The following is a 57,671-nucleotide window of genomic DNA, read 5'->3' as shown; positions in this document are numbered from 1 at the left end:
CTTGCCGGATTTGTGCAATGCACAATAGTCATGACGTGATTCAAGTTATGCATTCTTCGCATACCTGATAGTGGCCCCAGCGCGTTGTTCCGCGGTACGCCGGCGACGAGCATCGCTTGCGCTCCGTCGGCGTTCCGGCGGTTAGGGGTACCGCCATGACCGTCCGACACTTCGCCATCGCTGCACTGGTCGCGCTCGCTGCACCAGTCGCCATCGCACAAAGCGCGTCCGACGCGCCGCCGCCGAGCCAGGCGGCGCCGGCGTCGACGCACGACGACGACAAGGGCCCGGTGGATCGCCTGCGCGACGACGGCGTGTCGCTGCGCTTCGTCTGGGCCAACGACTGGGCAGCGAGCGTGCGCGGCGGCGAACGGCTCGGCGCGACGAACGGCGGTGGCGCCGTGGGCGGCGCCGATCTCGACATGGGCAAGCTCGCCGGCATCGAAGGCGGCAAGGTGCGAATCACCTTCGCCCGCTATTACGGGCATAGCGTCGCGGCGAACGATATCGGCGTGATTCAGAAGATTCAGGGCTACTGGTATCCGAAGCGCCAATGGGAACTGGCCCAGTTGAGCTGGGAACAGCAGTTCAAGGACAGCCACATCAATGTGCTGGCGGGCCGAATCAACGCGACATGGCAGTTCGCGCGTTCTACCTACGGCTGCCGCTTTGTCAGCGCGCCCGACTGCCCGTATCAGCTCACGAATACCACCGGCGGATTCACCGGGTTTCCTTACGTGAACTGGGGCGCACGCGTGACCTACCAGCCCGATGCGCGTTACGTTTCCATCGGCGCGTTCGAGATCAACCCGGAACGGCGGAACAACAACGGGCTGGATTGGAGCACCCATGACGCCACGGGCGTGCTCGTTCCCGTGGAAGTGGGTTACGGCACGAGCTTCGCCGACGATCCTTACCCGAAGCACCTGAAGATCGGTGGCTGGTACAACTCGGCGCCATTCACCGACCCGGAACTCAATACGCGCGGCCTGCATCGCGGTCTCGTCGGTGGCACCGCGCGCAGCTACGACGGCGGCCGCTACGGTCTCTACGTACTGGCGGACAAAGTGGTATGGAAGCCGGACCCGACGCGAAATACGCGCAACCTCGCGCTGTTTGGTTCGGTCACCGGCCCGCTCGACAATGCGGAAAACTACACGCTGCAGTCCACCGTGGGCATGCTCTGGACAGGACTGTCCAGAGCCCGCCCCACCGACTCGCTGGGCTTCCAGGCCACGCTGTTCCGGTTCAGCCGCAAGGCCGTGGGCTTCGAGGACGATCTCATCCACAAGAACAGCGGTACGAGTGATCACTTCGCCCGCAACGAATGGATGACCGAGCTCAACTACAGCTACAAGCTGTTCCCAGTTATGAGTCTCGTCCCCAACATTCAGTACATCGTGCATCCGGACATCCTGGGAAACACGGTGGGAGTGAGGCGCGTGCCCGCCAATGCGCTCGTGATCGGATTGCGCGTCATGGTGAACATGGGCGGCCCGGGCAGCCCGTGAGGCGCCGATGGGCCGGATCGGCACATAATCGGGGCATCCTGGCCGATCGACGCATGACCCTTCCATGGATCTGAAACACCTGCAGAGTTTCATCCGCATCGTCGAGTTCGGCAGTCTCACGCGGGCCGCCGCCACGCTCGACGTTTCGCAATCGCTGCTGAGCCGCCAGGTGCGCCAACTGGAAATGGAACTGGGCACGCACCTGCTCGAGCGGAACGGGCGTGGTGTCGTTGCCACCGAGGCGGGTCGCGAACTGGTCGAGCACGGGCGCGGCATCTTGCGCCAGGTGGAAGTGGCGCGCATGCAGCTCGGCCAGGCACGAGGCGTCGTTGCGGGAAAACTTGCGATCGGGCTGCCGCCGAGCGTGGGCGGCCTGCTTACGGTCGAACTGGTCACGCGTTTCCGCGAACGCTACCCGGCCGCGCAGATCAGCGTGGTGGAGGCCTTGAGCGCCAGCCTGCTCGAATGGTTGCAACTCGGCCGTCTGGACTGCGCGTTGCTGTACAACCCGGCGGTGAACGCCAACATGCGTTTCCGCCACGTGCATTCCGAACAGCTTTACCTTATCGGCAGCGTGAAGGACAGCAGCGCGCTTCCGGAAAGTGTGCCTCTGGCCACGCTCGGGCAATACCCCCTGATCATTCCATCGCCGTTGCATTCGGTGCGGCAGCTCATCGAAGCCGATGCCGCCCGCTATGGGGTGTCGCTGGATATCCGCCTGGAGATCGATTCCGTGCGTTCGCTGCTGGACCTCGTGGAACGCGGTGTCGGCTACGGCGTGCTCTCGCGCAATGCGGTACATGCTCGCCGCGGCCCGCACCAGTTGCGTGCGGTACCGATCGTCATGCCCAACATCGTGACCCGTCTGGTGGTCGCGACGCCGACGCAGCGGCCGATGAGCGCCATCACCGAACGAGCCCTTGCGCTCGTGGACGAACTGATCGGCGAGGGCAAGCTCGATCCTGCGAGCTGAGGGTTCGCTTGCCGTGGGGGTGTCCCCTGTGTCGTGCTGCGTTGCGACATGTGCAACTCCCACCCCGAGCCATGACTTTGCTGCATATCAGATAAGCGTGGCAGCGCGTTGTACGTCTCGCGTCCCAGGACGACCATCCTTGCATCGTTCCTTCGGCCCGATGTCATGGCGTACGAAATTCCCTGTCTGTACATGCGAGGCGGCACTTCGAAAGGGCCATTCTTCCTGGCCCGCGACCTGCCCGCCGATACGGCGCTGCGTGACGCCGTGATCCTCTCCGCGATGGGTTCGCCCGATGTGCGGCAGATCGACGGGCTCGGGGGCGCCAGGCCACTCACCAGCAAGGTAGGCATCCTTTCGATTCCATCCGACGGCGTGGCCGACCTCGACTTTCTCTTCGGCCAGGTGGGCATTGCCGACGCACTGGTGGATACCACCCCCAACTGCGGCAACATGCTCGCCGCCGCCTTGCCCGCCGCCATCGAAGCCGGACTCATCCGCGGGGATCAGGGCAGCACCACACGGCGCGTCCGCACGGTGAATACGGGCGTCGTGGCCGAGATCACCATCCAGACACCCGGCGGCCGACCCGTGTACGACGGCGAGGCGCGCATCGACGGCGTGCCGCGTCCGGCCGCGCCCGTGGCCTGCGGTTTCCTCGACACGGAAGGCTCGCTCGCCGGCAGTCTGCTGCCCACCGGCAACGTGCGCGACACGATCGACGGTGTGGAGATGACACTCATCGACAACGGCATGCCGGTCATGGTGATTGCCGCCGCGTCGCTCGGTCTTCGCGGGGACGAAACACCCGAGGAACTGGACGCGAACACGTCGCTGAAGGCGCGCATCGAGGCGCTGCGCCTGAAGGCGGCACCGCTCATGAACCTCGGCGACGTCAGCCGGAAGCCGGTGCCCAAGATCACCCTGGTGTCGGCGCCCCGCGCCGGCGGTGCCATCGCCACGCGCACCTTCATTCCGCACGACGTGCACACCTCCATCGGCGTGCTAGGCGCGGTCACGGTCGCGACAGCCGCCGTGCTTCCCGGCTCCGTGGCGTACGACGTCGCGAACCCTGGCCAGGGCGACCTGCGCACCCTGTCGATCGAACATCCCTCGGGAGAGTTCAGTGTCGAACTGGGGATGGACGGCACGCGCGTGATGCGCGCAGCCCTCCTGCGCACGGCGCGACTGCTGATGCGCGGCACCGTTCCCGTCTCCCCCTCGATCTGGCGCGGCCCCGCGGCCTGATCTCATCCCCCTGGAGCCAACCATGTCCGAACTGAAGACCGCGCTCGTCGTCAGCGCCCATTCCGCCGATTTCGTCTGGCGCGCCGGCGGCGCCATCGCCTTGCACGCCGCGCAGGGCTGGCGCGTGCACATCGTGTGCCTGTCGTTCGGCGAGCGCGGCGAGTCCGCGAAACTGTGGCGCCAGCCCGGCATGACCATCGAAAAGGTGAAGGCCGACCGGCGGGCGGAGGCGCAGGAAGCCGCGGATATCCTCGGCGCCACTGTGGAATTCCTCGATATCGGCGACTACCCGATGCGCGCCGACCTGGACGTGGTGTTCCACCTCGCCGAGGTCTACCGCAAACTGCGCCCGTCGTTCGTGCTCAGCCATTCGCTGAAAGACCCATACAACTTCGACCATCCCCTCGCAACGCATGTCGCCCAGGAGGCTCGCGTCGTTGCGCAGGCGCACGGCCATGAGCCGCTGGTACCGGTAATCGGCGCGCCGCCGGTGTTCCTGTTCGAGCCGCACCAGCCGGAGCAGTGCGAATGGAAGCCGGAACTGTTCCTCGACATCTCGCCGGTGTGGGAAAAGAAGCGCGCCGCATTCGAGACCATGCGGGCGCAGGAACACCTCTGGGAGTACTACACGCGGGTAGGCCTGCAGCGCGGCGCGCAGGCCACGCGTAATTCGGACTTCAAGATTACCTACGCGGAAGCGTTCCAGCGCGTGTTCCCGCACGTGACGCAGGGGACGCTCGCATGATCGGGGTCGTCGTTCGCAACCGGCCCACGCTCGGGGCGGAGCAGGCGGGTATCCTCGCCGCGCTCGGGGTCGCCACCGTGCACGAGGCACAGGGACGCACGGGCCTCTTCCTGCCGGGTATCGCGCCGATCCAGCAGGATCGCGCGATCGCGGGCGCGGCGGTCACCGTGCTGGCGCAGCCGGGCGACAACTGGATGCTGCACGTTGCCGTGGAGCAGTGCCGCCCGGGCGACGTGCTGGTGGTGGCCTGCACCACGGAGAACAAGGACGGCATGTTCGGCGATCTTCTCGCCACCTCCTTGATGGCACGCGGCGTGGCCGGCCTGGTGATCGACGCCGGCGTGCGCGACAGCGCGGAACTCCGCCGGATGGGCTTTCCCGTCTGGGCCCGAGCCGTGCATGCGCGCGGCACCGTGAAGGCCACGTTGGGCTCGGTCAACGTGCCGGTGGTGATCGGCGGCCAGTGGGTGAAAGCCGGCGACGCCATCGTGGCCGACGACGACGGTGTGGTGGTGGTGCCCCACGCCACCGTGGACGACGCCATTGCTGCCGCCCAGATGCGCATGCTCAACGAAGAAGGAAAGCGCAGGCGCCTTGCGGCAGGCGAGTTGGGCCTCGACATCTATGAGATGCGTCCGAAGCTCGCCGCCGCCGGTCTGCGCTACCTCGACGAACTTCCCAACGAGTGATCCGATGAAGTCCTGCCTTCCCCCCGATCCCCATCCCACCAGGCCGCAGCACGCGCTCCCGCCGCTGGCCTGCGACGCGCATTGCCATGTGTTCGGCCCGGCGGACCGCTTCCCCTACGCCGCTGACCGCAGCTACACCCCACCGGACGCGCCTTACGAACATCTTGCCGCGCTGCACGACTTCCTGGGCATCGACCGTGGCGTGATCGTGCAGGCGAGTTGCCACGGTACCGACAACACGGCCATGCTCGACGCGATCGCGCGGGGCGGCGGCCGCTACCGCGGCGTGGCTATTGTGGACGACGGCATCGACGACAAGGGCCTGGAGACGCTGGACCGTGGCGGCGTGCGCGGTGTGCGCTTCAACTTCGTGCAACACCTGGGCGGCCGCCCGGACATGGATGTGTTCTGGCGCGTGCTCGACAAGGTGGCCGACATGGGTTGGCACGTGGTGCTGCACCTCGACGCCAACGACATCGTGGAACTGAACGACGACGTGCTCGCAAGGATTCGCGTTCCCTTCGTCATCGACCATATGGGACGTGTGCAGGCCGCCAAGGGCCTGGAACAGGAACCCTTTCGCCTCCTGCTGGCACTCATGCGGGACAATCCGCTGGCCTGGGTCAAGGTATGCGGCGCGGAGCGCGTCTCTGTCGGCAAGAGACCGTTCGACGATGCCATTCCGTTCGCCGCCGCGCTCATCCAGGCCGCGCCCGATCGCGTGCTGTGGGGTACGGATTTCCCGCATCCGAACATCTCGAAGGACATGCCGAACGACGGCGGACTCGTCGACCTGATGTTCCGCTTCTGCCCGGACGAAACCTTGCGCAAGCGCCTGCTCGTCGACAATCCGGCGCGCCTGTACGACTTCGCCTGAATCACCCACGAGAATCCCATGTCCGATATCGCCGCCACCGTTCCCTCGTCGCAGAAGCCACGCAAGCCGTTCTACCGGCAGCTTTATGTGCAGGTGCTGGTGGCGGTGGTGATCGGCGTGATACTCGGTTACCTGTCGCCCCGGTACGCAGTGGCGATGAAGCCGCTGGGCGACGGTTTCATCGCACTCATCAAAATGGTGATCGGGCCGATCATCTTCTGCACGGTAGTGACGGGCATCGCCGGCATGCGCGACATGCGCAAGGTGGGCCGCGTAGGCGGCAAGGCGCTGCTGTACTTCGAGATGATCTCCACCCTTGCCTTGTTCTTCGGTCTGCTGGCCGGACATGTGTTCCATCCCGGCAGCGGATTCGACGTGGACCCGGGAACCCTGAAGGCCGGCGAGGTGGGCAACCTCGTCGCCCAGGGCCACAACATCGAATCGATCGGTTTCCTGCTCTCGATCATACCGTCGACGTTCGTGAGCGCCTTCGCAAAGGGAGACGTGCTTTCGATCCTGCTTATCTCCGTGCTCTTCGGCTGCGCGCTTGCTTCCGTGGGCGACCGTGGCAAGCCGGTATATGACGTGATAGAAGCAGGCGCGCAGGTGTTCTTCAAGATCGTGCACTACATCACGGCGGTGTCGTCCATCGGCGCGTTCGGGGCCATGGCCTTCACCATCGGCAAATACGGCGTGGTGTCGCTCGTGCCGCTGATGGAGCTGATCGGCAGCTTCTACCTGGTCTGCGTGATCTTCGTCGTCGTGGTGCTCGGCGTGGTGGCACGCATCGCGGGTTTCAGCATCCTGCGCTTCTGCGCGTACATCAAGGACGAGCTGCTGATCGTGCTCGGCACCAGCTCGTCGGAAGTGGTACTGGCGCCGCTGATGCGGAAGATGGAAGCCCTGGGTTGCCCGAAAGAGACGGTGGGCCTCGTGGTGCCGACAGGCTATTCGTTCAATCTGGACGGCACGAACATCTACCTCACGATGGCGATACTGTTCATCGCCCAGGCGCTGAACATCCCGCTCACGCTGGGGCAGCAGATCACGGTGGCGATCGTGGGCATGTTGACATCGAAAGGCGCAAGCGGCGTCGCGGGGGCGGCACTGGTCATGTTGGCTTCCACCCTGAGCGTGGTGCCCGTCGTTCCGGTGGCGGGCATGGTGCTGATCCTGGGCGTCCACCGTTTCCTCGGCACGGGCCTCGCGATGACGAATCTTGTGGGCAATGGCGTGGCGGCGATCGTTATTTCGGCATGGGAGCACGAACTCGACCGCCCCAAGATGGCGGCGGTATTGAAAGCTGCCTAGGGCGCAGGACGCCTGCCGTCCCGTTCAAGCGGCCAGCGAAACGCCCGCTTCCAGTGCGTCGAAGTACTCGCGCGTAAGCCGCAGTTGCGTGGCGGCGTCCTCGGCCTTGTTCACCACGTGCCGGAACGCCGCGTTCTCGGGCCGGTCCTTTGCGTACCACCCGAGGTGCTTGCGCGCGATGCGCACGCCCATCGTCTCGCCGTAGAAGGCGTAGAGGTGTTCGAGGTGGCCGGTGAGGATGTCGCCCACTTCGGCGGGCGTGGGTTCCGGGAGGAAACCGCCGGTTTCCAGGTGATGGGCGATCTCGCGGAATATCCACGGGCGGCCCTGGGCGCCGCGGCCGATCATGACGGCGTCGGCACCCGTGATGCGCAGCACTTCGCGTGCCTTTGCCGGGTCGGCGATGTCGCCGTTGGCGAGCACGGGAATGGAGACGCTGGCCTTCACCGCCGCGATGGTCGCGTATTCGGCTTCCCCCTCGTACTTGTCGGCGCGCGTGCGCCCGTGCACCGACAGGGCGGCGATACCCGCGTCCTCGGCGATGCGCGCGATGCTCAGTGCGTTGCGATGCTCGCGATCCCAGCCTGTGCGGATCTTCAGCGTGACGGGCACGTCCACCGCTTTCACCACCGCGTGGAGAATGCGCGCCACCAGGGGTTCGTCCTGGAGCAGGGCGGAGCCGGACCACACGTTGCACACCTTCTTGGCGGGGCAACCCATGTTGATGTCGACGATCTGCGCGCCGTTGTCGGCGTTGTATCGCGCAGCCTCGGCGAGCATGCCCGGATCGTAGCCCGCGATCTGCACGCTCACCGGTTCGGGCTCGCCGTCGTGGTCCATGCGCCGCAGCGACTTGCGCGTGTTCCACAGCCGCGGATCGGCCGTGGTCATCTCGGACACTGCAAGCCCGGCCCCCATGCGCTTGCACAGGAGACGGAACGGCTTGTCGGTGACGCCGGCCATGGGCGCGAGCACCACGGCAGGGGAGATGGTGTAAGGACCGATTTTCATGGTGTCCGGATTGGAATTCGGCCCGTTATCCGCGGCCGACGAGGGTCCTACAAAGGTACCGTCTCTGGCCGCCGGTTACCATGCCTTTCAACGTAACGACTTGATCGAACTGGATAATGGGATGCGTTGTGATGCCGCGTGCGTTCCCGTGCAGGAAGCGCAGGCTCCGATTCGACGTCTCCAGATTCGACAGACTTGTCGTGGCAAAGCGCTTTGCGTCGCAGCGTCGACGCACGGGCGGTGCGGTGGCGTGGTGGGAGAGCCGCAGGCGTCAATGTAGCTACCTGCGCGAGCGATGCTTGAGATGTCACACGGTGTCTCGACAAGAGACCGTCCGGCGTCATGAAAGGCCTGGCCGAGGTTCGCGAGGTGTGGTGAGGCGATGCTGTCCCGCTCGCAGCGGCTGCCGTCTTCGGCCGTGTCGGCTCTCCCGACACGCCACCTCATGTATCGGGAGAGTCTTCGGTGTCCACCCTCGAGGCGAGTTCCGCACAAGAGAGCGGCCGAAGGCCATATAGGTACACGGGCCGCGCAAGCGGCCCCTCCTTTCCGAACGCGGAGGACCTGTCTGAGCAGCGAGGGTGGACACCGAAGGCTCTGGCCTCACAGCCCCGAGCCAACGGCGGCGCCAGCCACTAAGCACATGCATTCGCCTCGGCGAATGAACCTTCTGGCAGCGTCCCCAGCAATTCGGCGAAGAAGCTAGAAAACGACCTGCGCGCGCATGGACAGGGTGTTCCCGGCATCCGGCCCCTGGAAGCTACCCACCTTGTTGTCGGTGTTCCAGTGCACGTAGTTGAGCATCAGGCGTGACCAGTCGTTGAGATACCAGTTGAGGCCCAGCGTGTAGCTCTTGCCCTTGCCGCCGCGGGGCGCGTCGGCATAGTCGTAGTGGTCGACGCGGCCGGCCAGCTCGAACGCGCCCCAGCCACCGGAGGTGACCGGGTCGTTCACCTTCACGGCCTTCCAACTGCCCGAGCGTTGCGAGAAGCCCGGTGCTTCGCCCGTGATCATCCAGCCCGCCGCGAACGACGAGCCGTGACGGCTCACCGAATCGGCCGTGCTGGAGTCGATGGTGCGCTTGCCGTACTCGTTCACCATCCAGAAATTCCGGTACACGCCGCCGAGCTCGAAACCCTTGCCGCGGTCCTGCGTCGGGTTGGCGATCGAGCTGGCGGAGACCGCGAGGTTGTCGTTGTAGTCGGCGGCGATGGACGGCGTGTTGTTGATGCTGGTGACGCCATCGCTGATCTTCTCGTAGTAGTACCAGCCACCTAAGTGGAGGAAGCCATCGGCGCCCTTGATGGGGTTCCAGTGCGCGCGCGTAAGGTACGTGGTGCTGTCGGTGCTCGAGCCCGATGTGGAGCTGTTCGGCGAGTTGCCGTTGATGGACAGGCTGACATGCCAGCCGTTGCCCCACATGCGCATCTGGCCGCCCATGCCGAAGTAGCTGACCACCGGCTGGCCCACGGCCGTCGCGGCGTTGCGCAGCATGAAGGGTACGCGTGCGGATTCCGACGAGCCTTCGGTCCCCAGATCTTTCAGGAAGTTGCCGAGGTAGAACTTGGTGCGGTTGCCGAATACCTGCGTGGTGTAGGTGAGGTAGGTCTGGCGCAGCGCCACTTCGTTGTCCGCGAAGTCGGCCTCCACGTGGTAGCCGAGCGCACCGATGGTGCCTTCGCCCCCCAGGCGCGCGCTGGTGATCTGCGAACCGGTGATGTTGCGCGCTTCGTAGCTCGAGCCCGAGGTGCGGCTCACGTCGAACAGCAGGCGGCCGTCGGGTTTGAAGGTGAAGAAACCATCGTCGCTGCGGAACGTGGGGCCGGCTTCGCCGCCGCGGCCCCAGCGAGCGCCGGAACCGCCGCCGGCGGTCTTGCCACCGGTGCCGCGGGCCATGGCGACGGCCATCTCGCTTTCGCGCGTATCCGCGATGGCGTTGCTGACCTGGGCATCGCGGCGGACGTCTTCATCGGTGGCCGAGGCGGTGTTCGATGGCGCGCTGGCCGCTTGCGTGGACGCGATCGCGGCGGGCGCGGCGTGGCCTTCCACCGCGGAGAGTCGCTGCTTAAGCTCCTTGATCTCGGCGGCCTGCGCCTTGATCAGCTTGAGCAGTTCGGCGTTGGTGACTTCCTGCGCGGCGAGGGCCGGCATGGCCGTACCGGCGAACAGCACGGCGGCCAGCGCCGGGTAAAGGCGGGACTTGATGGTCATGGTGGTATCCCCGCTCAGTTGTCGTCGTCGTTGCCGGCATCGTCGGATGACGCGGCTGGCGTGGTCGGCATGGCCGGCGTGGCGGCGGGGTTGGCGAACGGGCTGGCATCCGCGGTGCTGAAGAAACCCTGGCGGCGTGCCCAGGCGGCGAACAGGCGTGGCCATGCCGATGGCGCGCTGCCCGGATCGCCCAGGCCCCAGCCATGGCCGCCCTTGTCGAACACGTGCAGTTCACTGTCCACGTTGTTCTTGCGCAGCGCATCGAACATCACGAGGCTGTTGCCGATGTTCGCGATGGGGTCATCCGCTGCCTGGGCGAGGAAGGTGGGCGGCGTGTCGTGCGTCACGTGCAGTTCGACCGAATAGGCCTGCACGGCATCGCTTTGCGTCGACAGCTCGCGGAACGAGCGCGTGGTGTCGTAGGGCTTCTGCAGCGAGACGACGGGATAGATGAGGCCCGCGAAATCCGGGCGGGCCGAGAGCTTGTCGCTGGCATCCACCGCCGGGTACAACGCGTCGGCGAAGCGCGTCTCTGCGATACCGGCGAGGTTGCCGCCCGCGGAGAAGCCCAGTACGCCCACGCGCTTCGGGTCGATGCCCAGCTCCGGCGCATGCGCGCGGACGAGGCGGATGGCGCGCTGCGCATCCTGGAACGGCGCGACGGCCGGCCAGCGGTCGGCTGGCAGGCGGTAGTACAGCACCACGGGCGTCACGCCCAGCGCGGCGAGCCAGCGGGCCGTCGGAATCACTTCGTGGCCAATGCCGATGCGGAAGTAGCCGCCGCCACCGAGAAGCACCACGGCGGCACCGTTCGGGTTGGCGGGCCTGTACACCTCGATGCGCGGCTTGCTCACGTTGGAGACCGCCCCCACGCCCGTGCCGGTCTGGCCGATGCGTTCGGGGCCGCTCGGGCCGCCACCGCCGGGCGGCGTGTCCGGCCATAGATCGTACGAGACCGGCTTGCCGGACTGCGGCGCGGGTTGCGCCTGCAAGGCACCGGTGCTGGCAAGGGCGACGGCGGCTGCAAGCAGCGCGGCGCGAAGGAGGTTCATGGCTGTTTCCCCTGGGTGGCGACAATCGACGGCGTGCCGCTCTCTCCGGCACGGTTGGCAAGGGCATCGCTGAGCGCGGCGCGGTCCAGTGCGCCCTCCCAGCGGGCGACCACGATGGTGGCCACGGCATTGCCCACGAAATTAGTAAGCGAGCGGCACTCACTCATGAAACGGTCGACGCCGAGGATCAGCGCCATGCCCGCGACCGGCAGCGAAGGCACGACCGACAGGGTGGCGGCGAGCGTGACGAAGCCCGCGCCGGTGACGCCGGCCGCGCCCTTCGAACTCACCATGGCCACGAGCAGCAAGGCCACCTGTTCGCCCAGCGTCAGCGGCGTGTTGGTGGCCTGCGCGATGAACAGCGCGGCCAGCGTCATGTAGATGTTGGTGCCGTCGAGATTGAACGAGTAGCCGGTGGGCACGACGAGGCCGACGACGGACTTGTCGCAGCCCGCGCGCTCCATCTTTTCCATCAGGGAGGGCAGGGCGGCTTCCGACGACGACGTGCCGAGCACGAGCAGCAGCTCGTCCTTCAGGTAGCGCAGCAGATGGAAGATCGAGAAGCCCGTGAGGCGCGCCACACTGCCTAAGATGACGAGCACGAACAGCAGCGCGGTGACGTAGAACGTCGCGACCAGGTACATCAGGTTCGACAGCGATCCGATCCCGTAGCGGCCAATGGTGAAGGCGATGGCGCCGAACGCCCCGATGGGCGCGGCCTTCATCAACAGGTGCACCAGCTTGAACACGGGCGCTGTCAGTGCTTCGAAGAAGGCCACCACCGGCTTCGCGCGCTCGCCGGCCAGCGTCAACGAGATGCCGAACAGCACCGCGAACAGCAGCACCTGCAGGATGTTGCCCGAGGTGAAGGCGCCCACCACCGTGTCGGGGATGATGTCGAGGAGGAAGTGCGTGAGCGTCATGTCGTGCGCCTTGGAGGCGTACGCGGCGATCTCCCCGGTGGAGAGCGACGCCGGATCGATGTCGAGGCCGGCCCCCGGCTGCACCACGTTCGCCACGACCATGCCGACGACGAGAGCCAGCGTGGAGAACACGAGGAAGTACACCATCGCCTTCAGCACCACGCGACCCACGGCGTTGAGGTGTGGCATGCCGGCGATACCGGTGACCACGGTGAGGAAGATCACCGGGGCGATCACCATTTTCACCAGCTTGATGAACGCGTCGCCCAGCGGCTTGAGCTGCTCGGCGAAGGCGGGCGCGAAGTGGCCGAGCAGCGCGCCGCAGGCGATCGCCACCAGCACCTGCGCATAGGTCTGGCGGTAGAAGGGGACCGGGGCGGTGGGGGTGGTGTCCTGCACGTGCATTGCGGGCGTCGGCTGGCGGTAGGGGTATGCTTTGTAGCCCGCACCGGCCGCAAACCCCATAGCACATTCCGGCTAGGTGCCCGCCGGCCATGCGACGATATCTCCTCACACCATGGCCCGACCTCGCTCATTCCGCGCCCTTTGGTTCCTCGTGCTCCTGCTGCTGGTGGCGGGCAGCGCAGCGCTGGGCGGGTGGTATGCGTGGCGGCGGGCGCTGGGAGCCATCGGCGAACAGGCCGGCGATCGCCTGCACCTGCATGCCCTGGCCGTGCAGCGCCTTATCGACCGTTATCGCGTGTTGCCCCGCGTGCTGGCGCTCGATCCGGAGCTCAAGGCGGCCCTCGAAGGATCGCCGGGAGCGGTCGATGCCGCCGCCCTCAATGCCAAGCTCGACCGCGCCAACGATGCCGTGCGCGCCTCGACGCTGACGCTGCTCGACCGCCACGGCCGCGCCCTGGCCGCCAACAACTGGAACACCCCGGAGAGCAACGTCGGGCTCGACTACGCGTTCCGTCCGTATTTTCGGGACGCCATGCGCGATGGCCACGCCATGTTCTACGCGCTGGGCGTCTCCACCAATGTGCCGGGCTACTTCATCGCCCAGGCCGTGGACGACGACGCGGGCCATCACATCGGCGTGGTGGTGCTCAAGATCTCGCTCGATGCCTTGCAGCAAGACTGGGCGCGGGGCGGCGATGTGGTGTTCCTCTCCGATGCGCACAACGTCGTCTTCCTCGCGAACCGCCCGGAGTGGGTGTACCGCGTGCTCTACCCCCTGTCGCCCGCCGATGCCGCCTCCATCGCGAGCACGCGCCAGTACGGAACGCGGCCGCTGCAGCCCATGGACTGGAACGTGCTGGGATCACCGGTCGGCGGGACCTTGTGGGTGCGCATGATCTCGCCCGGGCTCAACCACGACACCATGTGGCGCTCGCTGGCCATGCCGAAGCAGGCGTGGACGTTGCACCTGCTCGCAGATACCCGCCCCGCCGCCGCCGCGGCGCGCAACGCCGTGTTCGCCGTGCTGGCGGCGTGGCTGCCCTTGGTGCTTCTTGGCATGTTCCTGCAGCAGCGGGTGCGCATGGCCCGCCTGCGTCAGCGCAGCCGCGAAGAGCTGGAACGGATGGTGGCGCACCATGCATCGGCGCTGCGCTCCGCCCAGGACAGCATCGTGGCCGCCGCCAATGAGGCCGCCCAGGGCGGCCACGGCAGCCTTGAGCATCTCCCGCAGGGCGTGAGTGTCGTCGATGCCGAGCTGCGCCTTGTGGCGTGGAACTCGCGCTACCAGAAGATATTCGGCTTTCCGGACGAGTATATGCAGGTGGGACGTCCCATCGAGGACATGTTCCGCTTCAACGCCCGCCGCGGTCTCTTGGGGCCGGGCGATACCGACGAGGCGATCGAACGCCGCCTGCAATACCTCCGCGCCGGCAGCCCGCACATGTACGAGCGCGAGCGCCCCGACGGCACCACGCTGGAGATCCGCGGCAACCCCCTGCCGGATGGCGGCTTCGTCACCAGCTATGCCGACATCACCGCATACAAGGCCGCCGCACGCGAGCTGCGCAGCCTGGCGTCGTCGCTGGAACGCCGCGTGGAAGAGCGCACCCGCGACCTGATCGAAGCCAAGGCCGAGGCCGACAAGGCCAACCGTTCGAAGACGCGCTTCGTCGCCGCGGCGGTGCACGACCTGCTGCAGCCGCTGAACGCCGCACGCATGTTCATCGGCAGCCTCGCTTCGCGTCGGCTGGATGCCGAAGGTCGCGAGCTCGTCGAACGCGTGCGCAGCGCGCTGGATACGCAGGACGAGCTGCTGGCCAGCCTGCTCGACATCTCGCGGTTGGAAGGCGGCGCGGTGGCGCCGCGGTTCGCCGCCGTGCCGCTGGACCCCTTGCTGCGCGAGTTGGCGCGTCAGTCGTCCGTGCTGGCTTCCACCCGTGGCCTTTCGTTGCACTATGTGGGCACGACGCTGACCGTGCACAGCGATGCGCTGCTGCTCCGCCGCGTGCTGCAAAACTTCCTCAGCAACGCCATCCATTACACGCCACGCGGCCGCGTGATGGTCGGCGTGCGCCGCGCCGAAGGGCAGGCGCGCATCGAGGTGTGGGACACCGGCGTGGGCATCCCGGAGGCGAAAACGCGGGCCATCTTCGACGAGTTCCTTCGCCTGGACAACGGCGTGGACCGCGACCGGCGCAGCGCGGGGTTGGGGCTTTCCATCGTCGACCGCATCGCGAGATTGCTGGGGGCGACGGTGGCCGTGCGGTCATGGGAAGGGCGTGGCAGCGTGTTCTCGATTGCGCTGCCGCTGGCCGATGTCGGCGCGGCGGTGCCCGTGCATGCGGCGCCGAACGAGGACGACTCCCCGTTTGTCGGCAAGCGCGTCCTCGTCATCGACAACGACCCTGTCACGCGTCGCCAGGCCATGGACCTGCTGGCGGGTTGGGGCTGCGACGTGCAGGGCGTCGGCAGCGAGCGTGGCGCGCTGCGCTACGCCGAAACGGACGATGCCCCCGCGCTGATCCTCATGGACGACCCGCTCGACGGCCGCGAGGGCGATGCCTTGCGTGCGGCCATGGCATCGCGATGGGGTGCCCTGCCGCCCACCGTGCTGATGGCGGCATCGCCGCGCCAGGCCGATATCGAACGTGCCACGGCGCAGGGCCTGCGTTATCTCGTGAAGCCGCTGGCACCCGCGCGACTGCGCGCCGTGATGACGCGATTGCTCATGGTGGCCGGCTAGCCCGGGTGCGAACCCTCGACACCTTCTTCAAGGTCCAGCGACTTCACCAGAACGGCGGCCTGTGTGCGCGAGCGGCATTCCAGCTTAGACAGCACGGCGGTGACATGGATCTTCACCGTGTTTTCCGCCAGGCCGAGTTCCGAGGCGATCTGCTTGTTGAGCAGGCCCTCGGCCAGCAGCATCAGCACACGGAACTGCTGCGGCGTAAGGCTGGCCAGGCGCGCCGCGAGTTTCGCGTCGTCCTCGCTGCACTCGGAGCGCGCTCCGATGAAGGCTGTTCCGCCTCCCATCACCGTCTGCACCGCATCGCGCAGCACATCCGCCGGTGCCGATTTCGACACGAAGCCCGCTGCGCCAAACTGCTGCGCGCGGCGCACGTTGCGCGGGTGGTCGTTCGACGACACCACCAGCACCGGAATATCGGGGTGCTCGCCACGCAGCCACAGCAGGGAAGAAAATCCCATCGCGCCGGGCATGGTCAGGTCCAGGAGCACCATGTCGACGCGTTCGCCCTTGGCGAGCACAGCTTCCATCGCGCTATGGCTACCGGCCTCCAGCGCCTTGCCATCCACGAGCAGCGCGGCCAGCGCATGGAGCAGCGCCCCGCGGAACATGGGGTGATCGTCGGCGATGAGGAGGGTAAGAGGCATGGGGCGCAGTGTAGCCCGTAGCTCCGGCGCCTTGGTTTTACGGGTTTCTGCGCTCCGCGCCCAGCGCAGCCACCGCAGCGGCCGCGTCCACCTCGAGCATGCCGTGGGTGACGCTGCTGGTGCGCAGGAGGATGTCGCGGGCCTTGGCCGCATCCAGTCGCGGCGAGATGGATAGGAGGAGGGCGAGAATGCCGCTCACATGGGCAGCGGCCATGGACGAGCCGGAGGAGAAATCGTAACCGCCGCCGGGTTGCGTGGTGAGGATGTCCTTGCCCGGTGCGCTCAGGATGCCCGGTGCGGCGGGTGCCGTGTCGCTCGAGCGCACGACGAGCACGCCGGGCGCGTTGTCGGGAAAACCGCCGGTGCCGCCGCCGGGCGGCATCGCGGCCACGACGATCCGGCCACGCTCCAGCAGTTGTGCGAGCAGCTTGCCCAGCAGGGGATCCGCGGGGCCGCCGAGGCTCAAGTTCACAATGCGGGCGTCGGTGTCGTTCACCGCGGCGAGGGCCTTGGCGAGAGTGAACGAATTGCAGCGCGCACCCTTGTCCGGTTGGGGATACCAGCAGGCCTTGTATACGCTGATGCGCGCCTTCGGCGCCATGCCGACCATGCCCTGATGGTTGTCGCCTTCGGCGGCGATGATGCCGGCTACCTCGGTGCCGTGGCGGTCACCGTTGTAACTTGCCGCGTCGCCGTCCACCGCGTCGCCGGCATCGCGTACGTGGTCACGCAGGTCGGGGTGGCTCATGTCCGCGCCGGTGTCGACGACGGCCACGTGCACGCCGTCGCCCTGGGTGACCGTATGGGCTACGGCCGCACGGGTTTCGACGAAGCCACGCTGAAGGTCCGTGTACGGGTCGTTGTAGCGGCGACCCTCCGTTTGCCCGTTATCCGCTTCGCCGTAGACGGTGTAATCCTGAAGCGGCTGGGCCAGTTGCACGCGGGTATCGGCGGCAAGCCGGGCGATCAGTGCGTCGCGGTCCACGCCGGGCGGCGGTTGCATCACCACGCAATACAGGCCCAGGGCCTTGATCGGCCAGCCGGTGATCGTGCGCACGCCGTACGCTTTTTCGATGTCCGCGAGCGCCGATGCCGCGCGCTGTCCCGAGCTGTAATTCGCCGCGGGGGTGTAGCCGAGCAGGTTCGAGCCGGCGTGGGTCGGGGCGGGTTCCAGCGGATTCGCCACAGCCAGGACGATGTCGCGACCGCTGTCCATGGTGGCCACACCGCCCACCGGTGCGGTGGAAGCCGCCGGCTTACCCGCCAGCGCGCGCGTCGGTGCGCAGCCCGCGAGAGCGGGCACAAGCAGGCACGCTACGATGACGGCCAGCAGACGCTTCATGGTGCTCCGGCGACTCGCTCCGCGAAGCGAATGCCCTGCGTGCCCCGCAGGCGCTGCAACGTTTCGTCCGATGCCGGTTTGCCGTCCTCCTGGACCAGCGTGTACGCACCGACGTCGTTCGGACCGCCTGCCACGCGCAGATGCAGGCTCTGCAACAGCTGGTTCCACTCGGCTACTTTCATCGCGGCCTGAGGTACCACGCGCAACGAGCCGGCGGCCGCGGGGGCTTCGTCCTGGCTGCTCAGCGTGCGGTAGACAGGGGCGGGCGGCGCTTCGCCGCGCAGCTTCACGCCCAGCACGCCGATGCCGACGGCCTGCACCAGCACCGCGGCAGCCAGGGCGCGCACGAGCCAGCCCGAAGAAACACGGCGGCGCGCCACGGGCGGCCGCGCCTCCTCTTCGTCGAGGCGGGCCATCAAGCGGGCAAGCCCCGCATCTGCGTCGAGCGGAAGATCGGACGGCAGGGACAGGGCTTCGCGCAGGCGTTCCTGCTGCGCGAATTCCTCGCGGCAGCCATGGCAGCCGGCGAGGTGCGCCCGCAGCCAGTCGTCCTGCGTGGCGGGAGCATCGCCCCGCAATACCCAGGGCATCGCTTCCCAGGCTCGTGTGCAATCCCTGCCGGCATCCTTCTGGAGGGTCATGGCGCATTCTCTCTGTGTATGTTTCGCTCGCCGGCAAGGCCGGGAAGCACGTTGCGCAGCTTCACGCGCGCGTGGAAAAGGCGAGCCTTCACCGTGCCCACCGGGCAGCCCATGATGGTCGCCACGTCGTCCAGTGTGTGGCCCACGCCGTAGACGAGTTCCACCACCACGCGCTGGTCGGCCGAGAGTCTTTCCAGACCCTTGCCCAGCCAGTCGCGCATCACGCGGTCGTCGTCGGGGTCGTGCGAAGGCGTGCGGTCCTCGGGCAGGCTGTCCTCGTCCACCGGCTCGCTGCCGTGCTGGCGCAGTGCCTTCAGGCCGCAGCGGTATGCGATGCCCATGATCCACGTGGACACCCGGGATTCGCCCTGGAAGGTGCCGGCTTTCTGCCAGGCGATCCAGAAACAGTCGTTGATGGCTTCCTCGACGACATCGGCGCGCCGGGTAATGCGCGACAGGAACCGGCAGAGCCGTCCGTGGTAAGCGCGGTACATCACGGAGAGCGCAGCCCGGTCGCCCTCCGCCATGCGCCGCAGCAGCTGGCGATCTGTCGCGTCGGCCTGGTTGTCGGCGTCGCTCATGGGCGTGGCTCGTGGGTTCGCATGACTCTTGGGTGCCGAGCGGGACGCAAAAGGTTGCCCCCGTCACCTTTCAGAAAGTCCACGCCACGGTCGCGATCCATGGTGAGACCTTGTACTGGTACCTCGGCCGGTCGCGATCGCTCGTGACGTGGGCCACCTCGACCCGCCAGGGTCCTTGATCCCAGGCCACCCCGGCGTGCCCGTAATAGTAGTGGTTCCGGCGCTCGTAACCGGCGCCGCGCGGCGGCACCAGTTCCTGGGCGACGCCGGCGCTCGCCGTGAAGGCGAACCCATGGGCCAGCGGCCAGCGGAAGCCCAGGTCGGCGGCTCCGCGCGGCCTCTGCCCGCCGTAGCGGTCCATGTGCGACGCGGAAAGCCCGAAAGTGAGCACGTCGCGATAGATCCAGCTCACGCCGAGTTCGGTGCGGTCGTATGTCCTTCCGCCGCCGTGGCGCGGATAGCGGTAGTCGAGGAGGCTGGCCTGCATTTGCCAATCCGGCGAGAGCGACCATGAATGGGCAACCTGCGCAACGAATCCGACGAACCCGCGCGGTGTGCGCGCTTCCGCACTGGCGGAAATCCCGGCGGACCAGCCCGAGGGAGACGTCCAGTTGAGCGCACCCTGGAAGACGGGCCCGGGGCGGGTAATGGCCAGGCCGCGATCCACCAGTTGCGATGCGACGGCCACGGTGCCGCTGAAGCGCGAATCCTGGGCATGCGCCGCATGACAGGCGAAAACCAACCACGCGGCAAGGCTGCCCGACAGTGCACGACGGCTCATGCGGGCGCCTGCCATCCGCCGGCGCTGCCATGCATGCGTGAACGCGGGACGGTAATCCATGTGCGGCATCGAGCCCTCGGGCGCGTCATGGCCCGCAGGAACTCTAATGCAGCGTTTCCAGATAGGAAATCAGATTGTCGAGGTCCTTCGCATCGTCCAGGCCGTCGTATTTCATTTTCGTGCCCGGGTTGGCTTTTTTCGCCGGTTGCGACAGATACGTATGTAACTGTTCCGTCGTCCATGTCCAGGGACTCTGTTTCAGCGCATCGGAATAGTCATAGCCGGCGACGCTGCCGGCCTTCCTGCCGACGATACCGAACAGGCTTGGGCCTTTCTTGTTGCGGCCTTCCGCCACGGCGTGGCATTCGGCGCATTCGGACTTGAAGACGTCCTTGCCGGCTGCGGCGTCGCCGGCCCGGGTGGCCGGGGTTGCCAGGCCCCCGGCGACAAGTGCGAACAGTGCCAAGTAAAAACGGTTGGATAACGACACGCGTGGTGCTCCCGTCATGGTCAGAAGGCGATGCTGGCCGAGATGGAGAACGCATTCAGGTCGCGTGCGTCGGTGCGTTGCGTACCCGGCGGCGCGAAGAAGATGTCGTCCTCCCTGCCGGCGAAGCGGCTGAAGCGGAACCAGGTGGCCGCGAGCTTCAGGTTGGCGATCGAGGTATACGAATCGTCCTTCCCGAATGGCGCCCAGTACAGGCTGATGAGGTTGGTGGTGGTGTCCGGATCGCCCGACGGACCGAAACGCGCGAGGTCGCGCGAGCCCGTGCTCTTGAAGTGGGTGAAGGTCAGGCCGTAGGTTTGCTTGAACGTGTAGGTCACGGTCATCGTCTGGTCGTGCACGATGCCCTTGTCCCGCGCGAGTACACCGCCGATCAGGGGCGTGCTGCCGTAGTCGCGCTTCTCCAGGATGTTCACGTAGGCCAGCTGCACGATGTGGTCGCGGTTGCCCAGATACTGGTAGGTGAGGTCGTAGCCGAGGTCCACGATGTCGTCGCTGGGGCCCGAGCGCGGCAGCTGTCGCTTCGTGGTGAGGCCCACCACGCCGGCCGAGAAGAACTGCTTCTTCATGTCCTTCATATAGGCGAAGCGCCCGTAAGCGGTGTCGCGCAGCCGGCCCGGATCGCCGCCGATGTTGTAGCCGAGGTGATCCTGCTGCGAGGTGGGCAACGATCGGTATGTGCCCGCCTCGCCGTACCAGTTGTCGTCATACAGGGCATAGGCCGTGGCCCCGATGACGCGGTTGGCCAGCGAGTTGGGGCTGGACGGGTTGAGGAGCGAGCCCGTGATGCCGGCGGGGCCGAGGAAGCTGGCGGAGGGCAGCGCGGAGATCGGGTCGTTGAAGCCCGGGCTGTTGTTCACGCTGATGCCGAACAAGGTGTCCTTGCCGCCGATCTTCAGTTCCTTGGCCACGAAGCGGAGGTCCACGCTGCTGAGCTTCGTGTTGTAGGTGTTGTGGCCCGTGTGATCGGCTTCCACCTTGACGAAGCCGCCCACCTGGTCGGTGAGCCGGCCGGCGAGGTAGAGGTCGCCTTCGGACAGCGTGGTGCTGCTGTCGCCGCGCGCCGGATTGCTGTGCGTTTCGGTCAACTGCAGAGCCAGCGGAATCTTCGTGCCCTTGCCGTCGGTGTCGGTATAGCCACCCAGCTTGAAGCGCATGCCGTAAGGCGTGAGCGCGGGGCCGTAGGCGCCGGCGTGGCAGTCGGCGCACGCTGCACCTGTCTGGCGCGCATAGGCGGGAATGGCCTGCGCGGTGCCGGTGACGAAAAGCAGCAGCGCGGCGAGCACGCCGGCCAAGAGGGAAGTGTGGTTCCTTCGCTTCGCGCATCGGTTCGTTGGCGGCAGCATGGTCGGTTCCTTCTTACTGTCGGTGGATCGCAACGTGTGGCGGCCGATCAGCGGCGGCGCCCCGGTAACATCATTCGCAAGGTGTGATCACGCACCACGAAGTGGTGCCACAGGGCGGCGGAAAGGTGCAGGACCACCAGCACCAGAAGCGCCCAGGCCGCGTCCACGTGCCAGGCCTGCAACCTGTCCGCCAGGTCTTCGTCCTCGCCGACCAGGGCCGGAAGGGTGAATCCGAAGAAGTGCACGTCCAGTCCCGCGGCCCCGCACATCGCCCAGCCGAGCAAGGGCAGCGCGAGCAGCAACGCATACAAGGCAACGTGCGTGAGGCCGGCGCCGAACCGCACGATGCGCGAATGCTCGCCGCCCGGCTGCAATTTGCCGTAGCGGATGCGCAGCCACACCCGCACGCCAAAAAGCAGCAGCACCAGCAGTCCGGCGTGGCGATGACCTTCGAGCAACCAGGCGCGCACGGCCCGGCCGTCGAGTTCGTCGCGAAGCAGGATCAGCGTGGCCGCGATGGCCACGAAGAGCACGGTGAGCCAGTGCAGCGCCACCAGCTTGCGCGGGCGCGTCGGTACCGGTTCGTTTCTCTCCATGCCGGGGCCCCCTCGGGTGTCGTGTCCGGTTGAGTGCCTCCGCGCCGCGGGAAGGTTGCACTGCGCGGCCGCAACCTTTTGCCGAACGGCACGGCACTCAAGCTCGAGTCCGCCGTCAGCACAGCAGGTCGCCCGAACATGGACATCCAATCGATACCCCTGCAGACGCACGGCGACAGCCGCGGGATGCTTGTCGCCCTTGAGCAGGAGCGCAATGTCCCTTTCCCGATCAGGCGCGTCTATTACCTTTTCTCGACCAGCCCCGACGTGCACCGCGGCATGCACGCGCACCGGCACCTCAACCAGCTGGCCGTGGCGGTGCGCGGCAGCGTCACCTTCCTGCTCGACGACGGCACCGGCCCGAGCACGGTTACCCTGAACGACCCCGCCCGGGGGCTTCTCCTCGGAAGCATGGTGTGGCGCGACCTCTACGATTTCAGCGACGACTGCGTGCTGATGGTGCTGGCCGACCAACTCTATGACCCGGCCGACTACATCACGGACTACGACGAGTTCATTCGCGAAGTGAGGGGCGAGGCGAGGCTGGAGGGAGGCGCGTGGTGACGTCGGCGTCGCCGGTGGTGCCGTTCCTCGACCTTCGCGAGGCCAATGCCGCGCATGCGGACGAGCTGAAGGCGGCGGCGTCCAGGGTCATCGACTCCGGCTGGTACGTCATGGGCGAGGAGCTGTCTTGCTTCGAGCGTGAATTCGCAGCCTGGTGCGGCGTGCGCCATGCCGTGGGTGTGGGTAACGGACTGGACGCGCTGTCACTGATCCTGCGTGCCTACATCGACATGGGCGAGCTGGCGGAGGGCGACGAGGTGATCGTGCCGGCCAACACGTTCATCGCGACCTTCCTCGCCGTGAGTGGCAACCGCCTGGTACCCGTGCCGGTGGAACCGGACGAAGCCTCGTTCAACCTCGATCCCTCACGCGTCGAGGACGCCATCGGACCGCGCACGCGCGCGATCATGGCGGTTCATCTCTATGGCCGCCTTGCCGACATGGCCGCACTCGCGACCATTGCCCGGCGGCACGGCCTTCTGCTGATCGAAGACGCCGCGCAGGCGCACGGTGCGGCATCGCTCGGGCGAAAGGCCGGCGCGTTCGGCGATGCCGCGGGGTTCAGCTTCTATCCCGGCAAGAACCTCGGCGGCCTGGGTGACGGCGGCGCCGTCGTGACCGATGACGACCGGCTCGCCACGGCCGTGCGTACCTTGCGCAACTACGGTTCGGTGGAGAAGTACCGGCACGACCGGCAGGGCGTGAATTCCCGCCTCGACGAATGGCAGGCTGCCGTGCTGCGCGTGAAGCTCCGCTACCTCGACGCGGAGAACATGGCACGGCAGCGGATCGCCACCGCCTATCGGCAGTCGATCGTCCACCCCGCCATCCGAGTGCCGGGCGAGGGAAGCCCGGGCAGCCACGTATGGCATCTTTTCGTGGTGCGCAGCGCGCGACGTGACGCCCTGCGTAAGCACCTGGCCTCCAGAGGTGTGCAAACGCTGGTGCACTACCCCATTCCTCCGCACCGCCAGGAGGCCTATGCAGAGCTGCGCCATAGGTCGCTGCCGCTCACGGAGCGCATCCACGACGAGGTGTTGAGCCTGCCGATGGGTCCGGGCCTCCGCGCGGACCAGGTGGCGCAGGTGGTGGATGCCTGCCTGTCGTTTCCCGACGCATGAACATCGTCCGGACGGGTCTCTATTCGGCGGCCGGTACGGCTGCACGCCTGCTTGCCGCGCTGCTCGTGGTGAAGCTGGTCGCCTCGTTCGCGGGCCCCGCCGGCGTCGGGCGGCTGGGCCAGTTCATCAGCCTGATGTCGCTGCTGGCGGTATTCGCCGGGGGAGGCATCGGCTCCGCGGTGGTGAAGTACGTGGCGGAATACCGCGACGACGCAGCGCGCCTTGCGCGTCTCCTGTCCGCGGCCTTGTGGTACGCGCTGCTGGCCTCCTGTGCGATGGGCCTCGTGACGTGGCTCTTCAGCGAGAGGATCGCGGCATGGCTGCTGGGTGACACGGCGTATGCCGGGCTCGTGCGCGTGCTCGCCATCGCGCAACTGGGCATCGCGGCCGTCAACTACATCCTCGCGGTCATCAACGGATTCATGGACGTTCGCCGGCTGGCGCTGGTGCAGGTGGCCGGCTCGGCGCTGGCGATGCTGGCGGCGCTTGCGCTCTCGCGCTGGCTGCATCTGTATGGCGCGCTGCTTTCCCTGGTGCTTGGACAGGTGCTGTGGCTCGTGGTGGGCTTGCCTGCATGGTGGCGCAGTCCGTACTTCCAGCGCGGCATGCTCCGCATGCGCTTCGATCGGGAGATGACCCACCGGCTCGCGGCGTTCTCGACGATGACGCTGACATCGGCCCTGGTGCCGCCGCTGGTGAACATCGCCGTCCGCGACGATCTCGCCGCCCGCTTCGGATGGGAGCAGGTCGGCTATTGGCAGGCAGTCACTCGTGTGTCGGACGCCTACCTCCTGTTTGTGGTCGCGGCGATCAACATGCATTACCTGCCCCGGCTTGCGGCGGCAAAGGAACGAGGGGCCCTGGTCGCTGCCCTGGGCGAAGCGTGGCGTTACCTCCTGCCGGCAGTGACGGTGGTGGCCATCGTCATCTACCTGATGCGCGATGTCGTCACCCGGGTGCTCTTCAGTGGCGATTTCGCGGCAGCGAACGACCTGTATGCGCCGCAGCTGATCGGCGACGTGCTGAAGATCGCTTCGTTCGTGCTCGCCTACCTCATGCTGGCCAAGGCGATGACACGGCTCTTCATCGTCTCCGAACTCGTTTTCGCCGGCACCTATTTCCTTCTCGTGCACGCCCTGTCGATGCGCTTCGGTCTCGTCGGCGCAATGTACGCCTTCGCCGCGAACTACGCGATCTACCTGCTCTTCAACCTTGCGGTAGCAAGGCGCTACCTGGGAGCCCTGTGACATGACCGCCCCGGCGATAACGTCGATGCCGCTGGTTTCGGTGCTCGTGCCTGCCTACAACCACGAGGCGTTCGTGCAGGAATGCCTGGACAGCATCCTCGCCGACCCCTACCCGACGAAGGAGATCGTGATCATCGACGACGGCTCGACCGACGGCACGGCGGGGCGCATCGAGGCGTGGCTGGCGCGGCACCGCGACGATATCCCCGTGGAATACGTGAGCCGCGAGAACAAGGGCATTGCGGCCACCCTGAACGAACTGGCGGCACGCGCCCATGGCGAATTCCTGCGCATCGGTGCCAGCGACGATTTCTTCCTGCCGGGCGGTTCGGAGACACTGGTGCGCTACCTGATGGCGCATCCGGGCAAGGGTGCCGCCATCGGCGATTGCGTGGTCGTCGACCGCGATGGCCGGAAGCTGCTCGACAGCGGCATGAGCGACCTGCATGGCGCCGACAAGCGCCTGTACCGCACCGACGAGGGCATTCGCCGTGCCGTGATCAGCCATTGGGCCATCGGTGGGCCGGTGACCATGCTGCGCAAGGGCGCCCTGGAAACCGTCGCGCGCTGGACCGAGGGCCTGCGCATCGACGACTGGGACCTCTTTCTGCGCCTTGCCGCGCGCGACGCCATCGGTTTCGTCGACGAGAAAGTGTGCGCCTACCGTTTGCACGGCGCCAACTTCAGCAAGACGCGCCATACGGCCACGCGTATCGTGAACCTCACCGAGGCGCGCGAGGTGGCATTGCGCCGCGTCTGCATGTTCGCCGAGCCGGATCGCACGCTGCTGCGGGCGGAGGCATGCCGCATCGGTGCGAAGATCGCCTACCTGCAGGGCAGGATGGGAAAGGTCGCAGTGCACATGGCAGCCTATGTATCGCTGCTGGCGATCTCGAGGCTGCGCGTCGCGCATGGTCGCCGTCACGTGGGTGCGGCGTGAAGCGGCTGCTCCGCCTGCCCTCCACATACCTCTGCCTGCCCATGTTGCTGGCGTGCGGCGTCACGCTGCTCACCTACGACCTGCCTCAAGGGTACGGGCAGGGCATCCTCCTGCTCGTGCTCGCCTCGCTGGGCATCATGCTCGCGGACGCCTGTTTCGCGTCGAGACTTCCTGCGCCACGGCGATTCCGCGAGCGCACGTACGCAGGCACGCGCGAAGCGTTCGTCGCGCTTGCCTTTGCCGGCGTGGTGGTCGTCTTCTGCCTGCTCGAGCTGCTGCTCTATCCCGTGCCGCTCATCAGCAACCCGTCGTCGTACGCGACGCTGGAGCCAGGGCGCGAACACCTTCGCCACATTTCCGACATGTGCTGGACCCTGCCCGTGATCGGCTTGCTTTGCGCGCGCCACCCGGCGCTGCGGTCCGGGCTGATCGCGATCGGGCTGGCGTTCCCGGTGCTGGTGATCGATCGCAATCGGATCTTCGCCGGGTTGTTTTCCATCGCATTCGTGTTGGCGTTCCGCCGCGACGAGACCCGGCCGCTGCCATGGAAGGCGATCGCCGTCCTGGGACTGATCGGCTGCGTCGTGTTTTCCGTGCTGGGGACACTTCGTTCGGGATCCATTGAGCACGTGACGCTACCCTTCGGCGATCTCTACCGCTCGGCGCCCCAGGGCGTGAAGTGGTTGTTGCTGTATGTAAGTGCCGGCCCCTACAACTTCGCCGCGATGCTCGCCAAGCACTACACGAACGCGGATTTCCTACTGCACCAGCTTGTGCCCGGCAGCGGCGCCCTGGCCACCGCCGACACCGACATCCCCCTGGACGCCATCAACATCAATGTCGGCACCGAGTACCTTCCGTTCCTCATGGCTTGGGGCGCGGGTGGCGCCGTCGCGGCCATGATCGCGGCCTACGCGCTGCTGCTGTGGTGCGTGCGGCGGCTGCGCCCCACGGTACCGCTCTTCGGGCTGCTCATGTTCCTGCGCATCGCCTACGTTTCGGTGATGTCGCCCTTCGCACCGCAGATCTTCATCTGGATGAACGGCGGTTTCCTCGCCCTCTGCCTGTTGCTGCAACTGCTTGCCGGCCTGCTTCCGAACCGGCGTGCTGCGATGCCTTCTTTCCGTTCCGATCACCCCCACGAGTTACCTGCATGGCAAACGACGACGAAATCTACCTGATCGACATGTGGCGCATCGTCGTCCGGGAATGGCGCTGGTTCATCGGTGTGGGACTCGTCGTCCTCGCCCTCACCGTCGCCTACCTTCATCACGCGCGCAACCAGTGGGAGGCCACGGCGTGGATCCAGATCGGACAGGTGGGTACTGCGCCTGCCGGCCAGGACCCGCACGTCGAGGCGTTCTCGCGAACGGTCGAGCGCCTCGAAACGCGGGCGTTCCAGGACGATGTGCTGAAGAGTATCGGCGTGCCGGTCGATGCGCCCGAGGCAAGGCTCTTCCGCGGAAGCATGAAAATCGAGCAGCTGCCGTATGCCAATATCGTGAAGCTGCGTGTGCGCGGGTACTCGGCGGAAGATGCAAAGCAACTGGCGACGGCGGCGGCCACGGTGTTGCACGCCGCGCACACGCGCATCGCCGCCGCCCCGATAGCGTTTGTCCGCGACCGGATCGACGCTGTCGACGCACGCCTCAAGGACGCGCAGGAGCGCCGCGCCAAGCTGCTCGCCGGTAACACGGGGCGAAACGATCAGGCGGCGCTGACCGACCTGGCAGTCGCCACCAGCGACCAGGACATTCGCGCGCTGGAACAGGTACGTGCCGACCTCGCACTGCGGCAACTGCCCAATTACACCTACGAAACCTCGCTCGCCTGGCCGGTGTACGTCGACAAGGACAAGGTCTTCCCGAACACGGTGCTCACCCTCGGTATCGGACTGCTGGCGGCGGCGTTTCTCGCGTCGCTGGCGGCTGTCGCTCGGCATGCGTTGCGCCGTGCTTCGGCTTAGCGGGCTTCGGGCTGGCTCGGCTTCGCCGTCGCGATAGCGCTCGGACGGTGCAGAGGGAGCCCTCGGCTGTCCCCCTCGTCGCTACGCTGCGGTGTCGCTTGGGAGAGGAGGGCCGCTACGCGGCCAGTGTCCTATGGCTTGCGCCCCGGCGCGCACGGACGGTCGGCGGGGTTTTCCGACTCGACATCCCTGTCTCGGCGGAAAAGGCCGGCCATCCTGGCCGGCCCCCTTCGGGCCTTGTCCGCCAACCGCCCTCACCTCCGCTACCCGCGCCGAGGGGGACAGCCGAGGGCTCCTTCGAACGGTCAGGCGTCATGTGGGAAGGGCGCTGATGCGGTGTCGCACCGAACGAATGGTGGGTTCGAAGTGTTTGATCGTTCCTCGGGGCGTTGCAGACAGCTCGGTGCCACGGACTTTGAAGCTTAAAGAACGCGCTGGCCGTTATATCAATACGGGATGTATCACTACCTTGGAGCCGACCGTCTTTGGGTGCGCCGTGACCCAGTGGAACCAGAAACAGAAATCGATGAATGAGGGCGCTTCAGCGCCTCGCAACCATCGAGGTCGTCGAAGTCGGAGGGTAAGGGCCGCGTGGGTCTTCAGAATCCACGTTCGGACGTGGAGCCTTCGAGCACCATAGGACGTTTATCGGCTGCCGTCTGCGGAGCGGTTCGTGCTTTCCCCGCGCGCTAACCCACAGTCCGGAAGAGCCCTTGGCCGGTCCCCTCGGCGCGGGTAGCGGAGGTGAGGACGGTCGGCGGATAAGGCCCGAAGGGGGCCGGCCAGGATGGCCGGTCTTTTCCGCCGAGACAGGGATGTCGAGTCGGAAAACCCCGCCGACCGTCCGTGCGCGCCGGGGCGCAAGCCATCGGACACTGGCCGCGCAGCGGCCCTCCTTTCCCAAGCGACACCGCAGCGTAGCGACGAGGGGACCGGCCAAGGGCTCTCACCAATACGCACGAGTTCCGAGGCGATGGCGAAGCCGAGCTCGGCTTCGGGTTAAACCTAACCGACGCCGCATGGCACCCACCGCCATGAACGAGCAAGCACAAGCGGGACAGCCGGCATCCGGGGAGTTCGACGAGGCACGTCTCCTCGACACGCAACGCGCCTTCGACAGCGTGGCCGCCGACTACGACGGGCCGCGTGGCAACAACGAACTGATCCAGCGCATGCGCACGACGATGTGGCATACCGTCGGCGCGGAACTTCCCGCCGGCTCGCGCCTGCTCGATCTTGGATGCGGCACCGGACTGGACGCGGTGGAATTCGCGCGCCACGGCTATCACGTGGTTGCCAGCGACTGGTCGCCGGAGATGGTGGCGCGCACGCGTGCCCGTGCGGTGGAAGAAGGTGTGCAAGCGCGTCTCAGTGCGGTGCATCTCGGCATCCAGCAGTTGTTCCTCCTGGGCGGACGGTTCGACGGTGTCTATTCCAACTTCGGGCCGTTGAATTGCGCACCGGATCTTCGCGCCGTGGCCGACGAGTGCGCGCGGCTGGTCCGCCCCGGCGGCAGCCTCGTCTTTTCCGTCATGGGTCGCGTGTGCCCATGGGAGCTGGCGCACTATGCCGCCCGCCGCCGTTTCGGGCGGGCAGGCATCCGCTTCGGGAAGGGCGTGCGCGAGGTCGGTATGAACGGCCATACGATCTGGACCTGGTATTACACACCCCGCGAGTTCTACGCGGCATTCGCGGAGCACTTCACGCTCGCGAGCTACCGAGCCCTGAGCCTGTTCCTGCCGCCGCCTTACATGGTGGACCGCTACCGCCGGCGCCCCGAGCGGTACGAGCGCCTGGGCCGGCTGGACGACCGCTTCGGCGGTCTGCCCCTGCTGCGCGACATGGGCGACCATTTCCTGATCGTGATGCATCGGCGTTGAGCATGCGCGGCGCCGCCTTGCTACCGGGCTTCACTCTCGCCGGCGCGCGTCTTGCGGGGGCGGGCCGCGCCCCTCTGCATCTTCGCGGCGACCGCATCGTCGCGCGCGCCGGCATCCGTTCGGTCCCGGTGGACTTGCGCGACCACGTGATCTTTCCGGGCCTCATCAATGCGCACGACCACCTCCAGGTGAACAACGTGCCGCCGCTGCCCGGCGACGCCGTGTTTCCCAGCGCCTACGACTGGATCGCGGCCTTCCAGGCTCATTTCGCCGACCCTGCCACCGTGGCTTCGCTCGCCGTGCCGAAGGCGCGGCGCATGCGCCATGGCGGGCTGAAGAATCTTCTTTCCGGCGTGACCTTCGTGGCGCATCACGATCCATGGCATCCCGTCCTGGACGGCCCCGATTTTCCGGTGGGCGTCCTGCGCGACCACGGCTGGAGCTATGCGCTGCACGGACCGGCCTATGGGCCGCCCGTGCGGGCGAGCTTCGCCGCCACGCCGTTCGGCATGCCGTGGATGATTCACCTTGCCGAAGGCACTGACGACGTGGCCGCAAACGAACTCGGTGAGCTCGACCGCATGGGTTGCCTTGCGGCGAACACCGTCCTGATTCACGGCGTGGGCATGGGCGCCCGCGACGTCGTTCGCGTGATCGAAGCGGGCGCTTCCGTCGTGTGGTGCCCGGGCAGCAACCATCGCCTGCTCGGCCGCTCGCTCGACCCGCGTCCGTTGCAGGCGGCGGGACGGCTCGCGCTCGGCAGCGACTCGCGCCTGAGCGGCGCGCGCGACCTGCTGGAGGAGCTGCGCACGGAGGCTGCACGCGGCGAACTGGATGGCGAGGCGTTGCTGGGACTGGCGACCACCGACGCGGCACGCGTACTTCGGCTGCCTGCGCGCGGCCGGATCGACCCGGGCTACGTCGCGGACCTTGTCATCGTCGAGGACCGGGGTGCGGGAAGCGCGCATAACCTGGTGGGGCTGTCGCGCGCCGATCTCCGTATGGTCGTGCGCGACGGCTTGCCGTGCCTGGCCGACCCTGACTTCGCCCCCTGGTTCGACGTCGCGAAGGTCGACACGATATCCGTGACGCTCGATGGCAAGCCGAAATTGCTCGCGCGTGCGTTCGCCGACGCCGATCTTCTGGCCATGGAGCCCGGACTGGAGCCTGGGGCGCCCCTGCGCCCCGCACGCCGCGCAGGAGAGTGCGCATGAACGGCACACCCGTCCTGGAGCCGATGGAGGCCTATGAACTCTGGGCCGCCCATTACCCGGCGCACGCACACAATCCCGTGATGCGCACGGAAGAGCGGGCGATGCTGGATCTGTTGCCCGACGACTTGTCCGGCGCCACCGTGGTCGATGCCGGCTGCGGCAGCGGGCGCTATGTGAGGCATGTGCTCGCCCGGGGCGCGGCACGCGTTCACGGTGTGGACCTGTCGCCGGCCATGCTCGCCCGTGCAGCAACGGAGCTTGGGAGCGACATGTCGCGCGTGGTGCTGAGCGAAGGCGGTCTGGACGCTCTGCCATTGGACGATGCGACTGCCGATCTCACCGTGTGCGGCCTCACCGTCGGACACGTCGAGGTACTGCAACCGGCGTTGGCGGAGCTGTGCCGCGTTACGCGCCCGGGCGGGTACGTGGCGTGCAGCGACGTCCATCCCATGGGGCACGCGCTGGGCTGGCTTCGCGATTTCAAGGCGGGCGGCCGACGCTATGCCGCACGCCATACGCCGCATCTGTACAGCCACTGGCATGCGGCCTGCGCGCGACTCGGCCTCGCCATCGAACAGGTGCGCGAACCCATGCTCGACCCTCGCGACATTCCCGCGGACGCACATTTCGACCGCAAGGCGCTCGAGGTGCCTGTGGCGCTGGTGTTCCTCCTGCGCCGGGTTGGCGCTTCCGTTCCCGGACTGCAGTCATGACGCCTTCGAACACGCTCCTCGTGAACCCCACCGTCACCTCGCGTGCGAGCGCGCGCTTCCCCTTGTCGCTGTTGCATCTGTCGGCGGCGCTCGATCGCAACGGCAGCAGCCGCATCGTGGACGGCAATGTGGATCGCGACGTGGTGGACGCCACCCTGCGTGCACTGGGTGAAGAGCGTTTCGACGCCGTCGGCATCAGCGTGATGGGTGGGCCGCAGATGGCGCCGTCGATCGCTGTCTCGAAGGCGATCCGCGAATACCGCCCCGACCTGCCCATCGTGTGGGGCGGCTATTTTCCCACGCTGTATACCGACACCGCGCTGTCCGCGCCTTACGTGGACTATGCGATACGCGGGCAGGGCGAGGAGAGCCTGCCGGAACTCCTCGCGGCGCTGGGACGGGGCGAACGCGACCTGTCGCGCATCGGCGGGCTTTCCTGGAAGGACGATGGCGTCGTCGTGCACAACCCCAACCGGCGTTTTTCGCTGGACGACAGTGGGATCGTGCTGCCCTACGACAAGCTCGGCGATCCGCGCAGCTATCTCGCGCGCACCTTCCTTGGCCGGCGCACGGCGGCGCACCAGGCCGCCATCGGCTGCCGTTTCCGGTGCACCTTCTGCGGCGTGGCGGCGATGTTCGGCGGCGCCACGGCGTTGCCCGCCACGGCGCGTCTGGAGCGCGACCTCGGATACCTGAAGCACCAGCTTGGCGCCGACTCCATCCAGTTCTTCGACCACAACTTCTTCGACCGCGAAGCGGACATGGTGCCCTTGCTCGAGATCATGGCGAAGCTGGAGCTGCCGTGGTGGTGCTACGCGCGTTCCGACGCCCTGCTGAACCTCTCCGAATCCACCTGGAAGCTGGTGCGCAAGAGCCGCCTGCGCATGGCGTATATCGGCGCGGAATCGCCCAGCGGCGCGATGCTCAAGGAGATACGCAAGGGTACGCGGCCGGACCAGACCCTTGAGGTGGCGGAACTGTGCCGGCGGCACGGCGTGATCCCGGAGCTGTCGTTCATGGTCGCTCCGCCGGTGAACACGGAGGAAGAGACGCTGCACACGTTCGAGTTCATTCGCGAACTGAAGAAGATCAATCCGCAATCGGAGATCATCGTTTATATCTATACGCCGTTGCCGGAGGGCAGCAAGCACGAGAAGGAGCGCGGCAAGCGTGCCTCGATGCCCTTGCTCGATCTCAACGGCGATCCGGTGGTGTTTCCCACCTCGCCGGAGGAATGGACCGAGCGCCGATGGGTGGACTATGCCTGCCACGCGGATGCGCCGTGGCTTAGCGACGACCTGCGCCGGCACATCCAGGATTTCGTGACCGTGCTGCGGTGCCGCTTCCCGACCGTGCAGGACCTGCGCTCGCCGCCCTGGGCCAAGCGCGGCCTCAGTGCGATGGCGGCTTGGCGCTACCGTCGGCGCCGCTACGACCGTCCGTGGGAGCTCAACCTGGCCAACCGGCTCGTGCGGCTGCGGATGCCGCAGGTATCGGGCCTCTGAGGCGGCAGCGCATGCACGTCGCGATGGTGAACTTCCTTCCCGCGCCGCCCGGCGCGTCTCCCGAGGAAGTGTTCGCGCACTGGCGTTCGCTGGCCGACATCGCCGAGATCGTCGTTCGCGGGGGTACCCGCGTAACGGTCGTACAGATGGCGGACTCGGACCACCAGTTGGAGCGTGCCGGCGTGACATACCGTTTCGTGGCCACCGGCGGTACGCGGCGTGCGGGCGAACTCGGCCGCCGCGCCGCGCGCGTCGTGGCAGGGCTGGATGCGGACGCATTGCATGTGCACAGCCTGGCGTATGCGCGGCATGCGATGGCGGTGTCGCGCGCGCTCCCCACGCTGCCGATCCTGCTCCAGGACCATGCGGACGGCGTGCCGCGGGGATGGCGCCGGCTGCCTTGGCGCCGCTGGTACGGTGCGGCCTCGGGCATCGTCTTCACGTCCGTCGCGCAGGCGGAGCCGTTCGCACGGCAACGCCTGTTCCCGCGCGACACGCCGATCTTCGCGATACCGGAAAGCAGCAGCCGTTTCACGCCGGGCGATCGTGAGGCGGCGCGCGCCGCCACGGGGCTGCGAGGCGATCCATGCGTGGTGTCCGTGGGCCACCTCGCCCTTGGCAAGGACCCCATGACGATGCTGGACGGCGTGGCGCAGGCGGCCGAGCGGCTGCCCGGCCTGCGGCTGTATTGCGCCTTCGGCACCGCGCCCCTGATGCCGGAGGTGCGCATGCGCATCGAACGCGACCCGCGCCTCGCCACGCGCGTGAAGCTCCTCGGCAACGTACCCCACGCAGCGGTGGAACAGCTGCTGCGCGCGGCGGATGTGTTCGTATCGGCGAGTCTCGCCGAGGGCTCCGGTTATGCGCTTCTCGAAGCGCTCGCCTGCGGTGCGTTTCCCGTCGTGACGGATATTCCTGCCTTCAGGGCGATCACCGGCAACGGGCGCATGGGAAAGCTGTGGCCACGCGCCGACGCCGCGGCGCTCGCGGACGCGCTGATCGGCGCGGCGGAGCACAGGGTCGACCGTGCCGCCGTGCGCGCGCACTTCGACAGCACGCTGTCGTTCGATGCCCTGGGGGCGCGCTGGGCGAATACCTATGCGCAGCTGCTCGCGGGCTCGCCATGAAGATCGCGCTGGTGCTGCCGGGCGGTGTGGACCGCGGCGGCGAAGAGCGGGTGATTCCTGTCTTCCTCGCCCTGATCGCGCGCCTGGCCCGCCATCACGATGTGCACGTGTTCGCCCTGCACCAGGAAACGCGGCCGGGTTCCTGGCCGCTGGCGGGCGCTACCGTGCACAACATCGGTGCCGGCCGGACCGTATGGCGCACCATCCAGGCGATCCGCGCGGAACACAGGCAAGGTGCCTTCGACGTCGTGCATGCGATCTTCTCGGGCCATTGCGGCCTGATCGCGGTGGTGGCGGCGAGGTGGCTCGGCCTTCCCAGCCTCGTGCACATTGCCGGCGGCGAACTGGTGGCGCTGCGAGCCATCGGTTACGGCGGCCGCAGGAAGTGGCGCAGCCGCCTGCGCGAGGCCGTAGTGCTGCGTGCGGCGCGTGCCGTTACCGCCGCGAGCGCGCCGATACTGCATTCGTTGCGGGAACTGGGCATCGCGGCGCGTCGCGTACCCCTCGGCGTCGATACGCAGGCATGGGTGCCGCTGCCTCCGCGCGCGCGCGCCGGCGGTCCGGCCCGGCTCATCCACGTCGCCAGCCTGAACCGGGTGAAGGACCCTTCGACCTTGCTGCGGGCCATGCGCAAGCTGTCCGACGCAGGCGTGGACTTCGATCTTCGCGTCGTCGGCGTGGACACGCTCGCCGGCGAGATCCAGCAGCTTGCACACTCCCTCGGCCTCGAGGAGCGGGTGAGCTTCCTCGGCTTCCGTACCCAGCGCGAGTTGCGCCCGCTCATGGCATCGGCCGATCTGCTCGTGATGTCGTCGCTGCACGAGGCCGGGCCCCTGGTTCTGCTGGAGGCCGCGGTAGCCGGCGTGCCCACGGTCGGCACGGCAGTCGGGCACATCGCCGAATGGGCGCCGGCGGCGGCGCTCGCCGTTCCCGTGGGCGATGCGGACGCGCTGGCCGCCGCCGTGGCCATGGCGCTCGGCGACGACGAACTGCGGTTGCGCCTCGCCCGGCAGGCACAACAGCTCGCGCTCGCCGAAGACGCGGACCATACGGCTGCTTGCTTCGAGTCCCTTTACGAAGAGTTGGTGCGCCGCTGAGCGGGGAACGGTGTCAACCCGGAAGCGGCGCCCCATGTTCCAGCGCCTTGCGCACCACATAGAGCGTGTCCATGCGCGGCACCGGACGCGTGAGCCAGGTAAGCAGGCGACGGCGGTGGCCGAGGGTGACCCAGGGCTGGTCTTGCAGCCACGCCTGCGTGCGCAGCATGTCCTTTCGTTCCTGCACGCTCTCTTGTGTCGGACGCAGTCGGTTCCGGAGGTAGCGTGCCGCTTCGCGCGGCGAGCGCGCCCATTCCAGGCCGGGCAATGCGTTGAGCCACAGATTGGAGCAGGACAGGCTGCTCAGCGTCTGGTAGCGCGTGAAGGCGCGAAGCAGGGGCGGGCAGTCCCGTTCCAGCCTGCCCAGCACGGCCGCCGGAACGGCGCTGCGGTAATAGCGCGCCACGAGGCGCAGCGGCGGCAGCGCCCACCACGGGGCCTCACCGGCCCACAGCGGTTGCCAGTCGGCAGGCGTCATGCGCGTCGCCAGCAGGGCGATGTCGTTGAGGTGAATGAGGCGCAGGCTGCGTCCGCAGATGTTCCCTGCCGCATGCAGCAGCAGGTGGCTCATCAACGCGCCGAGGGACGGATAGGCATGGATGCCGGGCGTGGCGTCGGCCGTCCGTACCTGCGCGGTGATGTCCACGGTGGCGACGGGCAGGCGTTCGTGGATACGGGTATGCAGTTCGATATTGACCGGTGTATCGCAATGCTCCCCCAATGCCATGACCGGCGATGCGTCGCGGGGCTTGAACACGCGGTGCTTCCACTGTGTGAACGAGGCCTCGTAGCCGAGCGAAGCAAGCAGGTCTGCCGTCGCGTCCGCGTGTGTGTCGTCGACGAGCAGGTCGATGTCCGCCATGGGCCGGTCTCCCGCGGCGTAAAGACCCAGCGCATGCAGCGCCGCACCTTTCAAGGCCATGAGCGGCAGGCCGTTGGCGCGCGCGCCTGCGTCGATCCGGCGGAGCAGGTCGGCGATGCGCTGGTGCCGTTGCTCCACGTGTCCGCGTTGCTCCACCAGGAAACGGCGCCACGCCGGCTGCTGCCATGTGGTGAACCGGCAGAGCGACGGCGAAATGCCGTGGGCGGCGGCGGCCGCCATGGCGAGCCGCCACTCGAGTTCGCTCCAGGCGGGCATGTCGGTGCCGGGGAGCGCTCGCGCAAGCTCGTTCGCGAGGATCTCGGTGGTGTCGCGCAATCCGCGGCGGACGAGCTTGAGCGGAGGAGTCATGGCGGGCTTCAGAGGAGGGGGAGGGCGACGCTTTGCAGCGCCATGGGCGACGCGGGCGTGGGAGCCTCGCTGCGATGCGTGCGCTCGCTCGCGATGAGCGCGTCCCAGCGCTTGCGCAGCGACGCTTCGGCGTTCCTGTCGGCCGGCCCTTGCCGAAGCGTCACCTGCTCGTGCAACAGGTCGCGGAAGGCGCGGTAGAAGTCGGAGTCGTAGGCGCCGCGGAACATCATCGCCAGGTCGGCACTGTCTTCCCAATGCGTCTTGCGGCCGAGTTGCGCCTTCACTTCCTCGAAGAACTTCGTGCCGGGAAGGGGGTAGGACACGCTGACGCCGATATCGTCCGGTGCGGCGTCGGCCACCAGTTCGCGTGTGGCCAGCAGGTCGTCGAGCTGTTCGCCGATGTAGCCGAGCTGGATAAAGAACCCCACGCGGATGCCATGGACGCCGAGCCGGTGCCGGGCACCGATGAGCTCGGACACGCTCGTGCCTTTCGTCATGCGGTCGAGCACGCGCTGGCTGCCGCTTTCCGCGCCGATCCATGCTTCCGCGCATCCGGCCTTCGCGAGTGCGGCGCACATGCGCTCGCTGGCGAGGTCGGCACGCGTCTGGATGGTGAAGGGAATCGAACCGTCTTCTTCTTCCAGGCGTTCGGCGAATTCGCCGACCCAGTCGGCACGGAAGCCGAAGATGTCGTCGGCCATCCAGATGTGGTCGGGCCGGTACGTCCGTTTGAGCCAGGTCATCTCGTCGGCCACTTCGCGCGCCGGCCGCTGATTGTAGTGATTGCCCCAGATGGGCTTGGCGCACCAGTTGCAGCGGAAGGGGCAGCCGCGCGATGCGGCCATGTTGAGGCTGAAATAACCGTGCCGTTCGTGCCAGAAGCGGCGGTAACGTTCCACGTCGAGCAGGTCCCATGCGGGCTGTCCCACCACGCGCGGATCGGGCGGCTGTGGCCCCACGTGCGCACGCCTGACGCCGTCGCCGGTGCGCGTGGCTACGCCCGGCAACCCGGCCGTCCAGGCTTCGTCGTTGATGTGCGGGTCGCGCTCCAGCCGGTCCACGAGCGCGAGCAGCGCGCCGATGCCTTCCCCCGTGAGCACCGCGTCGGCACCGGCGGCAAGGAAGGGCTCCGGGTGATCGGAGGCGTCCGAGCCTGCGACGATCACGCGGGCACCGGCGGCATGCGCCTCGCCGATCATCCGGCAGGCCGCTTCGCGCATGCGGCCAAGACACATCTTGGTCAGGAAGTTGAAGTTGTCTTCGTAGAACACCACCAGATCGGGAGCGGCGTCGCGAAAGGCGGGAAGGAAATCCTCCACGCCACCGGACAGCATGGCATCGAACAGCGAAAGCTCGTGTCCCATGCGGCGGAGCAGGGCGGCGATCTGTATGGTCGCCAACGGGGGATAGGGTTTGCCGCGCTCCCACTGTTTCCTGTCGTAGCGCAGGAAATAGGAGTGGCCTACCTGGATATTCAGCATCGGTTGGAAGCCTCGAACGGAACCATCGGGACGCCGCGCGGGCGACGCTGCCATGGTGATGAGTGCCCGGCCCTGCCAGCGAGGTTGCCTCTGGCGGCACAACCATTCGCGGGACGCCTGGCACCCACGGGCAATGATTCATCCAGGCGACATCCCCACACGCGACGATTCCCGCGCCGATCCGTTCGGCGAGCGGTTGCGTCCGGCCATCTGCATGAGCCGCCAGGTGCTCGGCGGCCGCTTCCGCTTCGAGAGCGACAGCATCGCGTTGCTCGAACTGGTCGAGGCAGCCTATGGCTGCCTGCCGGCGCATCGCTTCCCCGGCCTGTCGCCGGAGTTCCATGTCGAACTGCGCCTGGTGCCTCGCACGGCGGGACCGGCGCTCGCCGAGCCGCCGCCCGTGCGCACGCAGGGCGGCAAAGGCCTGCTCTGCGGTGTCGTCGACGAGTGCAACTACGTACTGCTGGTGCCTGCGCAGCGCCGTGGGTTTGTCGTGGTGTCGGAAGACATGCTCGCGTTTCCCTATCACGTGCGCTACGAGCTGATCGAGTTCGCGGTGTTCCTTCTTGCATCGCGCGTACTGAACCTGGTGCCGCTGCATGGCGCGTGCATCGGCAGGGACGGGCTGGGTGTGCTCCTGCTAGGTGCGAGCGGCGCGGGCAAGTCGACGCTCGCGTTGCAGGCGCTGCTCGCCGGCATGCAGATGCTGGCGGAAGACAGCGTGTTCGTGCATGCCGAGAGCCTGCTCGCCACCGGCGTGGCGAACTTTCTTCACGTGAAGTCGGACACATTGCGGTTCGTCGACGATCCCACGGCGCGCGAGTGGATCGAACAGGCGCCCGTCATCCGGCGGCGCAGCGGCGCCGTCAAACACGAAGCCGACTTGCGCGGGCGCGCCGGCCTCGCCGCACCCGCGCCGCTGCGCATCGTCGCGGCCGTGTTCGTGTCGGACGAGTCGGGTGACGCGGCGCGCGGACTCTTGGACAGCATTCCCTGGGAATTCGCCGCGCCCATGCTGGCGGGCGACCAGCCCTATGGCACCGGACAGGTGGGTTGGGATCGCTTCGTGCAGAAGATCGCTCGTGCCGGCGTCTACCGCTTGCGCCGCGGCGCGCACCCTCGCGATGCCATCCGGGCGCTGGCGCCGCTGTTCGACCGCGCCGGCGGCGCGGGCTGACGTGACCGGAGCCCGCGCTCGCGACGCGTCGCCGCTGCGTGCCATGCTGGACACGCTGCCGCGCGGCGAGCGGCGGAAGATCGCGGCATACGTGGCACTGTCGCTGGTGTCGGCACTGGTGGGCAGCATCGCCGCGCTGCTGCTCGTGCCGCTGGTGCAGCCGGCGCACGCGCTTTCGTTGCCTGGGTTCCTGCTCCCGTCGCCCCAGGGTGACGGACCCGCGATCGTCTTCGTCGTTGCCACGGCGGTATTCGCCGTGCTGCGCTGGCATGCGTCGCAACGGGGTGCGCAGCTGACGGCGCGCTATGGCATGGCCCTGCGCAGACGTGTGCAGGCGCGTCTGGTGGAGGCGCCGCTGCCCGCGCTGGCGAATGCCACGTCGGCGGAGATCGCGAACGTGCTCACGCACAATACCGAGATCGCGGTGCAGGGTTTCAGCGCGTTGCAGCAACTGCTCGTTGCAGGCAGCACCGCGGCCGTGAATGTCGCGTTCGCGTTCTGGGTGGCGCCCCCGCTGATGCTCGCCGTGCCGGTGTTCGCCCTGGCGGGCCTTGTCGCATCGCGTGCGTTCGTGCACGAACAGGCCGAGGTGGGAAGGGCCTATGTCGCCGGCATGACGCGCCTGTTCTGGCATAGCGAGGACCTGCCGCGACGGCTCCGCCACGTGCGTTCGTTCGGGCGCGAGGAGGCGGAGAAGGCAAGCTACGGCGAAGTCGCCGCCGACTTGTGTCGCGGCTATGCGCGTCAGTTGGAACTCATCGCGTCGGGCCGGCTCGTGCTCGAACTGCTCGCGGCCGCGGGCATCGCCGGTCTCTTCATCCTGGCCCGGCGCTGGCACGGAATCGACACGGCATCGCTGGTGGCCGTGTGCCTCTTACTGGGTCGTCTGCTGCCTTACGTCGCCACCACGCGGCAAAGCTTCCAGCATCTGCGCTCGGCCGCGCCGGCCCTGGCCCTGTGGCAGCGCTACATGGACATCGACGCCGAGCAGGCCGCGGCCAGCGTGGCCGTGCCGGCGCCGGTCGCGGTGACGATCCGGCACATGCGCGTGCGTCCGCCCGCGCGAGGCGTGGAGGTCTCGGATCTCACACTGGTGCCGGGAGAACTCACGCTGATCGCCGGCGATTCCGGCATCGGCAAGACCAGTCTCGTGGATGTCCTGGCCGGCATGGTTCCGCCGGAGACGTTCGCGGCAGGGATCGGCACGGCGGATATCGACTTCACGACCTACCGCGGCCTGGTGCGCAAGGGCGCCTACGTGAGCCAGGGCGTTCGCCTGTGGCAGCACTCGGTGCGCGAATGTCTGGCCTGGGCCGCTCCCGACGCCGACGATGCCAGCTTGCGGGAAGTGCTGTCGGACGTGGGACTGGAACGCCGCCTCGACGACAGCGCGGAGGGCCTCGACACGGCGCTGGCGAGCGCGTCGAGCCGGCTTTCCGGGGGCGAACTGCAGCGGCTCCTCCTGGCGCAGGTGATCCTCCGGCGACCGCGGCTGGCCGTGCTGGACGAAGCCACCAGCGCACTGGACGCGGCGTCGGAGCTGAGGGTGCTCGCGGCCCTGAAGCGACGCCTGCCGGAGACGGTCCTGCTGGTGGTGTCGCATCGTCCGGGCGTTGCGGCCCTCGCCGAGCAGACGGTCGCGGTGGCGGGCGGCAGGGCCGTGGTGTCTCGCGCCCGCGATACGCTGCGGGCTTCAACCTCCCTTTAGGGACGCGGCGCATGTTGCGTCCCGTCAACGGCTGAAGCCCGCTTCGTCGTACGATGCCCCCCAGGGTCACGAAACCGGGGGATGGCTTGGAAGAGGGTGTCTGGGAGCGCAAGTACCACCTTGCGCTGGAACGGATGGAAAGCGACGAGCGCGAGTTTCGTGCCGTCGAGGAAGTGCTGCGCCGGCTGGCGCTCCGTCTCGTCGCCCTGGTCACCGCGCCCGGTCCCGAGGTCGATGCCTTGCTGGAACGGCTGACGGCCGAGTTGCGCGGCAAGCCGTCGCCCGCCTCGATCGAACCGTTGCTCGACGCCCTGGCGGGCGTCGTGACCCGGCTGGACGAGGCTTCGTCAGCCGAGGGCGGCGAGGACGCGGCGACCATCGAAGCCCTTCGTGCGGACATCGCCCGGCTCCAGGAACTGCTGGCAACGGTGAGCGCGCGCCTCGGCGACGTGACCCGGTTCCTCGCCGGAGAACTGGAAGCGGCAAGAGCCGGGGAGGGTGGCAGCCGCGAGCTGGATGCGCGGGTGCGCGAGGAAATGCGGGCGCTCGGCGAGAAGACGCTCGCGGCAAGCGACCTCGCCAGCCTGCAGGCCGAAGTGAACGCGCGGCTGTCGCTCATCGACCGTCACTTCAGCGAATACCGCGAACGCGAAGACGCCAGGCTGGCGGCATACCGGCATCGTGCGGAACGCATGCGCGACCGGGTGGAGGAACTGGAAAGCCAGACCACCAGCTTGCAGGATTCGTTGCGACGCGAACACGAACTGGCATTGACCGACGGCCTCACCGGATTGCCGAACCGCCTCGCCTACGAACGCCGGATGGCGGAGGTGGAACGCGACGTGCGCCGCGGTGCCGTGGCGTGCGTGGGCGCCTTCGACATCGATCACTTCAAATCCATCAACGATGCGTATGGCCATGCCGCCGGCGATGCCGTACTGCGCATCGTCGGACAGGCCCTCGCGCGCGAACTGGAGGGACGCGCGTTCGTTGCGCGTTATGGTGGCGAGGAGTTCGTGGTGGTGTTCCACGATACATCGCCCGCCGATGCGGAAACATTGTCGCAACACCTCTGCGCCACCGTGGAGGCCCTGGCCTTCCATGCCAGTTCCAAGCCGGTGACGATCACCATGTCCGGCGGCATCACGCGATTCGACGCCCACGAGGAGGCAACCGACGCGTTCGACCGTGCGGATCGCGCGCTCTATGCCGCGAAACGTGCGGGGCGGAATCGCTGCGTGCTGCTCTGAGTCATAATGGCCCACCTCCGTTTCGAAAAGAGGTGAGGCCCGCCCATGCACGCCACGACAGAAAGCCGCGCCGGCACCGATGCGGCCGCCCGGCCCGAGGCCATGGTGGAACGCGGCGACGTGCGCTTCACTGTACTCACCCCGCGGCTTGTTCGGCTCGAGTGGAGCGCCGGGGGAACATTCCGTGACGGCCCGACACAGGTGGTCGTCCGGCGTGCCCTCGAGGTGCCTCCCTTCACGCTGAGTGAAGACGGCCGCTTCATCGAGATCGACACGGGCCAGCTGCGCGTGCGCTACGAGAAGGGCACCGGCCGTTTCGGCGCCGCGAACCTCGCGATCCTCGTCCGGCGCGACGGCAACCCCGTCACGTGGAATCCCGGCGATGCGCAGAAGGCGAACCTCGGCGGCACGTACCGCACACTGGACCGCTACGACGGCGACACGTGGCAGGACGGCAGCAAGCTTCCACTGGAAGATGGGCTCATCGCGCGAGACGGATGGCACGTGGTCGACGACACCGACAGCTTCGGCATCGACGCGCAGGGCTGGGTGACGGAACGGCCGGCCGGCGAGCGCCAGGACCTCTACTTCTTCGGTTACGGGAACGACTACCGCGCCGCGCTCGCGGACTTCGCGGCCATTGCCGGGCCGCAACCCATTCCGCCGCGCTTCGTGTTCGGCTACTGGTGGTCGCGCTACTGGAATTATTCCGACGAGGAGCTGCGCACGCTGGGCGCGCGCTTCGAAAAGGAACGCATTCCGCTCGACGTGCTGGTGCTGGACATGGACTGGCACACCACGCCGGGCCTTTCGCTTCGGCCCGGCCACGAGCACAAGGACATCTTCGGCGAAGCCTCGGGCTGGACCGGCTACACGTTCAACCGAAGCCTTTTTCCCGACCCGAAGGCGTTCATGCGCTGGGCGCATGGGCAGAACCTGCGCATCACGCTGAACCTGCATCCCGCGTCCGGCGTCATGCCGCACGAGGAACGGTACGAAGCGATGGCGAAGGCGCTTTCCTGGGATACCTCCACGCAGGCACCCATTCCGTTCGAAGGCGCGTCGCAGCCGTACATGCGTGCGCTGTTCGACACCGTGCTGCGCCCGCTGGAGGCGCAGGGCGTGGATTTCTGGTGGCTCGACTGGCAGCAGTGGCCGGAATCGAAAAGCCATCCGGGTCTTTCGAACACCTGGTGGCTCAACCATGTGTTCTTCAACGAGATGGAGCGCGACGGCGACCGTCGCGGGCTCATCTATCACCGCTGGGGTGGCCTCGGTAACCACCGTTATCCCATCGGGTTCTCCGGCGACAGCGTCATCTCATGGACGTCGCTGGCCTACCAACCGCACTTCACGTCGATGGCGTCGAACGTGCTCTACGGGTACTGGAGCCACGACATCGGGGGGCACACCTTCGACAAGAAGATTCCCCGGCCCGAGCGCCACCTCGAGCCGGAGCTGTATGCGCGCTGGATGCAACTGGGCGTGTTCAGCCCGGTGCTGCGCACGCACTCGGCGAAAGAGGCGAGCCTGCACAAGGAGCCATGGCATTTCGGGCCGCCTTACGGCGACGCCATCTTTGCGGCGATCCGCCTGCGCTACCAGCTTGCCCCCTACATCTACGCCGCGGCGCGGGCCGCCTTCGACACCGGCGTGTCGATCGTGCGGCCCATGTACTACCACTGGCCGGAACACGACGAAGCCTATGCGTATCCGGGGCAGTACATGTTCGGAGACGACATCCTCGTTGCGCCGGTCACCGTGCCCGCGGGTGCGGACGGCACGGCGCCATTCCCGGTGTGGCTGCCGCCCGGTCTGTGGTACAGCCGCGATGGCGCGGAGTCGTTCGAAGGCGGCAAGGTGTTCGCGCGCTCGTACACGCTGGGGGAAATTCCGATCTTCGTCCGCCCGGGCAGCGTGGTGCCGCTTTATCCGGAAGGTTTGCGCGACCTGGCCACTCCGCCGGACTGCCTCATTCTCCAGGTGTTCCCCGGCGAGGGGGGCTGCACGTCGTTGTACGACGACGATGGCATGAGTCAGGGCTACCGGCGCGGCGAATTCGCAACCACGCGCGTCACGAGCCGGCGTGCCGATCAGATGCAACGCGTGCATCTGGATGCCATGCGCGGCGACTACCGCGGCCGCCCGGCCACGCGTTCGTACGTGGTGGAATTGCTGGATGCCGGCATTCCCGAAAGCGTGGAAGTCAACGGCGAGCCGCTGCCTTACAGCGCCGAGCCGAAACCGCGCACATGGCTGTTCGACGCCGCGTGGCTGTGCATCCGTGTGGACCTCGGACCGGTGTCCGTCGACGAGGCCCAGGACGTCGTGGCGCGCTTCGCACCGGAGCATGCCCCGCCGCCCGGACTGCTGCACCGCATGCGCCGCGCCGGCGATGCCGTGAAGTACCTGAAGCAGGTGTGGGGAGACATCTCCGCGCTGCCCGACGACGTGGATCTTGCGGGACAGGCCGCCCGCGTGCTGGCCTATGCAGTGGAAGAGGGTGACGACGCCGGCAGGGCGGAACGGTTCGCCGCGGAGGTGAAGCGTTTCGAGGCGCGTTACGCCGCGCTGCCCGACAGCGTCGGCGCCACGCCGATCGACGACGCCTTCAAGCGCGGTTTCACCCAGATGCTGGGCCGCTGACGGTGCGCCGCCTGGCGGTGCTCGCCCTGGCGCTGATGACCTTCGCGTCGCACGCGCAGGTGCCGGTACGGGTCGGCTCGAAGGCGGACAACGAAGGTGCGCTGCTGGGGCAGGTCGTGTTGCAGGTGCTTCGCCATGCGGGCGTGCCCGTGGCCGACCGCACGCAGCTTGGTCCCACCTCCATCGTGCGCCGCGCCCTGTTGAACGACGACCTCGACATCTATCCGGAGTACACGGGCAACGCGGCGTTCTTCTTCCACCGCGAAAGCGACCCTGCGTTCCGCGATCCCGCGAAGGCGTACGCGCTGGCGGCCTCGCTGGATCTCGCAGCGAACCGCCTGGTCTGGCTGGCCCCCGCACCTGCCGACAACCATTGGGCCATCGGTGTGCGCGGCGACGTGGCGAAGCGCGAAGGCCTGCGTACGCTGCGCGACTTTTCGCGCTGGGTGAACGCCGGCGGCAAGGTGCTGCTGGCCGGCTCCGCGGAATTCGTGGAGAGCGACGCGGCGTTGCCGGCGTTCCAGTCCGCGTACGGTTTCACGCTGCGCGGCGAGCAGCTGCTGGTATTGGCCGGCGGCGATACGTCGGCGACGATCAAGGCGGCGGCCGAAGGCATCTCCGGTGTGAACGCGAGCATGGTGTACTCCACGGATGGCGCCATCGCGGTCACGGGGCTCGCGGTGCTGGACGATCCTGCGCACGTGGAAATGGTGTACCAACCCGCGGCGGTGGTGCGCGAAGAGGTGCTGCGGCGCTATCCGGGCATGCGGGCACCGCTGGAAGCCGCGTTCCGTCCGCTGACGGTGGAGATGCTTCGCCGGCTCAACGCACGCACGCAGATCGACGGCGAGGACGCCGCCAAGGTGGCGAACGATTACCTTCGTTCGCAGGGATTGCTGAAGTGAGTGCGAAGCCCGCTCCACTCATCGAGGGCACGGCGTTGCCCGTATGGGTGTTGTCGGCAGTCGGCCTGGTCGCGGCGTGGCTCCCGGCGTTTCTCCGCGTCGCGCCGAACCGGCTACTCACCGGCGAAGCGCTTAGCCCGCATGCATGGCTGCTGGCGGGCGGGTGGCTGTTGGCCGTCGCCTGTTCCTTCGTCACCGTTCCGGCGGGGCGATGGGTCCTGGCCTTGCTCGCCTGGACGGGTGTGGCGGGTCTTCCGCTGCTGGCCGGCGCGGACGCGCGGGACGTGCTCGCGCATGCCACGCCGTTCACACGGGTGCAGCCCGGCGCAGGCTTCTGGCTTGGATGGCTTGCCGCCGCGCTGCTGCTTCTCGACCGCCTTCGCGGCATGCGCAAGGCATGGCAGGCAGGCGCGTGGTTTGCCGCGCTCGCGGCGATTGTCGCGGCTTCCGCGACGGGTGCGTTCGACGGCCTGTCGCTCGTGCGCGAATGGCAGGCCCAACGCGCACCGTTCGCCGCTGCGTTGGGCGAGCACCTCCGTCTTGCCGCCGTCACGCTGGTTCTCGCGCTCGCTTTCGGTGCGCCGCTGGGCTGGTGGGTATGGCGCACGGGCCGTGCCAACGGTGTGCTGGTGGGCACGCTCGCCTTCCTGCAGACGGTGCCGTCGCTGGCGCTGTTCGCCTTGCTCATCGCGCCGTTCGCCTGGCTTGCGCATGCCTGGCCCGCGTTGGGCGCGCTGGGTTTCGGTGGCACCGGCGGCGCGCCCGCGGTGTTCGCGCTGCTGCTGTATGCACTGCTGCCGGTGGTGCGCTACACCGTTGCCGGCCTGGATGCCGTGCCGGCCGACGCACGCGAAGCGGCGCGCGGCCTGGGCATGAGCCGCGCTCAATTGCTGTGGAGCGTGCAATTGCCCCTGGGATGGCCGGTGCTGCTCGCCGGGCTGCGCATCGTCGCGGTGCAGACGATCGGCCTTGCGGCGGTCGCGTCGCTGATCGGCGCGGGCGGGCTCGGCCGCTTCGTCTTCCTCGGCATCGGGCAGGGCGCGATGGACATGGTGTTGCTCGGTACACTGGCCATCATCGCTCTGGCCCTCGTCGCGGATCTTCTTTTCCAGGGGTTGCTGGCCCTCACGGAGCGTCGCGCATGATCGAGTTCGACCACGTCCACAAGCGCTTCGGCCAACAGGTGGTGATCGACGACCTTTCGTTGCGCATCGAAAGCGGCGAGTTCTTCGTGCTGGTGGGGCCGTCGGGCTCGGGCAAGTCCACCCTGCTGCGCACGGTGAACCGGCTCGTTCCGGTCGACGCCGGACAAGTGCGGATCGACGGCGAGGACGTGGCGACGCGCGATGCGGAAACCCTGCGCCGTGGCATCGGTTACGCGATCCAGTCGGTAGGGCTGTTCCCGCATCGCACGGTGGCCGAGAACATCGCGACGGTGCCACGCCTGTTGCACTGGCCTCCGCACGAGATCCGTGCGCGTACCGCCGAGTTGCTCTCGCTGCTGCACCTGGACGAACCGGGCATGGGGTCGCGTTACCCGCACACGCTGTCGGGCGGACAACAGCAGCGCGTCGGCGTGGCCAGGGCGCTGGCCGCGAGGCCGCGCATCGTGCTGATGGACGAGCCGTTCGGTGCACTCGACCCGCTCACGCGCGAATCCCTCCAGGCCAGCCTGAAGGCGATCCAGCGCGACACCGGCACCACAATCCTTTTCGTCACCCATGACATGGACGAGGCGTTCGGGCTCGGCGACCGTGTGGGGCTGATGCTCGACGGGGGCCTCGTGCAGGTGGGCTCGCCGCTGGATCTGCTGCACGCGCCTGCGGACGACCGCGTGCGCGACTTCGTGGGCGGCACGCGCGCCCGTTTACGTGAGCTGGCCGTGCGCACCGTCGGCGACAACATGCGTCGTGGCGAGCAGGCGGACGGCGATCCCGTCGATGCAGATGCCTCGTTGCAGGACGCACTTGGCGCCATGCTCTCGCAGGGGCGTGACCGCTTGCCCGTGCAGATGCACGGCGAGAGGGTGGGCGCGATCGTGTTGGCCGATCTCGTGAGCCGGCGCGCATGAGGGCGGCCGTTTCGTTGGCGCTGCTGGTCGCGCTCCTCGTGGTGTTGCCGCACTCGGCCGCATGGTTCCATGCGTGGCAGCCGGACGTGTCGCATCCGCTGTACTCGCGTCATTCGTTCTTCGCGCTGACGCTTTCCCACGTGGGCCTCGTGGTGGCGGCCACGTCGATCGCGGTGGCGGTGGGCCTAGGGCTCGGCATCGTGGCCACGCGTCCGGCGGGTCGCTCGTTGCTTCCCACGGTGCGTGCCGTTGCCGTCATCGGCCAGACGGTGCCGCCGGTGGCGGTCCTTGCCATCGCGGTGCCGTTGCTAGGTTTTGGCGCCGCGCCCACGCTGCTGGCACTCGCGCTCTACGGTGTGCTGCCCGTGCTGGGCCAGACCATGGTAGGACTCGATCAGGTGCCGAAGCCCGTGTTGCACGCGGCCGACGGCATGGGCTACGGCCGCTGGCGACGCCTGCTCGACGTGGAACTGCCGCTGGCTGCCGGGCCCATCATGACGGGTGTGCGTCTTTCGGCCATCGTGAGTGTCGGCACGGCCACCATCGGATCGGCCGTGGGCGCGACGACGCTGGGCTCGCCCATCGTCGAGGGGCTGGTGGGGAACAACACCGCCTATGTTGTGCAAGGCTCCCTTCTGGTCGGCGCCTTGGCCTTGACGATCGACGCCGCGCTGGCCGCGGTGGAACGATGGATCCGCCGCGGCCAGTCGTAGGAGCGTGCGGTTACCAGATCCGCACGCGCTGCTTCGGGTCGAGGTACAGCTTCTGTCCCGGCTTCGGCTGGAACGCGTCGTACCAGGGATCGAGGTTGCGTACCGTCTGCGCGCGGAACTGGCCCGGCGCATGGCCGTCGCCGATGACCTGCTGACGGAGCGCGGCATCGCGCGTCTTCGTGCGCCACGATTGCGCGAAGGCGAGGAAGAAGCGCTGGTCGCCGGTAAGCCCGTCGATGACGGGAGCCGGCTTGCCGCCCAGGCTTTCCTTGTACGCGGCATAGGCGATGGCGAGGCCCGACACGTCGGCGATGTTCTCGCCCAGCGTCTGCTGGCCGTTGACGTGCAAGCCGGGTAGCGCTTCGTACTGGTTGAACTGCTCCACCAGCCGCTGGCCGGCTTCCTTGAAGTGCTTCTCGTCGGCCGGGGTCCACCAGTTGGCGAGGCGTCCCTGCGCGTCGAACTCCGCGCCGGTGTTGTCGAAGCTGTGACTGATCTCGTGGCCGATCACCGCGCCGATCGAACCGTAATTCGCCGCCGCGTCTGCCTTCGGGTCGAAGAACGGTGCTTCGAGGATCGCGGCCGGGAAGTTGAGCGCGTTCTGCAGGGGCAGGTTCACGGCGTTCACCGTCTGCGGCGTCATCCACCACTCGTCGCGGTCCACCGGCTTGCCCAGCTTGGCGACCTGATGCCGATATTCGGCAAGTTCGGCACGCTGGTGGTTGCCGAGCGGATCGTCCGGACGAACCTCCAGCCCGGAGTAATCGCGCCAGGTGTCGGGGTAGCCGACGCCAACCTTGATGGTGGCGATCTTCGCTTTTGCCTTCTGCTTCGTGCCCGCCGACATCCAGTCGAGCGTGTCCACGCGTTCGTCGAACGCTTTCAGGATGTTCTTCACCATGTCCTGCACTTCCGTGCGGGAGGACGCGGGGAAGTACTTCTTCACATAGATCTGGCCCACGGCGTCGCCGAGGTCGACGTTCACGCGGCTTAAGCCGCGCTTCCAGCGGTCGCGCTGCTTCGGCGTGCCGGTGAGCGTCTTGCCGTAGAAGCCGAACGCGAGGTCGTCGTAGGCCTTCGGCAGGAGGCCTGAGGCGTTCTCGTTGATGGTGTGGAAACGCAGCCAGGCCTTCCAGGTGTCGAGCGGCTCGCTGGCGACAAGGGCCGCGAACTTCGTGACGGTGGACGGCTGCCACACGATGAAGGTGGGCTGGTCGTCGAGGCCGGCGGCCTTGAAGTAGGCGTTCCAGTCGATGCCGGGAGCTTTCGTGGCGAAGCTGGTGCGCGGCCACGGGTTGTTGGCCTTGTGGATGTCCTCGCTTTCCACGATCGACAGCTGCGCCTGGGCCAGCTTCGTTTCCAGCGCCACGATGGCTTTGGCCTTCGCCGCGGCGTCGGGCGTGCCGGCCTCGGTCAGGATCGCCTGCACGTACGCTTGGTACTTCGTGCGCGCCTCGACCATGTCCTTGTCGTTCTTCAGGTAGTAATCGCGGTTGGGCATGCCCAGGCCGCCCTGCAAGAGGTAGGGGACATTCCTGGAAGGATCTTCGAGCCCCTGCGCGACGAACAGCCCGAGCAGGTGCTCCGTGTCGAGGTTGGTCGCGTTGATCGGATCGACGTCCGCCCGCAGCTGCGCGCCGAGGGCGGTGGAAAGCGCGCCTTTGTCCTTGATGGCGTCGATCTTCGCCAGCGCCGGCTTCAGCGGTTCCAGGCCGGCCTTCTCGATGGCGGCCTCGTCCATGTACGCCTTGTAGTAGTCGGCGATCAGCCGCTCGTTGCTGCCCGCCGCCGGGTTGCCTTCGCTCGCGGCCTTGATGAGTTCGGCGTTCCGCTTCTCGGCCTTCTGGAATACCTCGAGGAATACGCCCGTGCTGGCCCGGTCGGCCGGAATCTCGGCGGTCTTCTTCCACGTGCCGTTGGCATAGCCGTCGAAGTCGTCGCCGGGCTGCACCGAGCGGTCGATGCCCTTCATGTCGATGCCCGACGGCTGTGCCGCGAGTGCGCCAGTGGAAGCAAGCCCGCAGGCGATCGAGGCGGCGAGGAGCCGATGGATGGTGGCCATGGAAGATGCCCTTCGTGATTGGTATGCACACGATAGTCGCCGCCAGGGGACTTGTGTGCATGACCGATGGACTAGGCGCAGAGGCCGGCCGACCCGCCAGGGAAGACCTGGCGGCGATGTGCCCTAATGGCTTCCGGCCCCGCAATGGGGCCGGTATCAGGGCGGGCCGCGGGGCGCCTCGGCTCGTCCGACCATCCTTGGCAGATCTTTAGGGAGATCTATATGAACGCACGTTTCGAACTCACCGGTCCGCAGACCGATATCGCCAGTTATCCGACCTGGGCACAGGACATGGTCGCCTCCTGTGAGGATGCCCGCCGCGGTATCGTCAGCCACGAGATGTGGACGGCCATGTGTGCCGCCACGCTCGACCGGCAGACCACCCGGAACTTCATGGTGGGCGTATGGCCCGTCATCGAGCGTTTTCCGGGCTACATGTCGCACAGCCTGCTGAAGACCCGCTTCGGTCGCAGCCCCGGGGACGACCTCGCCCGGCGGTGGCTCGTACGCAACATCCGCGTGGAGCAGAACCACGCGGAGTACTGGCTGAACTGGGCGGAGAGCGCGGGGGTGCCGCGGGCCGAAGTACTGGCCTCGGAGCCGCCCAAAGGCACCCAGGCCCTTGCCGACTGGTGCGAGGAGGTAAGCCGCAACGATTCGCTGGCCGCGGGCATCGCCGCGACCAACTACGCGGTGGAGGGGGCGACCGGGGACTGGTCGCAAATCGTGTACGAAAGCACAACCTATGCCGAAAGCCTGCCGGTTTCCGGCCGGAAAGCAGGTCTTCGTTGGCTTCAGCTGCATGCCGCCTACGACGACACGCACCCCTGGGAGGCGCTGGAAATCGTGTGCACGTTGCTTGGCGGGAACCCTCCTGTGGACCAGGTGGAGCACATAAGGGAGTGTGTCCGCCGCAGTTATGTGAGCATGAGCATCACCCTCGACCGCTGCATGGACGCGACGGGCATGGTGCGCAAGTGGAACGAGGCGGCTGCGTAACTCGCAAGTTGTCCGACAACTAGCGCACTATCCATGAGGTTTTTTTGATTTGAGGGTCCGATGCGGTCAGAGGCCAGCCAGCAGCAACTCCTGTCGCGACGCCTGAGGCCCCTGGCCTATGCGCTCGTGGCGGTCGTGGGGCTGATCCTCACCCTGACCTGGGCCGCGATGCAGACGCAGGTCACTCTCGCCGGGTTCCTCAACGGCGAGAGTCTGTGGTCGAAAGCCCAGAAGCAGGCCGTCATCGATCTGGACGAATATGCCGCCCATGGGCGGCCCGAGGACCTGGCCGGCTTCCGGCGGAATTATGCGGTGCTGCTGGCCGACCGGCAGGCGCGCGACGCCATCGCCAGCGGCCACTTTTCCCATGCGGCGGTGGAAAGCGACTTCGCTCGCGGCGGGGTGATTCCCGAGGCCATCCCGGGCATGGTGTTCATCTTCCAGTATTTCTCCGGCATGCCCTATGTGCGCGAGGCCGTGGCGGAGTGGCGGTCGGTCGACGACAGCCTTGTGGAACTGAACGATATCGCCGAGCGCCTCGAGCGGGGGTACGCCTCCGGCATGCTCGATCCCGGGGCCGCGGCAAGCGAACGCGTCCGGATCGCCGCACTCAACAATTACATCGAGCCCCGCGCCAAGGCTTTCTCGCTGGACATCGCCAACGGGGCCTCCTGGCTGGGGCGCGTGCTGTTCTTCCTGGTGCTGTGCGTGGCGGCCGTGGCGTCGCTGCTATGGCTGCGCCTGGCACAGCACATCCTCGCGGGCATTCGCGGCACGGAGGAGCGATACAGCCTTCTGTTCGACAGTGCGGCCGACGCCATTTTCATGGTGGACCAGGAAACCGGCCGCATCCTCGACGCGAACGACCGGGCCGCAGCGTGGCTGGGCCGCGCGCGCGCCGAGTTGACCGGCGTGGAACTGTCCAGCCTGTTCGCGGAAGGATCGCCGGAAGTGGGCGAGGGCCTGCTGCGGGGCGCCGACGGCAGTACCCGTCCGGTGGAAACCCAGAGCAGCCTCGTGACGTGGGGCGAACGGCAGGTGTCGCAGGCCATCGTGCGCGACATCTCCGATCGCGTGGCCATGGAGCAGGAGCGCAAGATCGCCGCCGAGGCCCTGGCCAGCATCGCCGAGGGCGTGATCATCGCCGACGCCGAGCGGCGCGTGACCACGGCGAACGCCGCCCATGCGAAGCTCACCGGCTTTCCGGCGCAGGCGCTGCGCCGTACGCGCTTCGACGCCACCCGCACGCTGCCCGACGGACGGCCGTTGCCGCAGTCACTCTGGGACGACATTGCCGCCGGCGACAACTGGTTGGGCGAAGTGGAAAGTCGCAGGGCGGACGGCAGCACCTATCCCGAGCTCATGAGCATCAGCACCATCCGCGACCGCGAGGGGCGCCCCCAGCACTACGTGGCGGTGGTTTCCGATATCACGGCGCGCAAGGCCGACCGCCAACGCCTGCAGCATCTGGCCACGCACGACCCGCTGACCGGGCTCGTCACGCGCTCGGAGTTCGAACGGCGCTGCGCCGAGGCGATCACCCGCGCGGCGCACGAGCGTGGCGCGGTGGCAGTGTTGTTCGTGGACCTGGATGCCTTCAAGGTGGTGAACGACAGCTACAGCCATGCGATCGGCGACGCGCTGCTGATGCGCGTGGCTGAGCGCATCCGCGCGCAGCTGGCACCGCACGACGTGGCCGGGCGCATCGGCGGCGACGAGTTCACGGTACTGCTGGCAGACCTGCGCTCGCGCGAAGAAGCCTTGACGGTGGCGGAAGCCATGCTGGCGTCGTTGGCACGCCCCTTCGACCTGGGCGACTACGAACTCTTCGTCAGCGCGAGCATCGGCATCGCGGGCTACCCGCTGGACGGCAACGATGCGGTCACGCTCATCGCCAACGCCGATGCCGCCATGTATGTGGCCAAGACCGAAGAGCGCAACGCGCTCCGCTTCTACACGCCGAAAATGCACGCGGATGCGCGGCGCCGGCTCAAGCTCGCCTCGGAGCTGCGCCAGGCGCTGGCGCGCAACGAATTCCATCTCGTGTACCAGCCCAGCGTGGAAATGAAGAGCGGCCGCATCGTGGCCGTCGAGGCACTGATCCGCTGGCGTCACCCGGAACGCGGCCTGATCGCGCCGGACGAGTTCATCCCCATTGCGGAAAACCTGGGCCTCATCCGCCAGATCGACCAGTGGGTGCTGGAGAAAGCGTCGCGGCAGCTCGCGGCCTGGGACGAGGCTCGCCTGCCGGCCTTGCGCATGGCCGTGAACGTATCGGCGGGATCGTTCGGCCACCCCGATTTCCTCCAGGGCATCGGCCAGGCGCTGCGCGACAGCGGCGTTTCGCCGGACCGCCTGCTGGTGGAATTGACGGAAAGCGCCATTCTGCGTCTGGGCGAGGACACCCATCGCGCCATGCAGACCTTGCACAACCTCGGCGTGGCCGTCGCCATCGACGACTTCGGCACGGGTTATTCGTCGCTTGCCTATCTGAAGCTGCCGGCGGTGGCCTACCTGAAGATCGATCGCTCCTTCGTCACCGGGCTGCCGACGAATCCGAACGACGTGGCGATCACCGAGGCGATGGTGGCCATCGCACGCAGCCTCGAACTGCACACCATCGCCGAAGGCATCGAGACGGAAGGCCAGCACGATTTCCTGCTTCGCGCAGGCTGCCAGGAAGGCCAGGGATTCCTCTACTCGCGCCCACTTCCGCCCGACGAAATCGAACGCCTGCTGGCGCCGAAAACGACGCGCGGCAAGCGCCTGTCGCTGGTGCCGCCCAGGCGCGCCTGAGCGGCACCCGGTTTCAGAGCGTGGCGAACACCGCTCGCGCGGCCGCGATCGTGGCGTCGATCTCCGCATCGCCATGCGCGCTCGACATGAAGCCGGCTTCGAAAGCGGAGGGGGCGAGATAGACCCCGCGTTCGAGCATGCCGTGGAAGAACCGGTTAAACCGCGCCACGTCGGCGGCCGTGGCCTGCGCATAGCTCTCCACGGTGTCTGCCGTGAAGAACAGGCCGAACATCGCGCCGACGCGGTTCACGGTGAAGGGAACCCCGGCGTCGCGCGCGGCGGCGAGCAGGCCGTCGGTGAGCCGTACCGTGCGAGCCGCGAGGTCGTCGTGGAAGCCCGGGGCCTGGATGAGTCGCAACATCGCCAGACCTGCCGCCATCGCCACCGGATTTCCCGACAAGGTGCCGGCCTGGTAGATCGGGCCTGCCGGCGCCACCTGTTCCATGAGGTCGCGGCGGCCGCCATAGGCGCCGACCGGCATGCCGCCGCCGATGATCTTGCCGAAGCAGGTGAGGTCCGGGGTAATGCCGTAATGGGCCTGCGCACCGCCCAGGGCGACGCGGAACCCGGTCATCACCTCGTCGAAGATCAGCAGCGCGCCGTGCTCCGTGCAAAGCTCGCGCAGTGCCTGCAGGTAGCCGTCCTTCGGCGGGATGCAGTTCATGTTGCCGGCGACCGGCTCGATGATCAGGCCGGCGATGTCGTTGCCTTCCAGGGCGAACAACGTGCGTGCCGCGTCGATGTCGTTGAAGGGCAGGGTCAGGGTCAGGTCGGCCGAGGCCTTGGGCACACCTGGCGAGGTGGGCACGCCGAACGTGAGGGCGCCCGAGCCCGCCTTCACCAGGAAGCTGTCGCCGTGGCCGTGGTAACAGCCCTCGAACTTCACGATCTTGCTGCGACCCGTCGCGCCGCGGGCCAGGCGAATGGCCGACATGGTGGCCTCGGTGCCCGAGTTCACCATGCGCACCATCTCGACCGAGGGCACGATCGAAACGATCGTCTCGGCCATGGTGACCTCGTCGGCGCAGGGCGTGCCGAACGAGAGGCCGTCGCGCACCGCACGCTCCACCGCCTCGCGAACGGCGGGATGGTTGTGGCCCACGATCATCGGGCCCCACGAGCCCACATAGTCGATGTAGCGGTTGCCCTCGACATCCCACAGGCAGGCGCCATCCGCTCGCGCCGTGAAGAAGGGCTCGCCGCCCACCGACTTGAAAGCGCGCACCGGCGAGTTCACGCCACCGGGCAGCAGCTGACGGGCGCGGGCGAAAAGTTCGTGGTTCGTGGTCATCGAATGAGTCCTGGTTCGAAAAGGTCGGCGAAGCGACGCGTCGCCGTCTGGATGTCCGGCGCGGCGAAAATGGCGGAAACCACAGCCAGGTAATCGGCGCCGGCATCGATCAGCACCCGCGCATTGTCGACGGTGATGCCGCCGATCGCCACGATCGGCAGCCCCAGGGCCTTCGCCTGCGTCAATACGTCATGGGGCGCGATGGGCGCATGCGGTTTCGTGGGGGAGGGATACATCGCACCGAAGGCGAGGTAATCCGCTCCTTCACCTTGCAGCTGGCGCGCGCGCTCGATGGAGCCATAGCAGGACACCCCGATGATGGCGTCGGGCCCCAGCGCTGCCCGCGCCTCGGCGATGGAGACGTCCTCCCGCCCGAGGTGCACGCCGCCGCCGGTATCACGGGCCAGTGCGACATCGTCGTTGACGATGAACGGCACGTCGTAACGCGCGCAGATCCGGGAGATCTCGTCCGCTTCCGCGCGGCGGCGCTCTGCGTCGCCGGTCTTGTCGCGGTACTGCAAGAGGCGAGCACCGCCGGCCAGGGCGGCCTCGACCGCCGCGAACAGGTCGTCGCGGGGCCCGTCGGTGATGGCGTAGATGCCCTTGCCCGAGAGTGGGGACCGGATGAGCGTCGTCATGGTGTTCCTTGGGTTTGAGCGCGGGGGGTGACAGAATGAGGGACTATCCGCACGTTGACTACACGCAAAGCCATGAGCCAGAGCACTGAAACAACCCTTCGCAAATGGATGTGCGTCGTTTGCGGCTTCATCTACGACGAAGCCCTGGGGCTGCCGGACGAGGGCATCGAGCCGGGCACCCGCTGGGAAGACATTCCCGACACCTGGACGTGCCCGGATTGCGGCGTGACCAAGGACGACTTCGAAATGGTCGAACTCGACTGACGCGAACTAGAGAGGGGGCGGACACGATTTCGCCCCAATTCGCCAGCGTTTGCGCAGGAAAACCTGCTTCCATGGTGCCAGGCCACGCAACGTGGCCATCAGCGGAGGAAGCGGTCATGCAACGATTCATCCCCTTCGACGACCAGTGGGACGAACTGGCCGGCATCGATCCGGCTCAACTCGTCCCGTACCACGTGGGCGTGCCCTGCGAGCACGGGCTGTCGCCGGATCAGCGCACCGGACCGGGCTCGCCATCCACGACGAGCGAGTCGCCCAGCTTCAGGCCCAGCTTCCCCGCGGTGCCTGCCACCAGCTCCAGGACATAACGGGCATTCCCGTCGCTGGGATAGATGGCGCACGGATCGGCCTTGCATGGCTGTGCGTTGAGCTGCATGGAAACCAGCTTGCGATCCTTGTCGAAGTAGAGGATGTCGAGCGGGATAAGGGTGTTCTTCATCCAGAACGCACGGGGCTCATCGTCGGCGAAGATGAAGAGCATGCTGTGGTCGGGCGCCATCGATGCCCTGTTCATCAGCCCACGCTCGCGCGACGCGTCGTCGGTGGCGAATTCGGTGGAAAAACGCTTGCCGTGCAGCGTCACGGAGGGCTCGGTGGCAGCGTGGGCGCCGAGGGAGAGCACCAGCAGGGCGACCGGAAGGAACCACTTCGACATCGTTAGACCTTATTAGTGTGGAGGGGCTCGGCGGAGTCTACCGCGCGCCGATTTGCCGAAAAGATGTCGAGACCCCCTTCACACCGACGCGGGCTCGGCCTATACTTTCAATCCCTCGCGACGAAAGCCTCCCAGCGAGGGGTTCCGAAGCGTTAACCACCTCGAAAAAAAGCATCACGAGGGTGTTGACGGACAGGAAAAACGATATAGAATGGGCGGCTCACCTCGGGACGAAATGTTCAGAGGGTGAT

Annotated in this window: 49 protein-coding genes; 31 read left to right on the top strand and 18 right to left on the bottom strand. The window is 67.4% G+C overall.

Translation table 11 applies throughout. The annotated features are described in order from the left end of the window. Positions 1-155 precede the first annotated feature (155 nt). The 7 genes from FHS47_RS12135 (at position 156) to dctA (ending at position 7,354) form a co-directional block, all read left to right on the top strand. Positions 156-1,511 (top strand): carbohydrate porin, encoded by a 1,356-nt coding sequence (locus FHS47_RS12135; RefSeq protein ID WP_167028076.1) that lies wholly within the window; start codon positions 156-158, stop codon positions 1,509-1,511. A gap of 64 nt (positions 1,512-1,575) precedes the next feature. Continuing rightward, entirely contained in the window at positions 1,576-2,484 is a 909-nt protein-coding gene (locus FHS47_RS12130; RefSeq protein WP_167028073.1) for a LysR substrate-binding domain-containing protein, read from the top strand. A 165-nt stretch (positions 2,485-2,649) separates the two neighbouring features. Then, positions 2,650-3,732: a 4-oxalomesaconate tautomerase gene (locus FHS47_RS12125; protein ID WP_167028070.1), complete on the top strand. Its 1,083-nt coding sequence runs from the start codon at positions 2,650-2,652 to the stop codon at positions 3,730-3,732. 22 nt (positions 3,733-3,754) lie between these two features. Next, positions 3,755-4,477: a PIG-L deacetylase family protein gene (locus tag FHS47_RS12120; RefSeq protein ID WP_167028067.1), complete on the top strand. Its 723-nt coding sequence runs from the start codon at positions 3,755-3,757 to the stop codon at positions 4,475-4,477. Further along, the gene (locus FHS47_RS12115) at positions 4,474-5,166 is read left to right on the top strand and encodes a 4-carboxy-4-hydroxy-2-oxoadipate aldolase/oxaloacetate decarboxylase (RefSeq protein WP_167028064.1); all 693 of its coding nucleotides are present in this window, start codon (positions 4,474-4,476) and stop codon (positions 5,164-5,166) included. Before FHS47_RS12120 ends, FHS47_RS12115 begins: the two co-directional genes overlap by 4 nt. A gap of 4 nt (positions 5,167-5,170) precedes the next feature. Then, complete coding sequence (locus FHS47_RS12110) at positions 5,171-6,043, top strand: amidohydrolase family protein (RefSeq protein ID WP_167028061.1); 873 nt, start codon at positions 5,171-5,173, stop codon at positions 6,041-6,043. Between the two features lie 18 nt (positions 6,044-6,061). Further along, the gene (gene dctA, locus FHS47_RS12105) at positions 6,062-7,354 is read left to right on the top strand and encodes a C4-dicarboxylate transporter DctA (protein WP_167028058.1); all 1,293 of its coding nucleotides are present in this window, start codon (positions 6,062-6,064) and stop codon (positions 7,352-7,354) included. A gap of 24 nt (positions 7,355-7,378) precedes the next feature. Here dctA and dusB read toward each other — a convergent pair whose 3' ends face one another. The 4 genes from dusB to FHS47_RS12085 form a co-directional block, all read right to left on the bottom strand. Continuing rightward, positions 7,379-8,365 carry a tRNA dihydrouridine synthase DusB gene (gene dusB / locus FHS47_RS12100; protein ID WP_167028055.1) on the bottom strand — a complete coding sequence of 329 codons (987 nt, stop codon included), beginning with the start codon at positions 8,363-8,365 and terminating at the stop codon, positions 7,379-7,381. 702 nt (positions 8,366-9,067) lie between these two features. Beyond that, entirely contained in the window at positions 9,068-10,576 is a 1,509-nt protein-coding gene (locus FHS47_RS12095) for a porin (protein WP_208381975.1), read from the bottom strand. A 14-nt stretch (positions 10,577-10,590) separates the two neighbouring features. Further along, on the bottom strand, positions 10,591-11,628 hold the full coding sequence (locus tag FHS47_RS12090; protein ID WP_167028052.1) for an alpha/beta hydrolase: 1,038 nt from the start codon (positions 11,626-11,628) through the stop codon (positions 10,591-10,593). After that, positions 11,625-12,956: a dicarboxylate/amino acid:cation symporter gene (locus FHS47_RS12085; RefSeq protein ID WP_167030078.1), complete on the bottom strand. Its 1,332-nt coding sequence runs from the start codon at positions 12,954-12,956 to the stop codon at positions 11,625-11,627. The genes FHS47_RS12090 and FHS47_RS12085 overlap by 4 nt, the downstream gene beginning before the upstream one ends. Before the next feature lie 112 nt (positions 12,957-13,068). Here FHS47_RS12085 and FHS47_RS12080 point away from each other — a divergent pair, with 112 nt between their 5' ends. After that, positions 13,069-15,699 (top strand): PAS-domain containing protein, encoded by a 2,631-nt coding sequence (locus FHS47_RS12080; protein ID WP_167028049.1) that lies wholly within the window; start codon positions 13,069-13,071, stop codon positions 15,697-15,699. Here the strand turns inward: FHS47_RS12080 and FHS47_RS12075 are convergent. The 8 genes from FHS47_RS12075 to FHS47_RS12040 all read right to left on the bottom strand — a co-directional run bounded on the left by FHS47_RS12075 (position 15,696) and on the right by FHS47_RS12040 (position 22,141). Then, a complete protein-coding gene (locus tag FHS47_RS12075; RefSeq protein WP_167028046.1) occupies positions 15,696-16,349 on the bottom strand; it encodes a response regulator transcription factor in 654 nt (217 codons plus the stop codon). The two genes, FHS47_RS12080 and FHS47_RS12075, sit on opposite strands and share 4 nt — an antisense overlap. Before the next feature lie 37 nt (positions 16,350-16,386). Further along, positions 16,387-17,691, bottom strand: a complete 1,305-nt coding sequence (locus FHS47_RS12070; protein WP_167028043.1) for a S8 family serine peptidase — start codon at positions 17,689-17,691, stop codon at positions 16,387-16,389. Further along, positions 17,688-18,332, bottom strand: coding sequence for a zf-HC2 domain-containing protein (locus FHS47_RS12065; protein ID WP_167028040.1), 645 nt, complete (start codon positions 18,330-18,332; stop codon positions 17,688-17,690). The genes FHS47_RS12070 and FHS47_RS12065 overlap by 4 nt, the downstream gene beginning before the upstream one ends. Continuing rightward, positions 18,329-18,913 (bottom strand): sigma-70 family RNA polymerase sigma factor, encoded by a 585-nt coding sequence (locus FHS47_RS12060; protein WP_167028037.1) that lies wholly within the window; start codon positions 18,911-18,913, stop codon positions 18,329-18,331. The genes FHS47_RS12065 and FHS47_RS12060 overlap by 4 nt, the downstream gene beginning before the upstream one ends. 70 nt (positions 18,914-18,983) lie before the next feature. After that, the gene (locus FHS47_RS12055; protein WP_167028034.1) at positions 18,984-19,694 is read right to left on the bottom strand and encodes a TorF family putative porin; all 711 of its coding nucleotides are present in this window, start codon (positions 19,692-19,694) and stop codon (positions 18,984-18,986) included. Between the two features lie 103 nt (positions 19,695-19,797). Further along, the gene (locus FHS47_RS12050; RefSeq protein ID WP_208381974.1) at positions 19,798-20,184 is read right to left on the bottom strand and encodes a c-type cytochrome; all 387 of its coding nucleotides are present in this window, start codon (positions 20,182-20,184) and stop codon (positions 19,798-19,800) included. A 20-nt stretch (positions 20,185-20,204) separates the two neighbouring features. Then, positions 20,205-21,485 carry a cytochrome C gene (locus tag FHS47_RS12045; protein ID WP_343203530.1) on the bottom strand — a complete coding sequence of 427 codons (1,281 nt, stop codon included), beginning with the start codon at positions 21,483-21,485 and terminating at the stop codon, positions 20,205-20,207. Positions 21,486-21,592: 107 nt separating this feature from the next. After that, positions 21,593-22,141, bottom strand: a complete 549-nt coding sequence (locus tag FHS47_RS12040) for a cytochrome b/b6 domain-containing protein (RefSeq protein ID WP_167028025.1) — start codon at positions 22,139-22,141, stop codon at positions 21,593-21,595. A gap of 138 nt (positions 22,142-22,279) precedes the next feature. Between FHS47_RS12040 and FHS47_RS12035 the strand changes: the two genes are divergently transcribed. The 12 genes from FHS47_RS12035 to FHS47_RS11980 all read left to right on the top strand — a co-directional run bounded on the left by FHS47_RS12035 (position 22,280) and on the right by FHS47_RS11980 (position 35,515). After that, positions 22,280-22,705 carry an FdtA/QdtA family cupin domain-containing protein gene (locus FHS47_RS12035; RefSeq protein ID WP_167028022.1) on the top strand — a complete coding sequence of 142 codons (426 nt, stop codon included), beginning with the start codon at positions 22,280-22,282 and terminating at the stop codon, positions 22,703-22,705. Continuing rightward, entirely contained in the window at positions 22,702-23,826 is a 1,125-nt protein-coding gene (locus tag FHS47_RS12030; RefSeq protein ID WP_167028019.1) for a DegT/DnrJ/EryC1/StrS family aminotransferase, read from the top strand. Before FHS47_RS12035 ends, FHS47_RS12030 begins: the two co-directional genes overlap by 4 nt. Continuing rightward, complete coding sequence (locus tag FHS47_RS12025) at positions 23,823-25,073, top strand: O-antigen translocase (protein ID WP_167028016.1); 1,251 nt, start codon at positions 23,823-23,825, stop codon at positions 25,071-25,073. Before FHS47_RS12030 ends, FHS47_RS12025 begins: the two co-directional genes overlap by 4 nt. A gap of 1 nt (position 25,074) precedes the next feature. Then, the gene (locus FHS47_RS12020) at positions 25,075-26,013 is read left to right on the top strand and encodes a glycosyltransferase (protein ID WP_208381972.1); all 939 of its coding nucleotides are present in this window, start codon (positions 25,075-25,077) and stop codon (positions 26,011-26,013) included. Then, positions 26,010-27,194, top strand: a complete 1,185-nt coding sequence (locus FHS47_RS12015; protein ID WP_167028013.1) for a hypothetical protein — start codon at positions 26,010-26,012, stop codon at positions 27,192-27,194. Before FHS47_RS12020 ends, FHS47_RS12015 begins: the two co-directional genes overlap by 4 nt. Next, positions 27,167-27,979 carry a Wzz/FepE/Etk N-terminal domain-containing protein gene (locus FHS47_RS12010; protein ID WP_167028010.1) on the top strand — a complete coding sequence of 271 codons (813 nt, stop codon included), beginning with the start codon at positions 27,167-27,169 and terminating at the stop codon, positions 27,977-27,979. The genes FHS47_RS12015 and FHS47_RS12010 overlap by 28 nt, the downstream gene beginning before the upstream one ends. A 1,034-nt stretch (positions 27,980-29,013) precedes the next feature. Next, on the top strand, positions 29,014-29,859 hold the full coding sequence (locus tag FHS47_RS12005; RefSeq protein WP_167030072.1) for a class I SAM-dependent methyltransferase: 846 nt from the start codon (positions 29,014-29,016) through the stop codon (positions 29,857-29,859). A 2-nt stretch (positions 29,860-29,861) separates the two neighbouring features. Further along, positions 29,862-31,073: an amidohydrolase family protein gene (locus FHS47_RS12000; protein ID WP_167028007.1), complete on the top strand. Its 1,212-nt coding sequence runs from the start codon at positions 29,862-29,864 to the stop codon at positions 31,071-31,073. Beyond that, positions 31,070-31,786: a class I SAM-dependent methyltransferase gene (locus FHS47_RS11995; RefSeq protein WP_167028004.1), complete on the top strand. Its 717-nt coding sequence runs from the start codon at positions 31,070-31,072 to the stop codon at positions 31,784-31,786. The genes FHS47_RS12000 and FHS47_RS11995 overlap by 4 nt, the downstream gene beginning before the upstream one ends. Continuing rightward, on the top strand, positions 31,783-33,291 hold the full coding sequence (locus FHS47_RS11990; RefSeq protein ID WP_167028001.1) for a radical SAM protein: 1,509 nt from the start codon (positions 31,783-31,785) through the stop codon (positions 33,289-33,291). The genes FHS47_RS11995 and FHS47_RS11990 overlap by 4 nt, the downstream gene beginning before the upstream one ends. Positions 33,292-33,302: 11 nt before the next feature. Next, positions 33,303-34,418 (top strand): glycosyltransferase family 4 protein, encoded by a 1,116-nt coding sequence (locus tag FHS47_RS11985; protein WP_167027998.1) that lies wholly within the window; start codon positions 33,303-33,305, stop codon positions 34,416-34,418. Next, positions 34,415-35,515, top strand: a complete 1,101-nt coding sequence (locus FHS47_RS11980) for a glycosyltransferase (RefSeq protein WP_167027995.1) — start codon at positions 34,415-34,417, stop codon at positions 35,513-35,515. Before FHS47_RS11985 ends, FHS47_RS11980 begins: the two co-directional genes overlap by 4 nt. A 13-nt stretch (positions 35,516-35,528) precedes the next feature. Here FHS47_RS11980 and FHS47_RS11975 read toward each other — a convergent pair whose 3' ends face one another. Beyond that, positions 35,529-36,746, bottom strand: a complete 1,218-nt coding sequence (locus FHS47_RS11975; protein ID WP_167027991.1) for a nucleotidyltransferase family protein — start codon at positions 36,744-36,746, stop codon at positions 35,529-35,531. A gap of 8 nt (positions 36,747-36,754) precedes the next feature. Continuing rightward, positions 36,755-38,227: a radical SAM protein gene (locus FHS47_RS11970; protein ID WP_167027989.1), complete on the bottom strand. Its 1,473-nt coding sequence runs from the start codon at positions 38,225-38,227 to the stop codon at positions 36,755-36,757. A 133-nt stretch (positions 38,228-38,360) separates the two neighbouring features. Here FHS47_RS11970 and FHS47_RS11965 point away from each other — a divergent pair, with 133 nt between their 5' ends. The 8 genes from FHS47_RS11965 (at position 38,361) to FHS47_RS11930 (ending at position 48,697) form a co-directional block, all read left to right on the top strand. Then, positions 38,361-39,404: a serine kinase gene (locus tag FHS47_RS11965; protein WP_167027986.1), complete on the top strand. Its 1,044-nt coding sequence runs from the start codon at positions 38,361-38,363 to the stop codon at positions 39,402-39,404. Position 39,405: 1 nt separating this feature from the next. Then, a complete protein-coding gene (locus tag FHS47_RS11960) occupies positions 39,406-41,112 on the top strand; it encodes an ABC transporter ATP-binding protein (protein ID WP_208381970.1) in 1,707 nt (568 codons plus the stop codon). Between the two features lie 86 nt (positions 41,113-41,198). Then, a complete protein-coding gene (locus FHS47_RS11955) occupies positions 41,199-42,362 on the top strand; it encodes a GGDEF domain-containing protein (RefSeq protein ID WP_167027984.1) in 1,164 nt (387 codons plus the stop codon). Positions 42,363-42,407: 45 nt separating this feature from the next. Beyond that, entirely contained in the window at positions 42,408-45,008 is a 2,601-nt protein-coding gene (locus FHS47_RS11950) for a glycoside hydrolase family 31 protein (RefSeq protein ID WP_167027981.1), read from the top strand. A gap of 2 nt (positions 45,009-45,010) precedes the next feature. Continuing rightward, positions 45,011-45,913 (top strand): glycine betaine ABC transporter substrate-binding protein, encoded by a 903-nt coding sequence (locus FHS47_RS11945; RefSeq protein ID WP_343203526.1) that lies wholly within the window; start codon positions 45,011-45,013, stop codon positions 45,911-45,913. Then, on the top strand, positions 45,910-47,058 hold the full coding sequence (locus FHS47_RS11940) for an ABC transporter permease (RefSeq protein ID WP_167027979.1): 1,149 nt from the start codon (positions 45,910-45,912) through the stop codon (positions 47,056-47,058). Before FHS47_RS11945 ends, FHS47_RS11940 begins: the two co-directional genes overlap by 4 nt. Beyond that, the gene (locus FHS47_RS11935; RefSeq protein WP_167027976.1) at positions 47,055-47,984 is read left to right on the top strand and encodes an ABC transporter ATP-binding protein; all 930 of its coding nucleotides are present in this window, start codon (positions 47,055-47,057) and stop codon (positions 47,982-47,984) included. The genes FHS47_RS11940 and FHS47_RS11935 overlap by 4 nt, the downstream gene beginning before the upstream one ends. Then, positions 47,981-48,697: an ABC transporter permease gene (locus tag FHS47_RS11930; RefSeq protein ID WP_167027974.1), complete on the top strand. Its 717-nt coding sequence runs from the start codon at positions 47,981-47,983 to the stop codon at positions 48,695-48,697. Before FHS47_RS11935 ends, FHS47_RS11930 begins: the two co-directional genes overlap by 4 nt. Positions 48,698-48,707: 10 nt before the next feature. On the opposite strand, the gene FHS47_RS11925 is transcribed toward FHS47_RS11930, so the two are convergent. Beyond that, on the bottom strand, positions 48,708-50,759 hold the full coding sequence (locus FHS47_RS11925; RefSeq protein WP_167027972.1) for a M13 family metallopeptidase: 2,052 nt from the start codon (positions 50,757-50,759) through the stop codon (positions 48,708-48,710). Positions 50,760-50,981: 222 nt separating this feature from the next. Between FHS47_RS11925 and FHS47_RS11920 the strand changes: the two genes are divergently transcribed. Together FHS47_RS11920 and FHS47_RS11915 are read left to right on the top strand one after the other, a co-directional pair. Next, entirely contained in the window at positions 50,982-51,758 is a 777-nt protein-coding gene (locus tag FHS47_RS11920) for an iron-containing redox enzyme family protein (RefSeq protein WP_167027969.1), read from the top strand. A gap of 60 nt (positions 51,759-51,818) precedes the next feature. Continuing rightward, entirely contained in the window at positions 51,819-54,554 is a 2,736-nt protein-coding gene (locus tag FHS47_RS11915; RefSeq protein ID WP_167027967.1) for an EAL domain-containing protein, read from the top strand. A gap of 13 nt (positions 54,555-54,567) precedes the next feature. On the opposite strand, the gene hemL is transcribed toward FHS47_RS11915, so the two are convergent. Next, positions 54,568-55,845, bottom strand: coding sequence for a glutamate-1-semialdehyde 2,1-aminomutase (hemL, locus tag FHS47_RS11910; RefSeq protein WP_167027964.1), 1,278 nt, complete (start codon positions 55,843-55,845; stop codon positions 54,568-54,570). Then, the gene (gene thiE / locus FHS47_RS11905; protein WP_167027962.1) at positions 55,842-56,483 is read right to left on the bottom strand and encodes a thiamine phosphate synthase; all 642 of its coding nucleotides are present in this window, start codon (positions 56,481-56,483) and stop codon (positions 55,842-55,844) included. The genes hemL and thiE overlap by 4 nt, the downstream gene beginning before the upstream one ends. A gap of 72 nt (positions 56,484-56,555) precedes the next feature. Here thiE and FHS47_RS11900 point away from each other — a divergent pair, with 72 nt between their 5' ends. Beyond that, complete coding sequence (locus FHS47_RS11900) at positions 56,556-56,747, top strand: rubredoxin (protein ID WP_036116149.1); 192 nt, start codon at positions 56,556-56,558, stop codon at positions 56,745-56,747. A gap of 229 nt (positions 56,748-56,976) precedes the next feature. Here the strand turns inward: FHS47_RS11900 and FHS47_RS11895 are convergent, their stop codons facing one another. Continuing rightward, positions 56,977-57,420: a DUF192 domain-containing protein gene (locus FHS47_RS11895; RefSeq protein ID WP_167027960.1), complete on the bottom strand. Its 444-nt coding sequence runs from the start codon at positions 57,418-57,420 to the stop codon at positions 56,977-56,979. Positions 57,421-57,671: the final 251 nt, after the last annotated feature.

Source organism: Luteibacter sp. SG786, from assembly GCF_011759605.1.
In the GTDB taxonomy this organism is placed as follows: Bacteria; Pseudomonadota; Gammaproteobacteria; order Xanthomonadales; family Rhodanobacteraceae; genus Luteibacter.
The sequence above is the reverse complement of the archived record's forward strand: the minus strand, read 5'-3'. Positions and strand labels throughout refer to the sequence as shown.

Bases quoted from the DNA above. Each gene is read 5' to 3' on its own strand.
- FHS47_RS12085 (WP_167030078.1), bottom strand. From the start codon at position 12,956: ATGCACGTGCAGGACACCACCCCCACCGCCCCGGTCCCCTTCTACCGC.
- FHS47_RS11950 (WP_167027981.1), top strand. From the start codon at position 42,408: ATGCACGCCACGACAGAAAGCCGCGCCGGCACCGATGCGGCCGCCCGG.
- FHS47_RS12095 (WP_208381975.1), bottom strand. From the start codon at position 10,576: ATGACCATCAAGTCCCGCCTTTACCCGGCGCTGGCCGCCGTGCTGTTC.
- FHS47_RS12135 (WP_167028076.1), top strand. From the start codon at position 156: ATGACCGTCCGACACTTCGCCATCGCTGCACTGGTCGCGCTCGCTGCA.
- FHS47_RS12120 (WP_167028067.1), top strand. From the start codon at position 3,755: ATGTCCGAACTGAAGACCGCGCTCGTCGTCAGCGCCCATTCCGCCGAT.
- dusB (WP_167028055.1), bottom strand. From the start codon at position 8,365: ATGAAAATCGGTCCTTACACCATCTCCCCTGCCGTGGTGCTCGCGCCC.
- FHS47_RS12020 (WP_208381972.1), top strand. From the start codon at position 25,075: ATGACCGCCCCGGCGATAACGTCGATGCCGCTGGTTTCGGTGCTCGTG.
- FHS47_RS11965 (WP_167027986.1), top strand. From the start codon at position 38,361: ATGATTCATCCAGGCGACATCCCCACACGCGACGATTCCCGCGCCGAT.
- FHS47_RS11895 (WP_167027960.1), bottom strand. From the start codon at position 57,420: ATGTCGAAGTGGTTCCTTCCGGTCGCCCTGCTGGTGCTCTCCCTCGGC.
- FHS47_RS11900 (WP_036116149.1), top strand. From the start codon at position 56,556: ATGAGCCAGAGCACTGAAACAACCCTTCGCAAATGGATGTGCGTCGTT.
- FHS47_RS12080 (WP_167028049.1), top strand. From the start codon at position 13,069: ATGGCCCGACCTCGCTCATTCCGCGCCCTTTGGTTCCTCGTGCTCCTG.
- FHS47_RS12055 (WP_167028034.1), bottom strand. From the start codon at position 19,694: ATGAGCCGTCGTGCACTGTCGGGCAGCCTTGCCGCGTGGTTGGTTTTC.
- FHS47_RS11975 (WP_167027991.1), bottom strand. From the start codon at position 36,746: ATGACTCCTCCGCTCAAGCTCGTCCGCCGCGGATTGCGCGACACCACC.
- FHS47_RS11990 (WP_167028001.1), top strand. From the start codon at position 31,783: ATGACGCCTTCGAACACGCTCCTCGTGAACCCCACCGTCACCTCGCGT.
- FHS47_RS11920 (WP_167027969.1), top strand. From the start codon at position 50,982: ATGAACGCACGTTTCGAACTCACCGGTCCGCAGACCGATATCGCCAGT.
- FHS47_RS12090 (WP_167028052.1), bottom strand. From the start codon at position 11,628: ATGAACCTCCTTCGCGCCGCGCTGCTTGCAGCCGCCGTCGCCCTTGCC.
- hemL (WP_167027964.1), bottom strand. From the start codon at position 55,845: ATGACCACGAACCACGAACTTTTCGCCCGCGCCCGTCAGCTGCTGCCC.
- FHS47_RS11930 (WP_167027974.1), top strand. From the start codon at position 47,981: ATGAGGGCGGCCGTTTCGTTGGCGCTGCTGGTCGCGCTCCTCGTGGTG.
- FHS47_RS12125 (WP_167028070.1), top strand. From the start codon at position 2,650: ATGGCGTACGAAATTCCCTGTCTGTACATGCGAGGCGGCACTTCGAAA.
- FHS47_RS12115 (WP_167028064.1), top strand. From the start codon at position 4,474: ATGATCGGGGTCGTCGTTCGCAACCGGCCCACGCTCGGGGCGGAGCAG.
- thiE (WP_167027962.1), bottom strand. From the start codon at position 56,483: ATGACGACGCTCATCCGGTCCCCACTCTCGGGCAAGGGCATCTACGCC.
- FHS47_RS12070 (WP_167028043.1), bottom strand. From the start codon at position 17,691: ATGAAGCGTCTGCTGGCCGTCATCGTAGCGTGCCTGCTTGTGCCCGCT.
- FHS47_RS12040 (WP_167028025.1), bottom strand. From the start codon at position 22,141: ATGGAGAGAAACGAACCGGTACCGACGCGCCCGCGCAAGCTGGTGGCG.
- FHS47_RS12000 (WP_167028007.1), top strand. From the start codon at position 29,862: ATGCGCGGCGCCGCCTTGCTACCGGGCTTCACTCTCGCCGGCGCGCGT.
- FHS47_RS12005 (WP_167030072.1), top strand. From the start codon at position 29,014: ATGAACGAGCAAGCACAAGCGGGACAGCCGGCATCCGGGGAGTTCGAC.
- FHS47_RS11985 (WP_167027998.1), top strand. From the start codon at position 33,303: ATGCACGTCGCGATGGTGAACTTCCTTCCCGCGCCGCCCGGCGCGTCT.
- FHS47_RS11925 (WP_167027972.1), bottom strand. From the start codon at position 50,759: ATGGCCACCATCCATCGGCTCCTCGCCGCCTCGATCGCCTGCGGGCTT.
- FHS47_RS12110 (WP_167028061.1), top strand. From the start codon at position 5,171: ATGAAGTCCTGCCTTCCCCCCGATCCCCATCCCACCAGGCCGCAGCAC.
- FHS47_RS12035 (WP_167028022.1), top strand. From the start codon at position 22,280: ATGGACATCCAATCGATACCCCTGCAGACGCACGGCGACAGCCGCGGG.
- FHS47_RS12060 (WP_167028037.1), bottom strand. From the start codon at position 18,913: ATGAGCGACGCCGACAACCAGGCCGACGCGACAGATCGCCAGCTGCTG.
- FHS47_RS12065 (WP_167028040.1), bottom strand. From the start codon at position 18,332: ATGACCCTCCAGAAGGATGCCGGCAGGGATTGCACACGAGCCTGGGAA.
- FHS47_RS11970 (WP_167027989.1), bottom strand. From the start codon at position 38,227: ATGCTGAATATCCAGGTAGGCCACTCCTATTTCCTGCGCTACGACAGG.
- FHS47_RS11915 (WP_167027967.1), top strand. From the start codon at position 51,819: ATGCGGTCAGAGGCCAGCCAGCAGCAACTCCTGTCGCGACGCCTGAGG.
- FHS47_RS11980 (WP_167027995.1), top strand. From the start codon at position 34,415: ATGAAGATCGCGCTGGTGCTGCCGGGCGGTGTGGACCGCGGCGGCGAA.
- FHS47_RS11935 (WP_167027976.1), top strand. From the start codon at position 47,055: ATGATCGAGTTCGACCACGTCCACAAGCGCTTCGGCCAACAGGTGGTG.
- FHS47_RS12025 (WP_167028016.1), top strand. From the start codon at position 23,823: ATGAACATCGTCCGGACGGGTCTCTATTCGGCGGCCGGTACGGCTGCA.
- FHS47_RS12130 (WP_167028073.1), top strand. From the start codon at position 1,576: ATGGATCTGAAACACCTGCAGAGTTTCATCCGCATCGTCGAGTTCGGC.
- FHS47_RS11995 (WP_167028004.1), top strand. From the start codon at position 31,070: ATGAACGGCACACCCGTCCTGGAGCCGATGGAGGCCTATGAACTCTGG.
- dctA (WP_167028058.1), top strand. From the start codon at position 6,062: ATGTCCGATATCGCCGCCACCGTTCCCTCGTCGCAGAAGCCACGCAAG.
- FHS47_RS12010 (WP_167028010.1), top strand. From the start codon at position 27,167: ATGGCAAACGACGACGAAATCTACCTGATCGACATGTGGCGCATCGTC.
- FHS47_RS12075 (WP_167028046.1), bottom strand. From the start codon at position 16,349: ATGCCTCTTACCCTCCTCATCGCCGACGATCACCCCATGTTCCGCGGG.